This is a genomic window from Aurantimonas sp. E1-2-R+4 (assembly GCF_036549515.1).
Lineage (GTDB): Bacteria > Pseudomonadota > Alphaproteobacteria > Rhizobiales > Rhizobiaceae > Aurantimonas > Aurantimonas coralicida_A.
Genome location: NZ_JAZHLK010000025.1, coordinates 1 through 57,098, shown reverse-complemented (window position 1 = coordinate 57,098; position 57,098 = coordinate 1). Strand labels below are relative to the sequence as shown.

The following is a 57,098-nucleotide window of genomic DNA, read 5'->3' as shown; positions in this document are numbered from 1 at the left end:
CGCTGATCGGGCATGAATCAACCAATTTCGGAAAATGACTAGATTTGGTTGAAATTGGATCAGATCGATGATAGATTTTTCCACAGATCAGCCCAAAAACCGATAAATTGGTCCGTAATCGGATCAAAAAAGAAAAACGGTGTCGAAGGGATGTCGCATCGGCCGGTGAAAAAGAGGCCATGCGACGCAAAGGGAGGACTGTCATGGTTACCAAGACTCTCAAGCTTGATTGGACGCGGAGAAAACTTCTCGGCGCCACGGCCGCATTGGGCGCGGTCGCGGCGTCCGGGCTGTCGGTTCGTGCGTTCGCCCAGGAAAAGGTCATCAAGATCGGCTTTTTGGCGCCGCTCACGGGGCCGGTGGCCGCCTGGGGCAAGCCAGGGCTCGACGGCTGCCGGATCTGGGCCGAATGGGTCAACGAGGCGGGCGGGGTGAAGCTGGCCGATGGGGATTATAAGATCGAATTCGTCGGCTACGACAACGAATACGACCCTGCCAAGGCGCGCACCGGTGCGACACAGTTGATCCGGGAGGACGAGGTCAAATTCGTCATGATGTTGGGCGGCGATACCTGGCCGGGCGCCCAGCCGGTAGCCGACAAGACCGGTATGCTGTTCTCGACGCTGCTGCCCTCCGACCTATCGCCCGACACCACGACGCTGGTGGCGCCGGCCGAGGTCCACCCGATCTACAACGTCACCGGCGTCGAGTGGCTGACCGAGAACAATCCCGGCCTGAAGACGGCGGTGATGTGTGCTCAGGACGACGCGCTGGGACTGCCGTCGGTCGCCACCTATCTGGCGGCTTTCGAGGCGGCCGGGATCGAGATGCAGGAGGAGCCGCTCTTGTTCGATCCGGCGACCACCGACTTCGCGCCCGTGGTCACCAAGCTGATCGCCAACAACCCGGATATCGTTTGTCTCGACACCTCTTACGCCGACTATGTCCATCCGATCTGCGAGCAGCTGTTCCAGCAAGGCTACAAGGGGCAGATCATCTCCTGCACCGCCGACTTCTACGACCAGATTATCGAGAAGACCTCGAAGGAGTTCATGGAAGGCTTCATCTTCCAGTTTCCGGACTTCGACGACCCTGCGCTCAATGCCGACAACATCAACTTCAAGGACGCCAACAAGTTCTACGAGGTCTACAACGAACGCCATCCGGGCGAGTGGGGCGCGGTTTCCTGGGAATATGCCTCGATCATGGACCTTTGGAAGGCCGCGGCCGAGACTGCCGGTAGCGCCGAGCCCGACGCGGTGCTCGCCGCCATGAAACAGGTCGGCAAGCACGCTTTCGGCGAGGCCGAATGGTGGGGCAAGGACCTGTTCGGCATCGACAACGCGCTGGTCGGAGACTGGCCCGTGGTGCGGATCGAGAACGGCAAGGCGGTGATCAAGGAGTTCCGGAGCATCCCCGCCTGGTACGACAAGCACGGCGAACTCCTGAAGAAGCACATGGAGGCCTACGGCCAGATGTGGAACCAGCGCGGCTGACGCCGGCGCCGGCCCGATGGCGGACCTGACGGTCCGCCGCTTCTTCTCTCCTGTCGCGATCTGCCGAGCCATGGACCTGCTTCTGCAAACCGGACTGAATGCGATCTATGCCGCCAGCTACATGTCGCTGGTGGCCGTCGGGCTCGTGCTGATCTTCGGCGTGATGGGGGTCATCAATTTCGCCCATGGCGAACTGTTCATGGCCGGTGCCTATGCGGTGGTGGCGCTCTATGCGGACCTCGCCGTCCCGTTCCCGATCGCGGTCGCTGCGGGGCTTGTCTTCGTCGGCATTCTCGGGCTTGCCATGGAGCGGGCGCTGTTTCGTCCGCTCCGCGACAACCCGCTCGGGGGGCTCGTCGCCTCGATCGGCTTCCTCATGGTCCTGCAGGCGGCGGCCGTGCTGCTCTTCGGAGTGCGCATGGAGCATGTCCCGCCGGTGACCCAGGACGTCATCATCTTTTTCGAAAGGGTCCGCTTTCCGGTTCAGCGACTCTATGTCGTGATCGCCGCGATCGTGCTGCTGACCGCGCTCTGGCTGTTCTTGAAGAAAACCCGTTTCGGCTGGGCGCTGCGCGCCAGTGCCCAGGATCCGGAGGCGGCGGCCTTGCAGGGCATCGCGATCAACCAGACCGCGCGCATCGCCATGTTCATCGGCGCGGCGCTGGCCGGGGTGGCGGGCGCGCTGTCGGCGCCGCTGGTCAGCGTCAACCCGTATATGGGCCACAGCGTCATCATCACCGCCTTCATCGTGATCATCGTCGGCGGGGTTGGCTCGCTGGAGGGGGCGGTGGTGGCGGCGGTCGCCTACGCCTTCATCCATACCTTCGTCACGACGTTCTGGGACGGGGTGATCGCCGATATCGTGGGGCTTGGGCTGATGTTGCTCGTGCTGATCGTGAAACCGACGGGCCTCTTCGGGACGGTGGACCGTGCTTAAGGGGCTCGCATGGATCGCGCTGGCGGCGCTTCTCATCCTCGTGCCCCACGCGCTGTCCTACTCACAGCAGGAAATCCTGGTCTTTCTGACCATCAACGTATTGCTGGTCGCCTCTTATCGCCTGCTGACGCTGACCGGCGAATGGTCGCTGGGTCATGTCGTCATCATGGGTGTCGGCGCCTACGCCTCGGCGCTGTATTCCAAGCATTTCGGAATCTGGGTGCCGGTTTCGGCGATACTCGGGGCGCTGACCGCCGCGGCCGTCGCGTTGGTATTGAGTTTCCCGCTGTTTCGGATGAAGGGCTTCTATTTCCTGATCGGGTCCTTCGCCGCCGGCGAGATCATCCGCCTGCTCTGGAAGCGGTTTCGCGAGCCCTTCGGCGGGCCCAAGGGGTTGAAGCGGATCGAGGGGGTGCCGGACCTCGACCTCGGGTGGCTGCGTTTCGATTTCTTCGAGCCGGTCAGCTATTATTACCTCGCCCTTGTGGTGGTGGGCGCCTCGCTGTGGGTCTTGTGGCGGATCGAGCGCTCGCCCGTCGGGCTGACCTTCCATGCCGTCCACTGGCAGGACAAGCTTGCGGGGGCGGCCGGCGTCAATGTTCGCGCCTGGCGCACGCTGGCCTTCGTCATCGCCAGCGGATTTGCCGGACTCTCGGGCGCGCTGCTGGCGCATTATATCGGCACCATCAATCCGAACAGCTTCGACGTCGAGATGATGGTGTTCGTGCTGACCTGGGCGATCGTCGGTGGCACGGCGACCTTCTATGGCCCGATCCTGGGCTGCATCGCGCTGACTGTGCTGAATGAGATCGTGCTCCGCGAGATCGGCTTCGAGCAGTGGCGGCCGCTGATCTACGGCCTCGTGCTGATCGCCTCGGTGCTGTTCCTGCCGAAGGGGCTCGAGAGCCTGGTACAGCGGTTCACGCAAGCGACGAAGCGCGCCGACACGCGACCGGCGGCGGGTGCGAAAGCCACGGATATGGAGGCGGCCCATGACGCTTCTTGAAGTCGACCAGCTCACCATGCGTTTCGGTGGCCTGATCGCGGTGGACGCACTGTCATTCATGGTCGAAAAGGGCACGATCCACGGCCTGATCGGTCCGAACGGCGCCGGCAAGACCACCACCTTCAACATGATCTCGGGATTCTACACACCGAGTTCCGGTCATGTCCGTTTCAAGGGCGAGGAGATTTCGGGCCTGCCGATGTTCCGAGTGGCGCGGAAGGGGCTGGTCCGCACCTTCCAGCACTCGACGCTGTTCGCCGAATTGAGCGTCGTCGAGAACGCCCTGGTCGGCACGCACATGCAGCATTTTCCGGCGCTTCACACCGCGCTCTTGGGAACCGACCGTGCCGAACGCCGCGCGGCGCGCGAGACGGCCGAGCGGGCACTCGATTTCTTCGGTCTCGCCGACCATGCGCAGGAGCGCGCGGGCGACCTCTCGCACGGCCATCAACGCGCGCTCGGCATGGCGGTGGCGCTGGCCTCGGCACCGGAAATGGTGCTGCTCGACGAGCCCTTCACCGGCATGAATCCGGAGGAGACGAGGGCGATGATGGCGCTGATGCGCAAGCTGAATGCCTCGGGCGTGACCATCCTTCTGGTCGAGCACGACATGCACGCGATCATGGGACTTTGCGACCGCATCACCTGCATGAATTTCGGCAAGCTTCTGGCCGAGGGCACGGCGAGCGAAATCCGCAATCATCCGGAGGTGATCAGGGCCTATCTCGGAGGTGCGCGCCATGTTGCTTGAGATCGACGGCGCCGCCGTGAGCTACGGCAAGGTCGCGGCATTGCGCGGCGTCTCCATGACCATCCCCGAAGGCGCCATCGTCACCATCATCGGCGGCAACGGCGCCGGCAAGACGACGACGCTGCGGGCCATTTCCGGTCTCGCCAAGCTCACTGCCGGCGAAATCCGCTTCCGCGGCGAGCGGATCGACAGGCTGCCGCCGGACCGCATCGTCGCTCTCGGCATCGCCCATGTGCCGGAAGGGCGCCGGATATTTCCCGATCTCACCGTCGAGGAGAACCTGCGCACCGGCGCCTTCTTGCGACGCGACAAGGCGGCCATCGCCGCCGATCTGGACGGCATCTATGTCCGCTTCGAGCGGCTCCGCGAGCGGCGGCGCCAGCGCGCGCAGACGCTTTCGGGCGGCGAGCAGCAGATGCTGGCGATCGGCCGCGCGCTGATGAGCCGGCCGAAGCTCCTGCTGATGGACGAGCCGTCGATGGGCCTCGCCCCGGTGATCGTCGAACAGATTGCCCGGATCGTCGAACAGATCGGGAAGGAAGGCGTGACGGTCGTGCTGGTCGAGCAGAATGCCGAGCTCGCGCTCGACCTGGCCGACTACGCCTACGTGCTCGAGACCGGCGCCATGGCGCTTGAAGGACCCGCAGATGAACTTCACGACAACGACCATGTCCGCGCCGCGTATCTCGGTTTCTGACGCCGCGGCGTCAGACGAGAAGCGGAACCGCGAGGAGAAGGCAGCCCGCGCCGCCGGCTGGCGCCGCGCCGATCTGCGCTGGGAGCGGCTGCAGGAGGACGCCGAGGCTGCTTGGCGGTCCGGCGACGCGGATCAGGCGATCCGGCTCTGGCGCCGGGCCCGACGCCTCGCCTTTTGGAGGTTCCGCCGCTCCGATCCGCGCTATGCGACCAGCCTCGCCAACGCCGCCCTGGCGGAGCGACTGTCCGGCCAGGAAGCGCGCGCCCACCGGCTCTATGCCCGCGCGCGCGGGCTTTGGAGCGGGGCGGACAGCTTTATCGCCGGCATGCGGATCGCCCGTCGTGCCCGCTCCTCGCTGTTCCACCTGCGCATGGAGGCGAAGCATTGGGACACGTATCAGCAGAGCACGCGCACCCGGATGAAGGCCTTCGCCCGAGAGGCCGCCGAGGCGCTCGCCGCCCTCGAACGTGGCGAACCACCGGTCTGCCGCCTCCACGATCGCTGGCGGGCGGAGAAGCTGCCGGTCTTCGACGACCCGAGAAAATTCCTGGCCGCGGCACTGATGATCAGCACGGGCCTGACAACAAAGCCGGAGAACAAAGACTAACGCAGCAAGAGGCCTCAGGCCGCCAATTCAGGGGAGAAACACGATGGCAGACAAGCGACCGGCCAAATACGATATCCTTTTCGAGCCGATCCAGATCGGTCCGAAGGTGATGAAGAACCGGTTCCATCAGAGTCCGCACTGCATCGGGGCGGGGTCGGACAAGCCGGGCTTCCAGGCGGCGCATCGCGGCGTCAAGGCCGAGGGTGGCTGGGGGGCCATCAACACCGAATATTGCTCGATCCACCCGGAATCCGACGATACCCACCGCGTCTCGGCGCGGATCTGGGACGAAGGCGACGTGCGCAACCTGCGGGCGATGACCGACGAGATCCACAGGCACGACGCGCTGGCCGGCGTCGAGCTGTGGTATGGCTCGTCGCACGCGCCTTGCATGGAGACCCGCTGCACGCCGCGCGGCGCCACCCAGTACGCCTCGGAATTCGAGACCCTGACCTACTGCCACGAGATGGACCATGACGACATTCGTCAGGTCCAGCAGTATTATGTCGACGCGGCGCTCCGCTCGCGCGACGCAGGCTTCGACATCGTCAATGTCTATGGCGGCCACGCCTATCTGCCGGTGCAGTTCCTGTCGCCCTACCACAACAAGCGCACCGACAAGTACGGCGGCGCATTCGAGAACCGCGCCCGGTTCTGGGTCGAGACCCTGGAACAGGTGAAGAAAGCGGTCGGGAACGACTGCGCCATCGCCTCGCGTTTCGCGATCGACTCGCTCTACGGCACCGCCGGTGTCGAGGTCGAGGTCGACGGCATCAAGTTCATTCAGCTCGCGGACGATCTGGTCGATGTCTGGGACATCAAGGTCGGCGACATCGCCGAATGGGGCGAGGATGCCGGTCCGTCGCGATTTTATCGCCAGGGCCACCAGATCCCGTGGCAGAAATTCGTCAAGCAACATTCCAAGAAGGCCGTTTTGGGCGTTGGCCGTTTCACCGATCCGGAAAAGATGGCCGAGGTCATCCGAAACGGTGAACTCGACATCATCAGCTGCGCGCGCCCGTCGATCTCGGACCCGTTCCTGCCGCAGAAGATCGAGGAGGGCCGGATGGACGACGTGCGGACCTGTATCGGCTGCAACGTTTGCATCTCGCGTTGGGAGATCGGCGGACCGCCGATGATCTGCACCCAGAACGCCACCGCGGGCGAGGAGTATCGCCGCGGCTGGCACCCCGAGAAGTTCGAGAAGGCCGGGTCCGACGACACCATTCTGGTGATCGGCGCCGGTCCGGCGGGCGGCGAGGCGGCGCGGGTGCTGATGGAACGCGGCTATGTGGTCCATCTGGCCGACAGCGCCGACAAGGTAGGCGGCCACGTCAATACGGTGGTGACGCTGCCGGGGCTCGGCGAGTGGGGCTATCACCGCGACTATCGCGAAGTGCAGCTCGACAAGCTGGTCAAGAAGAACCGCGACAGCCAATTGGCGCTCGGCGGCAAGGCGCTGACAGCGGACGATGTCCTCACCTACGGCGCCGACAAGGTGATCCTCGCCACCGGCTCGTCCTGGTGCGGCGACGGCACCAACGCGCTCAGCCATGATCCGATTCCGGGCGTCGATTCCAGCAAGCCGAACCACGCGACACCGGAGCAGATCCTGGTCGACGGCAAGGCGGTCGGCAAGCGGGTCACGATCCTCAACGCGGATCCGTATTTCATGGGCCCGTCATTGGCCGAGATGCTGGCTGCCAAGGGCCACGAGGTGTCGGTGATCGATGGCGTCGGGTTCGGCAAATACATGCACTTCACGCTGGAGGCGCCGAACATGCACCGCCGCCTGCACGAGCTGCATGTCCGGGTCGTCGGCGACAGCTGGGTCACCAAGGTCGAGGACGGCCGGATTGAAATCTACAACATCTGGGGCGACGGCTCCCGGCGGGAGTATCGCGGCCCTGGGGTGATCCCGCGCGTGGAGAACCGAACCCACGAGTGGCACGAGTACGACACGCTGGTTCTGGTCACGGGGCGTCGATCGAACGATGGGCTGTTCCGCGAACTCAAGGCCCGCAAGGACGAGTGGGCCGCGAACGACATCAAGGGTATCTACGTGGTCGGCGATGCCTGGGCGCCGAAGCTGATGGCCGATGCGACCTTCGACGGGCATCGCATCGCTCGCGAGATCGAGGAAGCCAATCCGCAGCTTCCGCTTGCCTACAAGCGCGAAGCCTCGGTCTGGGGCTCGGCTTATCTGCCCGGCGGCGAGTACCGCCAGGAGTGGAAGCTCTAGAACGCTGCGAGGAAAGTCGGGCCGGCCGGTGGACGGCCGGCCCGAACCCCGACGCGCCCACGCGACCCTCGTCCGGGTCCGGAACGAGGCGCCCGGGATGCGCGATGCCCGACGATGGTTTCCGTGAGATCAGGAGGAGCGGCCACGATGATCAGCCCCGAACACGACCCGCGGGACGTGACGCGCATCCTGTTTCAGGATTTTCCGGTTTGGATGACCCTCGTCTTCTACGTCGCGGCCGTCGTGGCCATAGCCGCTTTCGTCTACGGCGTTTACGTCCAGGTCCGGAAATACCGCAGGGGCGTGCGTTCCGGCGCATGGTCGCCGTTCTGGCCGCGTTTCGCGCGAATGGTCGAGACGGTTCTTTCGCATCGCACGATCAAGCGGCGGGCGCGCCGGGCGGGCTCGGCGCACGCCCTGATCTTCTTCGGCTTCGCGCTGCTGTTCATCGGTACCAGCATCATCACGTTGGATTACGACATCCTCGAACCGTTGACCGGGCTCAAATTCTGGTACGGCTCGTTCTACCTCGTTTTCTCGCTGGTCCTGGACATTGCCGGCGTCGGGCTGATCGCCGGCCTTCTTTATATGATGTACCGGCGCAAGTGGCTGGCGCTTCCGAAATTGGATTACCGCCGCCCCGATCGCGCGCCCGACGAGCCCGACTACGACCGCGCGTCCTATCGCCGCGAGGACTGGGCGTTCCTTTGGACCCTTATCTTGATCGCCGCGACCGGCTTTTTGCTGGAGGCTTCCCGGCTGGTCTGGCTGCAGGGCGATCCGACGGTCTGGGATTACCGGTGGTGGTCGCCGGTCGGTGCCGTGACCGCCTCTATCCTGCAAGGGATCGGCCTCGGCCCCGAAGGCGGCGCGGGCTTTCGCATGGGGCTCTGGTGGACCCATGGCCTTCTCGCGCTCGCCTTCATCGGCCTCGTTCCATACACCAAGGTGCAGCACATCTTCACGGCCATGGGCGCGCTGATGGCGATCGATCCGGACGCCAAGCGTCGGCTGCCGACGGCGGATGTCGATCAGGACAAGATCGGCTTTTCCGAACTCGCCGACTTCTCGGACAAATATCTTCTGAACTTCGACGCCTGCACCAAATGCGGCCGCTGCCACGAGGCTTGCCCGGCAAACGCGTCGGGGTTTCCGCTATCGCCACGCGACATGGTGCTGAGCCTGCGGGAACTCGCGAACGATACGCTGTCGGGCGCGCGCATGCCCGCCGGCCCGATTCAGGTGATCGGCGACGGCGTCAATCAGATCAGACCCGAGACCTTGTGGTCCTGCCGGACCTGCGGCGCCTGCACCGAGATCTGCCCGGTCGGCATCGAGCATCTGCCGATGATCGTCCAGATGCGCCGCGCCCTGATCGAGGAGGGCGAGTTCGATCCGATGCTCCAGACCACCTTGAAGAGCCTGCAGAAATCCGGCAACTCGCTGGGCGAATCCCGGCGCAAGCGGCCACGCTGGACGAAAGCTCTCGACTTCACCATCAAGGATGCCCGCGCCGAGCCGGTCGACGTGCTCTGGTATGTCGGCGACTACGCCTCGTTCGATCCACGCTCGCAGAAGGTGACGCTGACCTTCGCCCGGATCCTCCACGCGGCGGAGGTCGATTTCGGCATTCTCTACGAGGACGAGCAGACCGCCGGCAACGACGTCCGCCGGGTGGGCGAGGAAGGCTTGTTCCAGGCGCTGGCCGAGGCGAATATCGCGCTTTTGAAGGAATGTGCGTTCACGTCGATCGTCACCACCGATCCGCACACCTTCAACACGATCAAGAACGAATATCCCGAATTCGGCGGGACTTTTCGCATCGAGCACGCCAGCGCGATGCTGGAGCGGCTGATCCGCGAGGGTGCCGTGGCGACGCCGAAGACCTTGCCCTACAGGGTCACCTACCACGATCCATGTCATCTCGGCCGGCTCAACGACGGCGCAGAGCCGCCGCGTCAGGTGTTGTCGAAGCTCGGCGTGGACCTCGTCGAGATGCGGCGGAGCAAGGACAATTCGTTCTGCTGCGGCGCGGGCGGCGGCCGAATCTGGCTCCCCGATCCACCGGAATTGAAGAAGCCGGCCGAACTCCGTGCCGCCGAAGCGGCCGAGATCGACGGGCTGGAAATCCTGGTGGTCAACTGCCCGAAGTGCCTGAACATGATGGAGGACGGCGTCAAGGGAACCGGAAACGAAAGCAATTTCCGGGTCATGGAATTGATCGAACTGGTCGCGGAGGCAATGGCGGATGAAGTGTCCGGCGCCGATTTCGCGCAACAAGAACCGATCGGACAAGCATGACCCTCTGGTTCGGGACAGCGACGATGGTCGATGGCGACGCGTTACGGGCGTTGATCGATCGCCTGCTCGACGCGGGCGATCCCTACGCCGCGCTCGGTGCTTATCCGCATGCCGATGCGCGGGATCGGCAGGCTTTGGAGGCGGTGATCCTGGCGACGCCGCGGCTCAGGCTGACATTCGCCGCCGCGCCTTACGCGGCCGCCGATCTGCTCGAGCGAATCTCCGTCGACGCGAACGCCGCGATCCGGTTGCGGCTGGCGAAGAATCCCGTGACCCGGCCGTCGACGCTCGCGCGGCTGCTGGCGGACGATGCCTCGGACCGCATCCGGCGCTATGTCGCTGCGCATCCAAGAGCGGAGGCCGCGACGCTCGCCGTCCTTGCCGGTGATCCGTCGATCGCGGTGCGCCGGGCCGTGGCGGGCAATCCGAATGCGCCTTGCGACGTCCTTGCCCGACTGGTCGCCGCAGGCGATGGTCTGATCGACAGGAACGCGGCTCACGGCCCATTTGCCGATGCCGAGCTATTGCAGACGTTGTGGGCCACCGGCGATCGCAATGTACGGGCCGAGGTCGCCGCCCATCCGAACACCGCTCGCAGCCTTCTCGCAATGGCCGAGGCGAGTGCGGATGCGTTGATCCGGCGCAAGCTTGCCGCGAACCCTGGGCTCGGCGCGGCCATGCTGAACCGCCTTTTCGCCGATGACGACGAGAGGGTCCGCGCGGCGGCGGTTCGCAATTGCGTCATGTCGGGCGCGTTTCTTGACGATCCGCAGGATGAACCCTCGCCAAGGGTTCGCCGCGTCGTCGCTCGGCGCGAGCGGCTTTCCGCCAAGGTCATGAGCCGGCTGGCCAGCGATCCCGACGCGTGGGTACGCCGGTGGATCGCGCGCAATCCGGCGGTTTGTGACGATCTTCTGCGCCGTCTGGCAGCCGACCCGGTGATGGAGGTGCGGCGCGGCGCGGCCCGCAATCCGTCCTGCCCCGGGCCGCTGCTGTCGGTTCTGGCATGCGACGCGGCGGCGTGGGTGCGCGCCGGCGTCGCTCTGCGCGAAGACGTGCCGGACGCGGCGATCGACCGATTGCTGGAGGACGATGGCCCGGACGTTCTGGGTGCCCTGGGGCGCAACCCGCGGACACCGGCCTCCAAGCTCGAGGCCATCGCGTGCCACCCGGACAAGGACGTGCGCCGCGCCGTGGCGTTCAATCATGCGGCGCCTTGCGAGGTGGTCGCGCGTCTGGCCGAGGATCCCTATCCGCTGAACCGCGTCGTCCTTGCCAACCATCCGAAGCTGGGTCTCCGCCACATCGAGCGCCTGCTCGACGACCCCGAGCCGCAAGTCCGTTTCGCCGCTTCCGCGCGGCTGGCGCGGTTCTTTGCGGCGCCCCACACCATCGCAGGCGATCTGCACATCAACGCGTGAAAATGGAGCGAGGCCGTTGCCATGAAGATTCTGGTCCCCGTTAAACAGGTCGCCATTCTCGACGACGAATTCGAGATGCGCGACGACGGTCGCGATGTCGACGAGGACTTCTTCGAGAAAGACCTCAACGAGTTCGACCATTTCGCCGTCGAGGAGGCGCTCCTGATCAAGGAGGACGCGGGCGAGGGGGGCGAGGTCATCGTCGTCACCGTCGGCGATGCCGACGCTGATGACGCCCTGCGTACGGCCCTGGCCAAAGGCGCCGAACGCGGCATCCGGGTCTGGGACGAGGGGCTTGCGGACGCCGACGGCATCGCGATCGCCAAGGTGCTGGCAAAGGTGGTCGAACGCGAGGCACCGGACATGGTGTTCACCGGCGCGCAATCGTCGGATTTCGGCCACGCCACCACGGGCGTTGCGCTCGCCGGCCTGCTGGGTTGGCCGCATGTGGCGGTGGTGTCGAAACTCGACTACGCGCCCGGGGCGGCGAGCGCGACCGTGCATCGCGAACTGGAGGGTGGGCTCGAAGAGATCATGACCGTGAAGTGTCCCGCCGTTCTGTCGATCCAACTCGGCATCAACCAGCCGCGCTACGCTTCCCTGCGCGGCATCCGCCAGGCCAAGCAGAAGCCGGTGGACGAGCTCGGGCTCGGCGATCTCGGCCTTGGCGCCGGCGACGTCGCGCCGGCTTCGCGCGTGCGGCGCATGTACGCCCCTGAGAAGGGCCAGGCCGAGATCATCACGGGATCGGCCGCCGAGCAGGCCGCGCGACTGGCCGAGATCATCAAAGAACAGCGGGGGATGTGAGGAATGGCCGAGATTTTAGTCATTGCCGGACAACGCGACGGCTCGTTTGCTCCCGCTTCGCTTGAAGCGATCGCCGCGGCGAACAGCGTCAAAGGCGAGGCGGACACGCTCGCGGTCGCCATCCTTGCCGCCGATCCGAATGCCTTCGTCAGCGATCTTTCGGTCAGCGGCGTGGACGAGGTGATCGCGGTCAAGGCCGGCTCCAACGATTTTCATCCCGAGCTGTTGGAGGCGGTGATCGCCGCCTTGGCCGCGGCTCGCGAGCCCGCGCTGATCGCGGTCGCGCACAGCGTCGACGCGTGGTCGTATGCGCCGGCTGCCGCCGCCAAGCTCGGTTTTGGCTTCGCCAGCGACGTGCAGGCGTTGCGATACGAGGACGGCGAATTGGTCGCCACCCGCGCCGGTTACGCCGAAAAGGTGCTGGTCGATCTGGATTTCCCCGGCAAGCGGACCGTTTTCGTCACCGTCCGAACCAATGTGTTCGATCCGGCCGGCGGATCCGGCTCACCGGCGGTGACGGCGATGGACGCGCCGGCCAGCGCGGTCTCCACGTCCCATGTCGGCTGGAAGGAACCCGAGAACGCCGGCGGGATCGACGTTCCGGGCGCGGAGTTCATTTTATCGATCGGCCGCGGGGTCGGCGACGAAGGCAATGTCGAGCAGTTCCTGGAACTGGCGGACCGGCTCGGCGCGACCCTCGGCTGCTCGCGACCGATCGCGGATAACGGCTGGCTGCCGAAGGCCCGCCAGGTGGGGCAGTCTGGACAACTGGCGGCGAGTTGCAGGCTCTACATCGCGCTCGGCATCTCGGGTTCGGTCCAGCACCAATGGGGCATGAAGCACGTCGAGACCATCGTGGCGGTGAATTCGGACCCGGAGGCGTCGATCTTCAGCATCGCCCGCTACGGCATCGTCGGTGACATGTTCGAGATCGCCGAAGAACTGGAAAACCATTTCTAGCGCACCGGACGGGCGGAAGACCCGCTGGACCACGCATCGAGACAAGCAAAGGGAGGAACATCAGATGACCAGACGGGTTTCCGCACTCGAATCCGAACACCGTGCGCTGGGCGCCGGGCTTGATGACTGGAACGGCATGGACGTGGCATGGAGTTACGCTACCTCGACCGAGGACGAGCACGATGCCGTGCGCGAGGCGGCCGGCCTGTTCGACGTATCCGGGCTCAAGAAGATCTGGATTACCGGCCCTGACGCGCTCGCGGTGGTTGACCGCATCGCTACCCGCGACATGACCAAGATCGGCAAGGGCAGATCAGCCTATTGTCCCGTGCTGACCGATGCCGGGACGATCTGCGACGACACCATCATTTTCCACGTCGACGACAACAAATATCTCTTCGTTCACGGCGCCGGTCAGAGCGCCACACGGCTCGAGGAAGCAGGGCGCGGGCGGAACGCCGACATTCGCTTCGACGACGCATTGCACGATATTTCGCTCCAGGGGCAGAAAGCCCTGGGGCTGCTCGATGCCCACACGCCGGTCGACCTGGATAAACTCGACTATTTCCATCAGGTCGAGACCACGCTGTTCGGGCGCAGCGCGATCCTATCGCGGACCGGATATTCGGGCGAGCGGGGATATGAGATTTTCACCGATCAGAGCGACGTCGGGCATCTGTGGCAGAGCATTCTCGATGCGGGGCAGTCGGACGGCGTCATGGCCTGTTCGTTCAACTGCCTGGACAAGATCCGCATCGAGGCGGCGCTGCTGTTCTATCCCTACGACATGAGCGAGGTGAACACCCCTTGGGAGGTGGGGCTCAACTGGTCGATCTCGCGCAAGAAGCCCGACTTCATGGGCCGGGAGGCGCTGTTTGCCGCCGAGGGCAAGGAGAAAGTGAAGTTCGCCGGCGTTTCCTGCACCTCGACGACCGAAGTTCTGGAGGCCGGCGCCAAACTGCTTCTCGACGGCGAAGCGGTCGGCGTTGTCAACAGCCCCGCTTATTCGCACCGGATGAAGAAGTCTCTGGCGCTGGTCCACCTGCGGCCGGACGTGGCGGTGGGGACCGTTCTCCAGCTTGCTGGGGACCAGCAATCGCATGACGTGACGGTCGAGCCGGTGCCTTTCTTCGATCCGAAAAAGACGCGCACGCACAGCTGAGGCATCTCCCACGGCGACGACCAACCGGCTCCCGGTTCGCCGGCCTCGGCTTTGCGGCATCGTTCCAAAAATGGGGACTCGGGTTTTGGACGAAACGATGCTGCTGTCTCAAAGCCGACAGCGTCCGCAAGGCGCCTGACACAGGCGCGGCGCTGTCGGCGCCGTGGCGGCAAGAAAGGTGACGAATGACCGCGACCTGGGTCGCCCCCGCACCATCCACCCTTCGGGCGTCCGTCGCGGTTGCCCTTTCGGCGCTGGTCTGGGGGTGCTGGTGGATCCCGCTGCGGGTGATCGACGGCTATGGCCTGAAGGGGGATTGGACCAGCGTTGCCGTTCTCGGCCTCGCGGCACTGTGCCTGACGCCGTTCATCCTCGGTCGCTCCGGCCGTCTGCTGCGGGCGGGTGCGATGGTCTGGGGGACCGGTGTGTTTTTCGGCGCCATGTTCGCGACCTATCAACACGGGTTGATTACCGCCGACATCGTCCGCGTGACCCTTCTGTTCTACCTCGCGCCGGTCTGGGGAACCGTGTTGGGAGTGGTTTTCCTCGACAAACGGCTTTCGCTACTCCGCGTCCTGGTGATCGCCTTCGGCTTCGCGGGCGCCATGGTGATCCTCGACTTCAGCGCCGGCGTGCCGTCGCCGCAGGGGCTCGGGGAATGGATGGGCCTCGCCTCCGGGATCGTCTTCGCCATCGGAGCCACCTTCGCCCATAAGGTGGTGGGCGAATACGAGATGGAGAAAACCTGGCTAAGCCTGGTTTTCGGCGCCTTGTTGTCGCTCGTGTTCGCATTGTCGAATCCGGCATTCGCGATGCCCTCCGCCGACCAGCTATTCGCCGCGGCTCCGTTTACCCTCGGCGTCGTGGTCGTCGTCCTGATCCCGATCACGTGGACCATGGTCTGGGGCGCGCAAAAGCTGGATCCGGGGCGCCTCGCGCTCTTGCTGATGCTTGAGGTCGTGGCGGCGTCGATCACCGCGGCGCTGCTGGCGGGTGAACCCTACGGGATCGAAAAATTGATCGGCACGGGAATGATCCTGACCGCCGGTGCCGTCGACGCGCTCGCGGAGCGCAGGGCCTGAGCAAAGGCAGGGACGGCATTCGCAGCGTCCAGCGTCACCGATCGCGGGCCGGATTCCGAAGCGTCTTTCGTCAGGGCATCGGGTCGGCGCTGCTGGCCGACCAGTCCGGCACGAAGCCGAGGATCTCGGTCTCTGGATGAAGGCTCGGGTTGAACAGCTTGTTATGCCACCAGGTGGCCTCGTAGAGCGGATTTCGCCGACCAAGCGGCAGGACTTTGCACAGGAGGTCGTAGCGTTGCGCGTAGGCCTCGAAGGTCAATGTGCAGCGTCCGCCCGCTCGGAGCGCCGCCGCGCCGGGTGAGTTCGGCGGGAAGGTCGCGGTCAGGATGTCGCAGAACTCCCGCGACTTCTGGTAATAGACGGCAGAAAAAAAGCGCAGCGCCTGTTCGCGCTGCTCCGCGGGGTCGTTCGTCTTCCTGGCCATGTGCAGCAGTTCGGAGGTCTTGGAATAGGCCGGTGCCTTGGACAGCACCGTGATGATGTGCCCGAGTTTTTCATGCTCGCCCTCCAGCCTCACCGAGGGAGTGATCGCGGCGTCCGGACGGCCGGCATTGTTGCGCATTGCGAGCTGTCGGACGCGGCACTGCCAACGCAAGAACGCGTGCTGAAGGGGGTTCGGCGCGGCCTCGATCCCGTCGTCGTGTAGCGGTCTGTTCACGTCTTTTTCTCCCGCGTTTCAAGACTGTCCCGTTTGTATCCCTTCCCCGAACCGTTTCGGGGAAGGGATGGTCGCTATAGCTGGAAGATCTGATTGGCGACGATCACGATGACGACTCCGGCCGCCAGGGCGAGGTAGGGCTTCATTCCGGCCCGACGGATCGAAAGATCGCGTGAGTCGATGTGCAGATCCTCCAGCATCCGCGCCGGGAATTTGCCGCCGTCCTGGATGTAGTGGCGGTAAGCGAACACCGGCAGGATCAGCGCGGCCGCGATGATGCCAGCCATCAGCGTACCTTCGCCCCAGACATTCGCGCCCGCGCCGAGAAGCAGTGCGTTCACGAAGCTGAGCGCCACGCCGATCGCCATGATCGGCGTCGGGCAGCGCCATGGCCGCGGTGTTTCGGCGTTGTCGATCCGGTGGATCCACCCTGCGTTCAGGTTGAGGAAGTTGAAGATCAGATAGCAGCAGTTAGATACGGCCAGCACGAACAGATAATCCGACATCAACAACAGTATGAGGTTGAAGCAGAAATCCGTCCACATTGCCCGGGTCGGGGCGCCGTGGGTGTTCACACGGCTGAGATAGCGCGGCAGCCACCCATCCACCGAACCCTGGTAGAGCGTCCGTGAGGATCCCGCCATGGAGGTCATCACCGCCAGCAAGAGGGCGAGGATGAGCATGATGACCATCAGCGAGTAGACGAACGAGCCGCCGCCGACCATCCCGGCCATTGCGCCCGCGACGGCGGAGCCATCGACGATACCGTCCTGCAACATGCCCTCGACGCCGAGCACCCCCTGGAAAGTCAGCGGGACCAGCGAGAAGATGACGAGGCACAAAATGCCGGCGGAGAGGATCGCCTTGCTGGTGTCGGTCCCCGGATTCTTGAACTCGGACGTATAACAGATCGCCGTCTCGAAGGCGTAGGCCGACCAGGCCGCGATGAACAGCCCACCCAGAAACAACGTCCAGCCCGGGATATTCCATGTACCGGCAACGACATTGCCGGCGTCATCGAAGGCGAGGGGCTTGAGCGGCAGAAGGTTTTCGCTCAGCACGTCCCCCGTCAGCAGCGGCACGATCCCCACGATCAGCAACGGGATCACCACCGCCAATCCAACCACCATCTGGAAGCGGGCGGCCCGCAAGACGCCGCCGTGCTGAATGCCGAAGACAACCAGCAAGATGGCCGCGCCGATGACAAAGGTCGCGTCGATTCTGAGACTGAGGCCCTGCTTCAGCGAGTCGAGGTTCAAAAGGGTGATTTCCCAGCTGCGGATCGCGGAGTCCGCCTCGAAGAAAACGGTCAGGATATAACCTGCGGCGAGCCCGCCGCCGATAGCCAGCACCGGTGTCCAGGCTAGCCAGTTGCACCAGACCGAGAGCGGAGCGATCACCTTGCCGTAACGGACCCAGGCGGCCGCGCCATAGACCGATGCGCCGCCGCTCTTGCTTGGAAACAGGCCGGCGATCTCGGCGTAGATAAAGGCCTGGATGAAGCCGAACGTGACCGACAGGATCCAGACGACCCATGACGGATTGCCGATCGTGGCCGCGATTCCGCCGATCGAGAACAGCAGCAGAGCCGGAACACCGCTGGCGAGCCAGAACGCGTCCTTCCAGCCGATACTGCGGTGAAGGCCTTGCTCGTCAACTGTTGGAGCACTCAACGCTACTGATTGATCCGAAGACATGGTTCCCCTCCCTTATCTATGCAGGTGCGCCGGTTTCCTCCCCGGATCTCTGACCCGGTGATACCGACGCGCTCGTCCTCCGTGACCGACCTCCCGTGGCGTTATCTCCGCTTCTTTAGGGGTTCGTCGGTCACCTCTTCCGTACCGCCAGGGCTCGCGGCCGGCCTGTACGATCTGTCATGGGAAAGGCTGGGAATCCGGCCGCGCGTGGCGGCGACCTGATCGAGGTCTATGGTCGCGTGCACGACGCCGGGAATGTCGCCTCCATCCGCGACGACTTCGCCCCATGGATCGACGACCAGCGAGTGTCCGTAGCTTTCGCCACCGCCCTCGACCGGGCCGATCGCGCAAGGGGCGACGATGAAGACACCGTTCTCGATCGCTCTGGCCCGGTTGAGCACATGCCAATGCGCTTCGCCCGTGCGTTTGGTGAAGGCGGCCGGGACCACGATGATTTCTGCCCCGGCCCGCGCGAGATCGCGGAAGAGGGTCGGGAAGCGCAGATCGTAGCAGATCGTGTGGCCGATCATCCCATAAGGCGTTTCGGTCAGGACCGCTTCGTTACCGGGGGAAATACGTTCACTCTCCCGATAGGCCTCGGTTTCCGAAAGCTGGACATCGAAGAGATGGATCTTGTCGTAACGGCTTTTGATCGTGCCGGTGTCGTCGATCATGAGACTTCGGTTGAGGAACTTGCCGGCGGCATCGGATACGGCCACCGATCCGACCATGATCCAGACCTTCCGCGCCCGCGCAAAGACCTTCAGTTCCTGCAGGACGGGGTGGTCCACCTCCGGCTCGGCGGGCGGCGCGAGAAAACGGCCTTCGGTGCGCAGGCCGCCGCAGTATTCCGGCAGGAGGAGCATCTGCGCACCAGCGCTGACCGCGGCATCCGCCAACGTCAGTGCCTCCGACAGCGCGGACGAAAAATCCGGTCTCGGCCGGGTCTGGAGGCAGGCGAGGTTCAGCGACCGTGCCATTGCATCAGAACTTGGTATACGCTTGCCGAAGCGTTGCCAGCGGGTGCCGATCCGACATCTGGAACTTGATGAGAAGTTCCCGCGCGATCATGTCCCGGTCCTGCTGGTTATTCGGCAGCTCGATGGAGTCGGGCACTCTCACCCAACCGTTGATGTTACGGTCGAAAACGGCGGGCTTTCCTTCCTCGTAGCCCATGTGGATGTCCTCGAGCCAGTTGAGGTCATCCCATCCCATCACCTCCATGTATTTTTGTAAGAAAGGGGTGATGTGATTGTAATCGGGAACCAGATTGACATCGTATCGGTAGCCGATGTGCTGTCCGATTTCCTTTTCACGATCGGTTTCCAGACCTGCGGAATCCTTAAGGAATTGATCGACATCCTTGATTTCGGAGCCGCGGTATTGTGTTCCGGCCATTCGATCTCTCCTCAGAGATGGTGATAATCTTCGACGCCAGGGGTGTAATTCGTGCCGGCGAGCGGCACGCCCGCCATGGCGGATGCTTCCATCGTGAGCGCGGCTAGATCCTCCGGCTCGAGGCTGTGGACGTTGGTCTTGCCACAGGCACGGGCAAACAGCTGGGCCTCGATGGTCAGCGTGTGCAGGAAGTTATAAACGCGCTCCGCCGCCTCGTCCGGGTCGAGCCGCGCGCGCAGGAGCGGATCCTGTGTCGCGACGCCAACCGGACAGCGACCGGTGTGGCAATGGTAGCAGGAGCCCGGTTCAACGCCGATCTCCTCCTGATAATTCGCCTCGGGGATGTCCTTGTTGCAATTCAGGGCCATCATCGCGGAATGGCCGATCGCGATGGCGTCGGCGCCGAGCGCGATGGCCTTCGCCACGTCTGCCCCGTTTCGGATGCCGCCGGCATAGATCAAGGTGATCTCGCCCCGCTTGCCCAGGTCATCGATGGCCCGGCGCGCCTGACGGATCGCGGCGATGCCGGGCACGCCAGTCTCCTCCGTCGCCAGATGCGGTCCGGCGCCGGTACTGCCCTCCATTCCGTCGATGTAGATGGAGTCCGGATCGCACTTCACCGCCATGCGCACGTCGTCATAGACCCGCGCGGCGCCGAGCTTGAGCTGGATCGGAATCTGCCAGTCGGTCGCCTCGCGGATTTCGTTGATCTTGAGCGCGAGGTCGTCCGGTCCCAGCCAGTCCGGATGCCGGGCCGGCGAGCGCTGGTCGATGCCGGCGGGAAGCGATCGCATCTCCGCCACCTGATCGGTCACCTTCTGGCCCATCAGGTGTCCGCCGAGGCCGACCTTGCAGCCCTGGCCGATGAAGAACTCGCAGCCGTCGGCCAGCACCAGATGGTGCGGATTGAAGCCGTAGCGGGATTGAATGCACTGGTAGAACCACTTGGACGAATAGCGTCGCTCGTCCGGGATCATTCCCCCTTCGCCCGAACAGGTGGCGGTTCCCGCCATCGTCGCGCCGCGGGCGAGGGCGGTCTTGGCCTCATAGCTGAGCGCGCCGAAGCTCATGCCGGTTATATAGATCGGAATGTCCAGATCGATCGGGCGCTTGGCGCGCGGGCCGATCACCGTTCTGGTTTCGCATTTTTCGCGATAACCCTCGATGACGAAACGCGTCAGCGTGCCGGGCAGGAAGGTCAGGTCGTCCCAATGCGGGATTTTCTTGAATAGCGAGAATCCCCGCATCCGATACCGGCCAAGCTCGGACTTGATATGGATATCGTCGATCACGTGCGGCGGGAAAACGAATGACTTTCCCAACCGATACACGTCACGGTCCACCGGAGTTTTCTTCGGCATGCGCCCATCGTCCATTTCGGTAATCCTTCCCCTGTTAGAGGATGAGTTTTTTCTCGGCGGGCTCCAGATTGTCGTAATTCCAGAGCTGCTTACCCGCGACGATTTTGGTGAAGTGGTCGACGCCCTTCTCGGGCATCAACTCGTACTGGGTGAGCTTTCGGGTCAGCCAGGCCTTATCGAGGTCGGTCAGCGCCGCCGGCACCGCGTCGACGCCGAGCGATTGAATCTTGCCGCCCACATAGATCGTGCCGTCATACATGGAGTCGCCGAGATTCTTGCCGGCGTTGCCGCAGACCACCATTCGGCCGCGCTGCATCATGAAGCCGGAAAATGCCCCGGTATCGCCTCCAACGATGATCGTGCCGCCCTTCATGTCGATGCCCGTCCGCGAGCCGACGGAGCCCTTGCAGACCAGATCGCCGCCGCGGATCGCCGCGCCGAAGGTCGAGCCGGCGTTCTTCTCGATCACTATGATGCCGGACATCATGTTCTCGCCGCAGGACCAGCCGACCCGGCCATTGATCCTCACGGTCGGCCCGTCGATCAGGCCGACCCCGAAATAACCGAGCGAACCGTCGACGATCAGGTTGAGCTTGTTGAGGATACCGACGCCCAGAGCGTGCTTGCCGCGCGGGTTCTGGATAACGATGCTGCCGTAACCCTCGCTCATCAACTCGCGGATCCGGGTGTTGACCTGCGTGGCGGTCAAATTGTCAGTGTCCAACTCGGTCCGCTTGTTGAAATCCACGTCAGGAGCCCACGGGTAGGTGAAGCGCTCGGCCTCGTCCTCGTTGAACTCGATCAGCATGGTGCGACCGTTGAGCTGCTCGGTCGTCATCCCGAGCGCGGTTGCCCGCTCCTCTTGGGTCATTTCCTTGAGTTCGGCATCCATCATGCTTGCCATACCCGTACCTCCTCATCGTAGGGGTCGTAGGTGTCGATTTCCTGGGGAAGGATCGCGCGTATGGCGACCTCCTCCGACGCCATGGCGATCAGATCGTCGCTCTCGTAGAGAACGAGCGGCTTGGCAGCCATCGTGTCCTTGGCCATGCCCAGCTGGTTTTTTGTCGCCACCAGGTAGGTGAAGACACCGTCGATCTCTCCGATCGACCGGCGGAGGCTTTCCTCGAGTTCGACGCCGTTCGCCAGGTTGTGGGCGGTGTAGACCGCCAGCAATTCGCTGTCGCAGTCGGAGGTGAAGCGGTGGCCTTTGCGTTCCATCTGGCGGCGCATGATCCAGTAGTTGGTGATCTGGCCGTTATGGACGACGGCAACGTCGTTGTAGGGGAAGGCCCAGTAGGGATGGGCCGAGCGGATATCGACGTCCGACTCCGTGGCCATCCGCGTATGGCCGATGCCGTGCGTGCCGGTGAACCCGCCGAGCTGGTACTGGTTGGAAACGTCGGTGGCGTCGCCCAAATCCTTGATCAGCTCCAGCGAATTGCCGAGGCTGAGAATTTCCACGCCCTCGACATCCTCGATGTAGCGGGCGAGCTCTTCGGTATCGCCGTCATGACTGATGACGAAACGATAGGCGTACTCGGTCGCCTTCTTGCGATCCTTCACCTCCACGTCGTGCTCGGCAAGCCGGCTCTCGATTTCCTCCAGCCGCTCCGCGAGTTTGGCGCCAATACGATAACCGACGGCGTCGATCTCTTCTTTTTCGGCGAGCTTGAAGCGCAGGATGTAGTCGCCCGGATTGGGCTCGCCATAGACGGCAAAACCGGTTGAATCCGGCCCCCGATGCTTCAGGGCCTGCAGCATCGAGGTCATCTCGGCGCCAACATTGGAGTTCTTGCCTCGATAAATGAGGCCAGCAATTCCGCACATGCTAACTGTTCCTCCCGCAAATATTTCGAGGCGTTCGCAGCCCCATGCCGACTTGTCTCGCCGCCCGTCTCACGGCAGATAATCGAGATAGGTGTCAGCGTCCCAGTCCGTGGTGGTGTGCATGAAGCGTTCCCACTCGTCCCGCTTGTATTCGTCGTAGAGGCGGTACATCTCGCCGGGCATGGCCGACTTGATCACGTCGTCCTCGGCCAGCGCCGCGAGCGCGTCGCCAAGCGACATCGGCAGTTTCTGAACCTGCTTGCCCGCCTCCATCGCGGCGTAGATGTTGCGCTCTTCCGGCTTGCCGCAGTCGATCTTGTTGGTCAGCCCGTCGTCCACTGCCATCAGGATCCCGGCGGCCATCAGGTAGGGATTGACCATCGAGTCGACCGAGCGGAATTCGAAACGTCCTGGCGCCGAGATGCGCAGGCCGGTGGTGCGGTTCTGGTATCCCCAGTCCTTGAAGATCGGGGCCCAGAAACCGGTGTCCCACAGGCGCCGGTAGGAATTGACGGTCGAGCAACCGATCGCGGTCAGCGCGTCGAGATGCTTGACGATGCCGCCAACCGCGTGCTGGCCGACCACGCCCGGCATCTGCGGGTCGTCGCCCTCCGGCATGAACGTGTTGTCCCCGCCCTTCTGGTAGGCGAAAACCGCATCCATCGCGGCCCGTTTTTTCTGTCCGAGCTTTGGATGCTCGTCCTCGCCGCCGCGCCAGAGCGAAATGTTGTGGTGGCAGCCATTGGCCGAGACGCCCATGAACGGCTTGGCCATGAAGCAGGCGATCAGGTTGAATTCGCGCGCGACCTGGGCGCAGATCTGCCGATAGGTGGTCAGCCGGTCGGCGTTCCTGAGGCAGTCGTCGAAGGCGAAGTTCAGCTCCAGTTGACCCGGCGCATCCTCATGGTCGCCCTGGATGATGTCGAGGCCCATCGCACGGCTGTATTCGATCACCTTCATATAGACCGGACGCAGGCTTTCGAACTGGTCGATGTGATAGCAATAGGGGTTGGAGAAGCCGCCGGCGGGCTTGCCGTTCTCGTCCTTCTTCAGCCACATCATCTCCGGTTCGGTTCCAGCGCGCAGGTGCAACCCGTGCTTGTTCTCGAATTCCTGATGGATTCGGCGAAGATTGCCGCGGCAATCCGAGGTGAGGAACGCGCCGGGGTTTTCCCGTTCCTCGCGGTTGCGGAACAGCGTGCACCATACGCGCGCTACCCGTTTGTCCCACGGCAGTTGGCAAAATGTTTCGGGCTCTGGAATACCGACAAGCTCGGCCGCTTCGGGGCCGTAGCCCATATATTCGCCGTGCCGGTTGAGGAAGAGATTGACGGTGGCGCCGTAGACGAGCTGAAAGCCCTTCCCCGATATGCTTTCCCAGTGGTCCGCCGGGATACCCTTGCCGCAAATCCGCCCGGTAATCGAGACGAACTGAAGATAGAGATACTCAATTCCCAGATCGTCGATCTTCTTGCGGACTTCCTTGACGAGCGCGTCGCGACCATCGGCCTCGACGATGCGCTCCATGTCCGTCTTGCCGAACTTTGCGTCCATTTTGTTCACGTTCGCGCTCCCTGTTTTCAGCGGAACGTTCAAAGAGGCCCGCCTTTGTGTGCTTCTGTTCGCGTCCCGATCAACTCCAGGGGAAGGGGCTGTGAGAAGTGGGGTGCAGCTCGCCTTTTTCGAAGCGGTCGAAGCGGAACGGCTTCAGCAGTTCCTGCTCCTCGCCCATCACCTCGTCGGCGATCAGTCGTCCAACACCGAGCATCTTGTAGCCGTGGTTGCTGTCCGCGATGACGGTCGCGTTTTCGTTGAAGTGGTCGAAGACCGGAAAGGAGTCCGGGGTGAAGCATCCGATCCCGCCGGATGGCTCCCGATGATATTTGGGCATCATGCCTTCGAAGCGTTTGTGGCAATGGGCGAGGGCGGAGACCCACATATGCGCGAACGCCGGTCCGGAGACGAATTCGGGACTGTCCGGCCCATAGGGGTCGATCTGTACCTCGTCGACGGGAGTATCCACCTTGTAGGGCGCCGCGCCGCCCTGCACGCCGCCGAAATGCCAGTCCGGCTTGTAGTAGATGCCCCACATCTTGTCGGTGATCGTGGAGCCGTCCACGTCCGAGATCAGCGGTGCGTCCGTGTCGACATGGATCACTGGCGGCATCTTGCCGTCATCGGTCAACAGCATCCCCGGGTCGACCCGAAGCAGCCCTTCCTCGAGTTGCCAGAACCGCCACATGTCGATGCCTTCGCGGACGTTCCCCTTCAGATCCTTGACGGTTATCTGCTTCGGCAGACCAAGCATGTCCCAGAAGTTTCGCACCCAGGGGCCCGCCCCGATGATGACGCGGTCGCAGCGGATGAGACCCTTGTCCGTTTCCACCGCACGGACCGCCTTCGAACCATTGTCGCTGACGAAGCCCTTGACCTCGACGCCGGTGATAATCCGGACGCCCAGATCCTCGGCCTTCTTTGCCAGGCCGTAGATCGATGTCGTGTTGTTGGCGTAGCCGCCGCGCTTTTCATGCAGGACGGAGGTGATCGCCTGGGCCTGCCAGTCGTCGAACAGGCCGCGCATGTAGCTCGTGGCGGCGTTGGCACCTTCGATGAAGACGCTCTCATAGCCGATCGCCTGCTGCTCCGCGAAAATCTGCGCCACATCGTCGCGCATCGCCTCACAGGAAATCTGCATGTAACCGACGGGATGGTAGCTGAATGCCTCCGGATCGCTTTCCCAGACGCCCACCGAATGGGCCATCAGATTGCGCATGGCAGGCTGGAAGTAATTGTTTCGCACCACGCCGCAGGCAATGCCCGAAGCGCCCGCCGCGATCCCTGACTTGTCCAGAACGATGATGCGGCCTTCGACCGTTTCGTTCCTTTCGGTCAGGCGCTCGGCCAGCCGCCAGGCGGTGGCCAAGCCGTGAATGCCGGCGCCAACAACGACGAATTCCGCATATTCGGGAAATGCCACGATCCAGCTCCAGTCGGCATCAAGTGATTGAGCGCTACTTAACTGACGTCGGAGTTTCAGTGAGTTTGATCCGAAAGGCAACCCATTTTGATCCGATTGTTAAAATAATTTGCCAATATCCAGATTTTGGCATAAATTTGGACCACAAAAAGAAGATTTGGAGTCGTCCTGATCATGGCAAATCAAATTGGCTCAGCCGAAGTCGCCGCCTTGCTGCGGCGCGAGATTCAGAACGGAAGCCGCGCGCCGAAGGATCGGTTGCCGCCTGAGCGGACAATGGCCGAAACCTTCGGGGTCGCCCGCGGAACGGTGCGCGAAGCCCTCAATCGTCTGGCAGAGGAGGGGCTGGTCGAGGTACGCCCCGGAAGCGGAACATATGTGGCATTCGAGGCGAAGGAGGAAGCCAATCCGGTGGTCGAGAACGCGCGGCCGCTCGAATTGATCGATGCGCGTTTCGCGCTGGAGCCGCATATCTGCCGCCTCGCGGTCCTGCATGCCCGAATGCAGGATCTGGAAGAGATGGAAGAGCTTCTCTCCAAGATGGAAGCCCGCGTCTCCGACCCCGTCGCCTTCTCGGCCGCGGACCGGGATTTTCATGTCCGCCTGGCGCATATTACGGGCAATTCCCTGTTGATCTGGATCGTCGGTCAGATCAACTCCGTGCGAAATCAGGAGCAGTGGCTGCAGATGCGTCAACTCACACTCGATGAAAGCACGATCGCGCAATACAACGTTCAGCACCGCCAGATCGTCGATGCAATTCGTTCGCGCGAGCCGGAGCGGGCGGCGACCTTAATGAAGCAACATCTCGAAACAGCGCGGCTCTCGCTCACCCGTGCCGCCGCGACTTAGGCGTTCGCCGCGGTTTGCAGCCAGTTGATGTAGAGCCGCTCGGCGATCTGATTGAACGCCGCCATTTCCGCATCGCAGTCCGCTATCAGCCGGGCGGCGCCGCCCGGCCCGAGCGCCGCCTCGAGTTGGCTTTCATAGGCTGGCACCGCGGACCAGTTTCGAGCCGTTTCCGGCTCCGCTTCCGCATGAAACTGGAGGGAATAAGCCCGCGGCCCCCACTGCATGGCCTGCACCGCGCAGGCCGGCGAAGTGGCGAGGCATTTGGCGCCGGGGGGAATTTGCTTCACCTCGGCACCATGCCACTGAAGAGCCTGGAACCGTTCGGGAACGCCATCGAAGAAAATCCCCGTGGCGCCGCCTTCAGTCAACTGCACTTCGCCGATGCCGACTTCCGCCGTCTCGGCGGGGCCACAGGCGCCGCCAAGCGCTTCCGCCAGGAGTTGATGGCCGAGACAGATGCCCAGGAACGGCATGCCGTGGCCTTCGACCGCCTCGCGTATCAGGGCCTTTTCCGCGCGGAGCCAAGGGTGAGTGTCCTCTTCCCAGACATTCATCACGCCGCCCATGACCCAGAGCGCGTCGAATTCGTCGAACGGCGGCGGATCGTCCCCTTCCTGAAGCTGGATGGCGCGCCATTGGTGCCCGTCCTCTTCCAGAAAGGCGCGAAAGGCACCGGGATGTTCCATGCGCTCATGCTGCAGCACCAGTACTCTCATCGGGTTCCCTCCCTTTGGGCGTACCATTCGGCTCCTGCCGAGTTCTGGTCTTCCCGAAAAACAATCACTTACCACCCGCCAAACCGGCTTGCTTGTCGGGTCACCTGCATAACATCATGTGCAACATGGCGGTTGAAGTGGCGATCTTGCAGCATCTCACCAAACGCAATGGCGTTTGGCGGTATGTCCAGCGCGTGCCCGAGGGCGTCCGTGATGTCTTCCCTTTCACTGGGACAATAATCCCTGCGAACCAAGGTGGAACGACGTGCTCGCGAGGCTGCCGGTAGCGTCCGGAAGTGGTGGAAATTCCTCGCCCAGATTGGGTGTTAGACTAAGGAGGTGGCCCTCGATGTGGTTGGATACGGTGGAGTTGCGGACGTCAACCTGGCCGACACGGAGACCCCGATGACCGCGACGACCATGCCGCTGATCGAGCTTCTTCGGAAGAATGACGAGGGAGATTTTCTGCGCGCCGTGAGCGAAGCCGTCCTCCAGCTTTTTGATGGTACACGATGTCGAGGGCCAGATCGGCGCCGGACGGCACGAGCGGTCCGATGGCCGGCGGACCTATCGTAATGGGTATCGCGACCGTGAACTGCACCCGGAACCCGCGATTGATCTGCACCTCGCCTCGGTCGTCGATCCACGGCACTCGGAAGATGATCTGGCGCTCGGGTTCACAAATCCGTTCGATCCGCGCCTCGTCAGCATATTCGGGATGTTTCGAGATGACGGGGCCGAGACTGTCCAACACTTCGTAGACGGCCCGATGGAACTCCTGTTCACCGGCGTTGCGGTGCAGGACCGTGCTCAGGATCGGTTGCAGCTTTTCATCAATCGCGTTCATGCACGGTCTTTCGGGAATGGACGGTCAACGTTTCGAACTCCTTATGGAGCTGATGAGAGTATTGCAGGCGTGTTTTCCGTCCGGATCCCGTGTCGACACGGTTCCGTTTACGGCCCACCAGCTTCCATGAGGATGGTTCGGCCGCGGCTCGCCGCTCGGATGTGGAAATTGCCGTGGTTGCTGTCAGTCGGAGGACGACACAAGGCGAGCTACGATGTCATGCGCTCGCCTCGAATCGCGGGAACAGCACGTTGTTCTCAAGGTGGATATGTTCCATCAGATCATCCTTGAACTGCTCCGCTCCGGCGTAAAGCGCCTGCCACGACCGGCAGGCACCGCCCGGCAAGGTATAGTCGTCGGTTATCCGCGCCACCCGCTTCAGAAAGGCGCCGTGAGCATCGTGATCGTGGCGCATTTCGGTGATCGGCGCATCCAATTGCCCCGTGGCCTGCCTACGCATGGCTGGAAACAGGATCAATTCTTCCTTCTTCATGTGCACCTCCAATTCGCCCATGATCTGTTGCAAGGCGTTGGCCAGCCCTTCCGGCGCGTTCGGGTGGGCGGGCAGAGAGTTTGCGGTAGCCCATGGCCCGCAGTTCGCGGCTCAGCGTTTGCACGCTTATGGGGATGCGGAACTCCTCGAACACCCATTGCGCCAGATCTACGAGCCGCCAGCGCACCACCCCGTCGACGGCCGGGATCGGGCCCGCCTCAAGCTTGCCCGCCAGAGCCTGCCGCTCGTCCGGCCCTAGCCGCCGAGGGCGCGCCGGGCGACTTGCGGTCCAGGAGACCGTCCAGGCCCTCGGCGTTGAAACGCACGACCCAGTCCCGCACGATCTGGCGCGTCACGTCTCCGACCTTGGCCGCATCGCTACGCGTGCCGCCCTCGTAGATCGTCGCCAGTGCCAAAAGCCGGCGGGTCTGAGATGCGTCCCGAGAACGCCGAGCAGCCTGACGAAGTGTGTTCGTATCGAAGTCAGAGCGAAGCGGAACCGGCGTGGCCATGGCGGACATCCTCCTGTTCGCCCCAATGAATCACATCAGTTCCGCGCCGAGAATCCCCTACGAGTCATAAAATCCGAGAGCTGGTATGAGGCGGATGAACTCTCGAGGGGATCGGACTTCAAGCCTGAGTGCGGGTGGATTTCGCAGTAGCGATCCCAACTGGGATCAGAAACTTTGCTTCTATAAGTTCTTGCAGCTGGATCTGTGGGCCACACCGGTGGTACACAGGTCGAATTGGCGCTTAGCGGAAACCCCCGCTATGTAGGCGTTTCAATCTTCTGGTCGCAGAGTCCCCCCTCTCCGCCACAATCCGCATAAATCATTGACGCGGATAGAGTATTTCAGCCATCGCCATCGCCATCGGTAGCCGTAGACCCTGGTACAGAAACCTGGTCCAGATGTAACGCGCAAGATCACATACACATTGGCGGGATTATCCGGGATTGGCCGGGATCAGGTGGGAAAAGCGTGTATCGACAGGGGTTTGAAGAGGGCCACGACCGCGCCACGTTGGCGTCTCTGATCAAGAGCCGCCGCGGGGTTATTCTAGATGTCGTCGACAAGGTCGAGGGCGGGCTGGTTGTCGTTAGGCGCGAACAGCGAAATGTCGAGGGGGATCGAGCCGTGGCGCCCGGCAAGGCTCACCAGGTTTCCGGCGGCCAGATCCCGCCGGCACATCGATTGCGGAATCCACCCCAGTCCGACACCGCTGCGGATGAGCTCGAGAACGCCCAACGTAAAAGCCGACTCGACCCGTACCCAACCCCCTTCCTGGACAAAGGGTTCGTTGAGACCGGTCCGTTCTATCAGACGACCGAAGTGGCTACTTTGCGGATAGCCGACGAGTGGCAGTGCCTTCCCCGTGCCACCATCCCCGTCGATCCGATAACGTAGCGAACCGCCGACGACCGGGATCAGCGTATCGCGCATCCAAATCCGGCGTTCGATCGATGCGTCGAAGGGCAGGGGCGGAAAATCCCGCGCTTCGTAGCACAGGAGGAGATCGGCTTCACCGTGCAGGAAAAGCGAGATGCAATCCTCGCGGTTCATCGTCCGCAGGCGCAAGGCGAGGTCGGGACTGCTGTCCTGGAAGCGATCGAGCAGCGAGGCAAACACATCCGTCGCGAGCGCATGTTGGGTTGCGAGGACCACAGTTTGCGGCCGCCCGCCCTGTGCGATGATTTGGCCGCGCAGACGCGACAATCGTTTGAGAAGCGTGCGGATCTCTGCTTCGTTCTCCGTCAGGCTGGCACGGAGAACGACGCTGTTTGCCCTGCGTTCGAGAAGAGGGACGCCGGCCCAATCCTCCAATGCCCGGATACGGCGGGAAAAGGCCGGCTGAGTGACATTACGCCGCGCGGCAGCACGACTGAGGGTTTTTTCCTCGAGCAAGGCCAGCGCGTCTTCGAGAAGCTTCAGATCCATGCGGCCCCACCCATACGTCCGGTATGAGTAGGCAAGAATATCGGCATTATCAATCCGGTGCACTCGCGGCTATCGATTCGCGGAGATCGAATAATCCCGAGGGGCGACTTCCCATGATGGCGAGCGAGACACCGAGCGCGGCCCACGGCACGATGAGGCGGCGCTGCGATGTGTTGGCCCGGACGTTGCAGACCTTTCCGAGGCTTGCTCTTGGACATCTGCCGACGCCGCTGGAGCCGATGGACCGCCTGAGCGAACATTTAGGGGGGCCACGTATTTGGGTGAAGCGAGACGACTGTACCGGCCTCTCCACGGGTGGCAACAAGACGCGCAAGCTTGAGTTCCTCATGGCCGACGCGCTGGAGAAACAGGCGGACTGCGTCATCACGCAGGGGGCCACGCAGTCGAATCATGCGCGTCAGACCGCAGCCGCGGCGGCAAAGCTCGGCCTTGCGTGCCACATCCTGCTTGAGGATCGGACCGGCTCGAACGACCGTCAGTACAATACGAACGGCAACGTCCTGCTTGATCGGCTCCACGGAGCCAGCGTGGCAATGCGTCCTGGGGGCGCCGATATGGCGGCGGCAATGGAGGCGCTGGCGGACGAGCTCAGGGCTGAGGGGCGCAGGCCCTACGTCATTCCCGGCGGCGGATCGAACCCCGTGGGCGCGTTGGGTTATGTGGCCGCCGCCGAAGAATTGATGCGCCAAGCGGATCAGATCGGATTCGCGATCGACGCGATCGTCCACGCAACCGGGAGTTCGGGCACGCAGGCGGGACTTGTCGCCGGCCTCGCGGCCTTGGAATCGGACGTCGATCTCCTGGGCATCGGCGTGCGCGCGCCGCGGGAAAAGCAGGAAGGCATGGTCTACGACCTTGCCTGCCGGACCATGGAACACCTCGGCGCGGGCTTCGCGATCGAGCGTGAGCGCGTGCGCGCAAACTGCGACTATGTGGGACCCGGATACGGTCTACCCACGGACGGGATGCGCGAGGCGGTCAAACTCCTCGCTCGGCTTGAGGGCCTGCTCTTCGATCCGGTCTATTCCGGCAAGGGGCTCGACGGGCTCATCGACCTCGTCGGCAAGGGGCGATTCGATGGCGCGCGCAACGTCGTCTTCCTGCACACCGGGGGCAGTGCCGCCCTGTTCGGCTACCCGGAGACATTCGACCTCGACGATCCTCAATCCTGAACAGCAAGGAAGTTCACTATGAGATATACCTCCGTCGTTCTCGCTGCGGTGCTCGCCGCAGGCACGGCCCTGCCCGCAGCGGCGCAGGAACTGACCGGAAAGCTCGCCAAGATCGCCGAGGCGGGCGAGATCGTGATCGGGCACCGGGAGAGCTCTGTGCCGTTCGCCTATCTGGACGAGAACCAGCAGCCGGTGGGGTACTCCATCGATCTGTGCATGAAGGTCGTCGAGGCCGTCGAGGAGACCGTCGGCAAGGACATCGAGGTCCGCTATGTCCCGGTTAATCCGAAAACCCGCATCGCGCTCATGGCCAATGGCACCATCGACCTCGAATGCGGCTCGACCACGAACAACCTCACCCGTCAGGAGCAGGTGGAGTATCTGCCGACCACCTTCATCACCGGGACCAAAATTCTGACGCGCAGGGATTCAGGCATCCAGTCGGTTGATGACCTGGATGGCAAGGCCATTGCGCTCGCCCAAGGCACGACGAACGAACGCGCCGTCAAGGCCGCGGTGGAGGAGAAAGGGCTCGATGTCAAGATTCTTCCCGTGCGCGACCACGCCGAGGGGATGCTGGCGCTGGAAACCGACCGGGTGGACGCTTATTCGACCGACCACATCCTGCTTTTCGGGCTCATCTCGAAGGCGAAGAACCCCGATGATTTCGCGGTGGTCGGCGACTTCCTCTCCTTCGATCCATACGCGATTATGGTGCCGCGCAACGACAGCGCCTTCGAACTCGCCGGCAAGAAAGCCCTCGCCGAGTTGTTCCGGTCCGGCGAAATCGATGCCATCTACGAAAAGTGGTTCGGGCCGATGGGCGTGGAGCAGACCGACCTGTTGAAGGCGGCGTTCCAGATACAGGCGCTGCCTGAGTAAGCAGCAGTAGCGGCGCCACCGTGTCTATTACCAGCGGGACGACCCGAAGATGAACTACAACTGGAATTGGGGCGTCCTGTTCGAGGAACCCTATCTGGAATGGCTCATTTCGGGCGTCCAATGGACATTCGCTGTGGCGCTCGCGGCTTGGGCCATCGCGCTCGTCGTGGGCGTCACCGTGGGCGTCGGGCGGACGCTGCCCTCCCGCCCGATTGCGCTGATCTGCACGGTCTACGTGGAACTTTTCCGCAACATACCGCTGCTCGTGCAGATGTTCCTGTGGTACTTCGTCGTGCCCGAGATCGTGCCCGAAGATGTCGGCCGCTGGATGAAACGGGATATGCCGAACCCGGAATACGTGACGGCGGTCGTCGCGCTCGGCCTTTATACCGCGAGCCGCGTGGCCGAGCAGGTACGCGCCGGCGTCCAGTCGGTCGGTAGCGGGCTGACCAGCGCGGCTTACGCCAACGGTCTTTCCGTCGCGCAGACCTATCGTTATGTCCTTCTACCCATCGCCTTCAGGCTGATCGTGCCGCCCCTTACGTCGGAATTTCTGACGATTTTCAAGAATTCGTCGCTTGCGCTGACGATCGGGCTTCTGGAGCTCACCGCGCAAAGCCAGCAGATTGCCGAGTACACGTTCCAGGGGTTTGAAGCCTTCACCGCCGCGACGGTCATCTACGTCTGCATCGCGCTTCTGGCCACGGTTGCCGCGCAGGCCATCGAGAAGCATACGCGCATTCCCGGCTATGTCGGGGGGGCGTGAGCGATGGGCGATTTCGACATCAGCGTCATCACGGACAACCTGCCGTTCCTTTGGCAGGGGCTGCAGCTTTCGCTGCTGCTGACCGGTCTCGCGATCATTGGCGGCATCGTCCTGGGAACGGTTCTGGCGCTGATGCGACTATCCGGCATACTGCCGCTGGCGCTTTTCGCGGCGGGCTACGTGAACCTGATCCGGTCCGTCCCGCTCATCCTCGTGATCTTCTGGTTCTATTTCCTGGTACCGCTGGCCTTGGGGCGTCCGGTCGGTGGCTTCCAATCGGCGCTGATCGCCTTCGTTATGTTCGAAGCGGCGTACTATTCCGAGATCATCCGCGCCGGCATCCAGTCGATCCGCAAGGGGCAGGTCCAGGCCGGTCAGGCGACCGGTTTGTCCTATTGGCAGATCCAGCGCTACGTCGTGCTGCCGCAGGCATTTCGGAACATGATCCCCATCCTGGTGACGCAAGGCATCATCCTGTTCCAGGATACCAGCCTCGTCTTTGTCGTCTCCTTGCGTGATTTCATGACGGTCTCGTCGATCATCGCGCGGACCGAGGGCCGGCTGGCGGAAATGTATATTTTCGCTGCCCTGGTCTATTTCGCCATCTGTCTCGCCGGATCGCTCTTCGTCCGCCGGCTACAAAAGGCAAAGCCCGCATGATCGACCTTCAAAACGTCTCCAAGTGGTACGGTGACTTCCAAGTGCTTGCCGACTGCACCACCCAGGTGGCTCGGGGCGAGGTGGTGGTGGTCTGCGGTCCCTCGGGTTCGGGCAAGTCGACGTTGATCAAATGCGTCAACGGCCTCGAGCCGGTACAGAAGGGCTCGATCACGGTGGACGGTATCGAGGTCACCGAACGCAGGACCAACCTGACCCAACTGCGCGCGCGAATCGGGATGGTGTTCCAACATTTCGAGCTGTACCCGCACATGACCGTACGGGAAAACCTCTGTCTCGCACAGGAGAAGGTGCTGGGACGCAGCCGGGCCGAGGCCGTGGCCAAGGCGGAAAGTCTGCTCGAAAGAGTGGGGCTGGCCGAACACATCGACAAACATCCCGGCGCACTGTCCGGCGGTCAGCAGCAGAGGGTCGCGATCTCGCGGGCGCTCGCGATGGACCCGATCGCCATGCTGTTCGACGAGCCGACCTCGGCGCTCGATCCAGAGATGATCAACGAAGTGCTTGATGTGATGGTCGAACTTGCGCGCGACGGCATGACGATGATCGTCGTCACGCACGAGATGGGCTTTGCCCGCAAGGTCGCGGATCGGGTGGTCTTCATGGATGAGGGTAGGATCGTCGAGGACCGACCCACCGAAGAGTTCTTCGGCAATCCCGAAAGTGAGCGGGCGCAGGAGTTCCTGTCGAAGATCCTCAACCACTGATGACCTCCGGGCGTTGGAGCTTCTGCCTCCAGCTCATACCCACACGCCGACGCGAGCTTTTCTGCATAGCGCCCTCCGACATGCGTCTTAAACGGCTGCCTCAAATGCCTCGGCCCGGGCTTGCGCGAAGAGCGCAGAGGCCTCAAGGAACTGCCGTTCGCCGAGAACATCATCGGATCGGTTCAAGCTCAAAATGACAATTGAAGATGAGTCTTGGGCGTGGTTACAGCAGTCGCTCGATCGGCATGTATCGTATCACGGCAGCCAGGACGGCCGCCGGACGTGTGATCCCGGGTTCTTGGCTGCGATTTGTGCGGCCATCGTGCCAGAAGAGCCGCCGTCCTTCGCGCGTGACACGGTAGGCAACGCTCGGTGATCGTCCGTCCTCCAGAAATGCGGCGGTGCGTTCGGCGAAACCCGACCCGTGTATCAATAGAACGACTTCGCTATTGTCTAACGCGGAGCGCGGGTCGAGGTTGAACGAACCGATCACGGAGAGACGATCGTCAATCACCATGACCTTGGAGTGCAAACTGGCTGCGACGTCATCATGTCTGTGACTGCCGGTGATGGAGCCGTGCAGCAGCGAGGCTACCCGGCGCACCGGTGCGTTGAGCTTGAGTTCGTGGATCGCGACACCGGCATCGAGCAAGGCAGGTCTGTATTTGGCGTAGCCTGCCTGTGCGGCGAGGACGTCGTTGGTGGCGAAGGAATTGGTCGTGACTCGCACCTTGACGCCGCGATCCACGAGCGCCGCGAAACGGCGCACGCCATTTCGACCCGGAATAAGGTAGCCGGATTCGATGTCGAGCGTTTGTTCGGCCGCGGCAGTCAGATCGGCGATACGCCTTGCGACCTTGCGATGGTCGGGGCCGGTAATTCCCGGATGGTCGTCCACAATGCTTGACGGGCACCAGACGAGATCGGCCAGCAACGCCCGGACCGAGGGAAGATCGGCGACCCGGGCGACGGCGCCAGGATCCGTCTCTCCGGCGTTTCCCAGGCGTTCGGCGCCGATCGCCTCGTCAAGCATCTTCAGGTGCCGTTCGATCACGGCCGATCCGGCCCGTTCCTCCACACCGAATGCAGAGGACGGCATGGCCAGTTCGCTGTCCCAGTATTGTTGTACCGACGCCCCCATGGCGGCTGCGGACGGACCGGCTATCAGCACGTCGCAGTCGCGGAAGTTCATGGTCTCCGCCAAACCGAAATACGCATTGCCGATGTTGCGTCCGCCCGTGATCGCGACGACGTCGTCGACGACAAGAGCCTTGTTATGCATGCGCCTGTTGAGACGTGCGAAGGCAAAGAACCAGTGCAGGAAGTAGGCGCGACGTGTCAGTGAGGCGTTGTAGATGCGCACTGTCACCTGCGGATGCGCTGCCAGCGTCTTGACCAGGGTGCGTGTGCCGCTTGCATGGAGGTCGTCGAGCAGGACGCGCACGCGAACGCCGCGCCCGGCGGCTTCGATCACGTGACGCGCCATCAGATGTCCGGCCAGGTCGCTGTGCCAGGTGTAGTATTGAAGATCGATCGTGTCGGCCGCAGCTTCAATGAGCGCAAGCCGCGCGGCGAGGGCCTTGGGTCCGTCCGGGAGAAGGTCGTGTCCGCTGTGACCCGTGTCGCGCGCGTTGTCTGGAGTGAGCGTCTTGACCAGGTCCCGCAGCGCTGACGGGCGTGCAGGGACGGCGCATGCCCCTTCGCGATTCAGGATGTCGCGCCGAATGTGGCGATAGCGCCGTTCGCCCAGCAGGACGAGACCGCCGAGTCCGAACAGGACGCCGAGGATCGCCAGAAGCCATTGCGTCATGTCGCTTCGTCCCCGATCCCAGACATCTCGGGCCCGAGAGCCGTCTGACCTGTGGAGAGAGGGTTCCGGTCACCGCTGATCTCGAACTCCGCCCAAATAGGCAGGTGGTCGGAAGCGATCCGGGCGAGCCGGTCGGCGATGACGGCGCAATCGGTGAGAGCGAGACGATCATTGTGGTAGATGCGGTCGAGCGGGGTCAAGGGCCGCCGGGACGGATAGCTGGGCCCGGTGGGAGTCAACGACATCTCTTTCTCGAACAGGCTCAGGCTGTTGGGAGTGCGCCCCCACCCATTGAAGTCACCCACGATAATCGCCGCGCGTTTCGCGTCCAGTTCAACTGCGGCGAGCAGCGCCCGCGACTGCCGATAGCGGTATCGGGCGAGCAGGCCCAAATGTGTGGCAATCATCCGCAGGGGAAACTCTCCGGCGGTCAAATCAGCAAGGACCGCTCCTCTCGGCTCCAGGCCGGGCAGCTCGAGACAACGTGTCTGCCGCACGTCGATGCGGTCGCCAACCAGCACGACATTGCCATGCCAGCCGAGGCCTGGCTCATCGTGGTCAAGCGCGGCGAGCCGAAGGCCGGTGCGTTCGTGAATCTTGGCCGCGTCGAAAATCGCCCGTCGCTGGTTGAAACGATAATCGGCTTCCTGCAACGCGACGATGTCAGCGTCCAACGACGCGACCAGATCGAGGATACGTTCCGGGTCCCGTCGTGCATCGCGACCGATCGCCTTGCGGATGTTATAGCTGGCAACCCTGATCCGCATCGTAACCTCGTCGCATTGCGTCCCCGCCGGCCTCCAGACATGTAGAACGAGGCAAGGCAAAACCAGGGCAACCGACGAAATCCCTGAATCGGTCGCCATCGCATGAAAGAGTCGTTGGACCTCACTGACGTCCATGCCGCCGTGCCAGCCCGTGAGATATCTTGCTCATGTGGTCACTGCTTGATGGTTGCTTGGCTCGAGCCGTCGCCAGGGATCTTCCTGTCGACACTTGCGTCCTATTCGGCCGGCTGCCCCGCAGGCTTGTCGTCTTGGGCTGCGACGTGGTGCGCATCCGGCGCATCCGGGGTAAACCGCGAGACGAAACGGCCCAGCTGATCGAGATAGGTCAGGATCACTGGCACCACGACGAGCGTCAGCAGGGTCGAGGAAATCAGGCCGCCGATGACCGCGTGGGCTATCGGGGCGCGTTGCGACCCGCCTTCGCGCTCGCGGTCGGCGGGGCCCATGATCCGTTGACAGGATGGCGGCGCGCGAGCCTTCATCGCTGATGGAAACATGGCGTCACGATCTTTTCTCCCTCGCGCTTTTCATCCGGATCTGCGAGGCGCACAGCATCACCCGCGCCGCCGAGCAAATGAACGTCGCCACCTCGGCGGTGAGCCGACGCGTCGCTCTCCTCGAAAGCGAGGCCGGGCTGCCGCTGCTAATTCGCAAACCGCATGGCGTTGAGCCGACCACAGCCGGCCTGCTCATGCTGCGTTATGCGCGCGACGTCATGCATCTTGGCCGGCAACTCGACGCCGCGCTGGATGATCATCGATCGGGAGCCAGTGGCCATATCCGGGTCTATGCCTCGAGTTCGGTCCTGGTGGAGTGTCTTGCCGCTCATCTGTCCCAATTCGGACGCGAATATCCGCGCATCAAGCTCGATCTGGAAGAGCGGCCAAGCGCCGACACTCTCGAAGCCCTGCATCGCCGCCAAGCCGATATCGGAGTGGTTGTGGCCGGCAGCGAGATGGGCGGATTGTCAAGCTTTGCCTATGCCAGCGACTCGCTTGCCGTGGCGCTTCCGAAAAACCATCGCCTCGCTGGGGCGGAGCGCCTGCGATTCAGCGAGCTTTTCGACGATGATCACATCGCGCTCGAGCCGGGAACCGCCGTGCATCGGTTGCTAGCGGAAAAGTCGCGCGCCTATCAGCCAGGGCCAAGAATCCGGGTGCAGGTCCGAAGTTTCGAGGTCATGTGCCAAATGATCGGCCAAGGCCTTGGGATCGGGATCCTTCCACGCCGCGCCGTTGGTCCGCTGGCAGCGGCCTTGGGTCTGACGCTGGTCGCTCTCGACGAGCCGTGGGCCGAGCGAAAATTCGTCATCTGCGTGCAATCGCCTGACAATCTCAGCGCGTCGGCCGATCGGCTAGTTTCATTCCTGCGCGAACAGGTGCAGCCCGCGCCTGAGGCGTGAAGCCCGGTTTCCCGGATTGCTGGTTCTCCCCATGCCAGACGCGAATTCTCCATATTCGAAATCTGACACCACGGAATTCTAATTCCCGGAAGCATTTTTTACCCATAGGCTGAGAAAGTCATTCGGACGTGATGCAGACGAAATTGGGACATTGACGCTTGTCACACTCCTCTCTCCCGGACTGGACAGGCCTTCAAAAGGAAGGTCGTGCGCGGCAAATCGCCCATCGCCAAGCGATCGCGGCCGATCTCGACCAGGCATTCAACCTGTTTGTCGAGCGTGAAGGCGGCGAGAGCGCGAATTCGGACGGTATCCTGGAGGGAATGCCCTACGCAGCCAAGGACATGTTCGATCTGCCGGGCCGGGCACCTCTGTTCGGTCTGGACAAGGCCTTGTCCGCGCCCCCGCGGCATCCGGCGGAAATTCTTCGCCGTCTCGATCGGGCGGGCGGGCATCGCATCGGGCTCACCCGGTTGACGTCGATCGCCTATGAGCCCTCGGGAGCGGGCACCGCGCTCAATCCATGGAACCCCGAGATGGCGCCCGGCGGGTCGTCGTCGGGCTCGGCCGCCGCCGTGGCCTGCGGGGCTGCTTTCATCGCTCTGGGATCGGACACCGGCGGGTCGTTGCGCATTCCGGCCCATTGCTGCGGCGTGACGGCGTGGAAACCGAGCCCCGATACGATACCGCGCAACGGCGCGGCGACCCTTGCGCCGAGTCTCGATACGATCGGCCTGATCGCCCGCAGCGCCCGCGATATTCTGCTGACGATGGACGCGACGCATCTTGCGCCCCCTTCCGGCGAAATCGAAGCGGAGCGCGCGAAGCCGGGCATCGCGATTGCGGTGGATATCATGGCGCTCGCCGAGCCCTCCGTCAGATCTGCTTGCGAGGCCGGGATCGCACATCTCTCCGGGCTTGGGTTTTCGCTACAAGACCGCGACGCGAAACCCGAAATCAAACGGGCCGGAGATGCGGCGCTGCGCGTTCTGCAAGGGGAGGCGGCCCGCCATTTCGCCCCCTCACTCGACGCCCTTTCCGCCAACCCGTCGCTGCGCCGTCGCCTCGAGATGGGGCTCAGCGTCGATGACGCGACCCTCGCTTCGGATCTCGCCGGGCGGAAGGCCGCGCGCCAGGAATTTCTGACGGCGGTCTTCGGACGCTGCGATTTCCTCGCGCTGCCGGTCATGCCGATCCGCACGCCGGCGCTCACGGAGGTCGACCCGGCCTCGAACGACTTTACCCCCCGCATCCTTTACGCCCTGAGTGCCTGGACCCTGTTCGCCAACTATCTCGGCCTGCCGGTTCTCGCCTTGCCGACCGGCTTCGACGACCGGAACATGCCGGTCGGCTTGCAAATCGTCGGCCGGCCGGGAAGCGATCGACGTCTCGTCGCGCTCGGCGCGGCGTTCCAGGCGGGTTCCGCATGGCATGGCCGCATGCCGCGCTTCGCCGGGCCGATCATCGAACAAGCGGAGAGAGCGGTCGCATGAGTGACGGAGCCCTGTCCCATTTGCGTGTTCTGGATCTGACGCGCGTTCGCGCCGGGCCCACATGCTGCCGCATCCTTGCCGATTTTGGCGCGGACGTGGTCAAGGTCGAGGCTCCGGTCGGCATCGATCCTAACGAGAACATGAGCGGGCCGCGGCACGGCTACGACATGCTGAACCTGCATCGCAGCAAGCGCTCGCTCACCTTGAACCTGAAGAAGCCGCAAGGTCACCATCTGTTCATGCGGCTGGTCAAGGACGCCGATGTCGTCGTGGAGAATTTTCGGCCTGATGTGAAGGACCGGCTCGGGATTGGCTACGAGGTGCTGAAGGCCGTCAACCCGCGGATCATCCTGGCCTCGATCTCCGGTTTCGGTCAGTCCGGACCTTATCGGATGCGCGCGGGATTCGATCAGATTGCCCAGGGTATGGGCGGCTTGATGAGCGTCACGGGACTGCCAGGTCAAGGTCCGGTCCGGGCCGGCATTGCGGTGGCCGACTCGGCTGCGGGAATCTACGCCGCCTGCGGTATCCTCGTCGCCGTCACCGAGCGGGAACGATCCGGCGAAGGGCAATGGCTGCACACATCGCTGCTGGAAGCGCAGATCGCGATGATGGATTTCCAGGCCGCCCGTTATCTGATCGACGGCGAGGTTTCGGGGCAGGTCGGCAACGACCATCCCTATTCGACGCCGATGGGTGTCGTGGAAACCGCCGATGGCTACATCAACATCGCCGTCGGCGGCGAGGGGCAGTGGCGGCCGTTCTGCGAGGCGATCGCTCGGCCGGATCTCTCCGATGGTGCGCAATACCGCACGCAAGCGGATCGGTTCGCCAACCGACCCGCGCTGATGGCCCTGTTGCGCGACGTCTTCAAGCAGCGGCCCTCCGCCGAATGGCTTGAGCGACTGGAGGAGCACGGCGTGCCGGCCGGACCGATCAATGGCATCGACGCGGTCTTCGACGATCCGCAGGTCCGTCATCTCGGCATGGCAGTGCCGATGGAGCACGGCGCACGTGGCCCAATTCGGGTCGTCGGGCAGCCGATCACCATGACGCGGACGCCCGCCGACATCCGGGCGCCGGCCCCCGACCCGGGCGAACACACGGATGAGATCCTCGCCGAAGCAGGGCTGACGGCCGGCGAGATCGCGGCGCTGCGACATGACGAGGTGATCTGACGCAATGGAGAACGCAACCATCCACTATGAACGCGAGGGGCATGTCGCGCGTCTCGTCATCGACCAGGAGCGGCGGCGCAACGCCGTCAACCTTGCGATGTGGCGGCTAATTCCGGACCTGCTGCGGCAGGCCGCGGCCGATCCAGATGTCCGGCTGGTGGTGGTAACCGGCTGTGGATCCGCCGCGTTTTCCGCGGGTGCAGACATTTCCGAGTTCGCCGCACTTCGCGCGACCGCAAGCGGCGTCGAGGCTTATGAAGTGGCTGTCACGGCCGCCCTCGACGCGTTACTCGGCTGCCCGAAGCCGACCATCGCCGCAGTGCGTGGCGTCTGCTTCGGCGGGGGCATGGAAATTGCGCTGTGCTGCGACTTGCGCTTTGCGGACGCCCAAGCGCGCTTCCGCATGCCGGGCGCCCAACTTGGCCTCGGCTACGCCTATTCCGCGGTGCGGCTGATCGCGGATCGGCTGGGGGCGACCGCGACCGCCGACATTCTGTTTACCGGGCGTGAGATCAGCGCCGCCGAGGCCGCAAGGCTCGGGATCGCCCAATGCGTGAGCGCCGCCGAAACGTTCGACGCCGACGTGGCGGCGGTGGTCGCGCGGATCGCCGGTAACGCGCCGCTGACGCTGCTCGCGGCCAAGCGGGCCCTTATCGATCTCGCCAGGCCCGATCATCTTCGCGATCGGGCTGCCGTCGATGCGCTTGTCGCGGCGTGTTTCGCCAGCGAGGACTACGCGGAAGGTCGGGCGGCCTTCCGGGAAAAACGCGAACCGCTCTTTCGGGCCGGTGCCGGGACGGCCCCGCAACAAGAGCCCTCCGACCTTTCTTCGGCGCAAAAGGTGACGTCATGAAACGATCCAGCATCCTACGGCACACGATCGGGCTGGCCGCGGCCGCCATCGTCGCCGTATCCCCCATGAAAGCCTTCGCTGTGGGCCCTGAGCCCGAACCCTTGTCGCCGCCGGTCGAACTCACGGTCGGTTATCAAAAGGTCGGCCACCTGGCCCCGATCACGCTGATCTCCGAGGACTTGAAGAAGCTCGGCGTCGATCTGAAGACGGTGGAGTTCGCCCGTTATGCCGACGCGCGCACCGCGCTCCTCTCAGGGTCGCTTGAAATGGCGACGGTCGGACCGGCCGATCTCGCCATCGCGCTGTCGCAGGGATCGACCAACATCGTCGGTATCATGGGCGTCGGTTCGTCGCCGAAATACGTCATCGGCCGCGAGGGCGTGAAGCTCGATTCCTGGGAAGACCTCAAGGGCAAGACCGTCGCCATCGCGCCGGGTTCGGCCGTCTGGTTCCAGTTCGCCGCGACCTTGACCGAACAGGGGATTCCCTATGACAGCTTCAAGGCGGTGAACATCCAGGGCGGCGGCGCCAATTTCGATCAGGCGCTGAAGCGCGGCGAGGTCGATGCCATCGTGACCTGGGAGCCGTTTGAATCGGTGCCGGTGATCGAGGGTTACGGCTATTTCGCCAAAGGACTAGAATACAGCAAGTCGGAATCGGTCGGTGCCGAACTCGGCATGGTCGTCGCCACCAAGGAGGCGGTCGACAACAAGCGCGAGGCGGTCGAACGCTTCGTCTGGGCCTATCTGAAGGCACAGGAGACGCTGGCTGCCGATCCGAAGGCTTTCGCCGCAGCCTATGCCGACCTGACCGGCCTCGCGCCCGACGTTGCCGCCGAGGCCGCCAAGCCGATCACGCTGGGCTCCGTCGTGACACCCGAGCAGATTGCCCGCCAGGCAAAGGCGTTCGCTGAGTTGGGCGTGATCCAGCGCGATGTCTCCGCGGAGATCGAAGACTATTGGGACGCCTCGCTCGTCAAGAGCGCCAAGGGCGAGTGAAGAGATGCCGGCGGCGTCGTGGTGCGCCGCCGCCGGCAAACTCGCCGCAAACCGCTGCAAACAGGAGAGCCGTTGTGTCCGACACGTCAGTCAAACGCCGCGACGACAGGGTCGGCTCCGAAAGCGCCGGACTTGCCGCGCCCGGTGCCCGCGCCCTGGGCAGCACGTTGCCGCGGCTCATCATGAGCGGACGGCTTGGATCGATGATCCTTGCCCTCGTTCTGCCGGTCGTCCTGGTCGTCATCTGGCAATTGGCGGGCACCAACGGCTCCCTGTTCGGCGGCGTTCTTCCGACTCCCGATCGCGTGGTAAAAGCGTGGTGGATGTGGGCGTTCGGCGAACGCGGTATGGGGCTCAACCCCTATAGCGGGACATGGCTCGCCAATGTCCTCTTCTCGACCCAGCGCGTGGCGCAAGGATTTGCCGTCGCGATCCTCATCGGTGTGCCTGCGGGCATCATGATCGGCTGGAACCGGCTATCGGCGCAGGTCCTCGATCCCACGATCCAGCTGTTGCGGCCGGTCCCGATCACCGCCTGGCTACCATTTTCGATCGCCGTTTTCGGCATCGAGAGTTTCGGCGCGATCTTTCTGATCGCCCTCGGCGCCTTTTATCCGATCGTCATCAACACCACCCAGGGCGCGCGCCACGTCGAGCGCAATCTCGTCCGCGCCGCGCTGATGATGGGCGCGAACCGTTTTGACATCCTGCGTTGTGTGGTCGTTCCAGCCGCGCTGCCCTCGATCTTCACCGGGCTGCGGATCGGGCTTGGCATTGGCTGGACCGCCGTGATCGTAGCCGAGATGATCGCCGTCAAGTCGGGCCTCGGCTACGTCCTTTGGGACGCCTATTACGTCGGCAGGATGGACGTCGTCATCGCCGACATGGTCTCCATCGGCCTGATGGGCCTTCTGAGCGACCAGCTCATTCTACTTGTCGAACGGTGGGCGCTCTCCTGGCGTCTTGCCGTCGCCAGCCGCTAAATCAGGGAACGATCATGGCGAGGATACAGGTTCGCGAAGTCGCGAAGGTCTATCAGGCGGTCACGCCCATTCGGGCTCTCGACTGCGTCGACATGGACGTGGCCGATGGCGAGTTCGTCGCGCTGCTCGGGCCATCGGGCTGTGGCAAGTCGACCCTTCTCAACATTCTGGCGGGTTTCGAAAAGAGCACCGAAGGCGTGGTCCTGATCGACGACGAACCGGTCGGTCCGCCCGGGCCGGATCGCGGCGTGGTATTCCAGGATGCAGCGCTGTTTCCCTGGCTCACCGTCTATGACAACGTGACCTTTGGTCCGCGCATCCAGGGCGTCGGCCGGGCCGAATACGACAGCCGGACGCGGGAGATGCTGTCGATCGTCGGCCTCAGCGAATTCGCCGATTCCTACCCCTCGCAACTCTCTGGCGGGATGCGCCAGAGGGTCGGTATCGCACGGGTTCTCGTCATGCGACCGCGCGCGCTATTGATGGACGAGCCCTTCGGCGCGCTCGACGCCCAGACCCGAATGGCGATGCAGGAACTCCTGCTCGAAGTATGGCAACGACTGAGCACGACCGTGGTGTTCGTCACTCATGATATCGACGAAGCCATCCTTCTGGCGGATCGGGTCTGCGTCATGTCGGCAAGACCGGCGTGCATCGCGCGGGAAATTCTCATCGACCTGCGTCGTCCGCGCTCCATCGACGATCTGACCAGCCCTGCCTTCATCCGGTACAAGGCCGAAATCATGGCCGAGATGCGCAGCGCCCACCAGCCAGCGGAGCCGATTCACGCATGAGCAATCCCCGCATTCCCTATCGCCTGTCCTCCGAACGGCCGGTGTTTCCGCCGATGCAGGGCAAGCGCATTTTCGTTCACCTCGTCGTCAACGTCGAGCACTGGCAGTTCGACCAGGCGATGCCGCGGACGATCATCACGCCGCCGCACGGCAAGGAGACCATTCCGGATGTGCCGAATTTCAGTTGGGCCGACTACGGGATGCGGGCCGGCCTGCCGCGCATTCTCAAGCTTTTCGCCGAACGCGGTGTGCCGGCCTCGACCTCGCTCAACGCCGGCGTGATCGCGGCCTACCCTCAGGCGGCGGATGCGATGCTGCACGCGGGTTGGGAATTCATCGGACACGGCGTGCATCAGCGTTCGCTGAATCAGGCGAGCGGTGGCGAGGAAGGCCTCGTGTCCGAGGCGCTGGATCTGATCACCCAATTCACCGGCCAGCCAGTGCGCGGCTGGCTCAGCCCCGGCCTTCGCGAAAGCGACGATACGCCGGATATCCTGATGCGGAAGGGTGTCGACCATGTCTATGACTGGGTGGTCGACGATTTGCCATCGTGGATCGAGACGCGACACGGCGACCTCATGGCAATGCCCTATAACCTCGAAATCAACGATTCGATCGTCTACGCGATCGAGAAGCATGCGACCGGCGAAATGCTGAGCCGCCTGCGTCATACGCTGCGGCTGTTCGAGCGTGAGGTCGAGGAAAATCCGAGAGTTCTGGCGATCGGGCTGCATCCGCATCTGATCGGCGTGCCGCACCGGCTACAGGAACTGGAAGACATGATCGATCTTCTGCAAGCATCCGATGACGTGCTGTTCACCACAGGCTCGCCGATCGCCGACTGGTTCGTTGCCGCGACAAAAGCGGAAGCCAGGGCGGACTCGCGCTGATGGATCTGCAGCTCAGCGACAAGCGCGTTCTGATCACCGGCGGCTCCAAGGGCATCGGCTTTGCCGTGGCGCAAGCCTTTGCGGCCGAGGGAGCATCGGTCGTGATCGTCGGGCGCGATCCTGAAAAGCTGGACGCGGCCAAGGCTCGGTTGACCGGGCACGGCGCGACGATCGAGACCCATGCGGCCGATCTGGCGATGCCCCAATCGCGGGAGGAACTCGCCGAAACTATCGGACCGGTCGATATCCTGGTCAACAACGCCGGCGCCATTCCAGGTGGCGACCTCCTAACGTTGTCGATGGAACGATGGATCGAGGCCTGGCAGTTGAAGGTCTTCGGCTACATCCATCTCACACAGCTTTTTCTGAAGCGGATGAAGGTGGCGGGCGGCGGCACCGTCGTCAACATTATCGGTGACCTCGGCCGCTCGCCACGATGGGACTACGTCTGCGGGACGACCGGCAATGCCAGCCTGATCGCCTTCACCGAAGCGGTCGGCGCCAAGTCGGTCGATTGGAATGTGCGGGTGTTCGGCGTGAACCCCGCCGGCACCAGGACGGACCGCGTCGTCGAGGTGGCTCGCGGACAGGCGCAAAGCACGCTGGGCGATCCGGATCGCTGGGCTGAAATGCTCGCCAATCGTCCCTTCGGGCGGCTGGCCGAACCCGAGGAAATCGCCAGCGTCGTCGCGATGCTGGCCTCGCCTCGCGCGGGTTATCTCTCCGGCACGGTGATCGATGTCGATGCCGGACTGCGGAACAGAAAATAGGACGGACACGTCAGGGTCCGCGGCCCGCCAAGGCGATCGAGACCTTGTGCGCGAGGACGAGATGGGCTTTGGGGAACCCACAAAATCTTGTGGTGAATCGGCTCCCGCGAGTGCGGCGGACCGTCTCTGCGACAAATACACCGTGGCCGGGGTTCGCTTTTTGGCGGGGTCGGAAGCCGCAATACAGACCGATATGGAGAATGAGAATGGACAGCAGGGTCGAGGGCGACGATCATCAGGATCTTCGGGACGCGCTGCGCGCGCTGTGCGCGGAATTTCCGGCGGAGTATCACCGCGCGCACGGCGCCGCCGAGACCTATCCCGAGGAATTCGTCGACGCCCTGACCAAAGCCGGCTGGCTCGCCGCGATGGTTCCCGAGGAGTATGGCGGCTCCGGCCTGGGCCTCCTTGAGGCGTCGATCGTCATGGAGGAGATCAACCGGGCAGGGGGAAACGCCGGCCACTGCCACGGTCAGATGTACAATATGGGCACCTTGCTGCGGCACGGCTCGGAGGCCCAGAAGGGCAAGTATCTTCCGAAGATCGCGTCGGGAGAGTTGCGGTTGCAGTCGATGGGCGTCACCGAACCCACGACCGGCACCGACACGACCAAGCTCAAGACCACCGCCGTGAAGAAGGGGGATCGCTACGTCGTCAACGGACAGAAGGTCTGGATTTCCCGCATCCAGCATTCGGACCTGATGATCCTTTTGGCCCGCACCACGCCGCTGGCCGACGTCAGCAAGAAGTCGCAGGGGCTGTCGATCTTCCTCGTCGATCTGCGGCAGGCGATCGGCAACGGCATGACCGTCACTCCGATCCGCAACATGGTGGGTCACGAGACCAACGAATTGTTCTTCGACAACCTGGAAATTCCGGCCGATAGCCTGATCGGCGAGGAGGGGCGGGGCTTCAAATACATCCTCGACGGTCTCAACGCCGAACGCACCCTGATCGCGGCCGAATGCATCGGCGACGGCTATTGGTTCACGGAAAAGGCCTCCGCCTATGCCAGGGAGCGCGTCGTGTTCGACCGACCGATCGGCCAGAACCAGGGCGTCCAGTTTCCGATCGCAAGGGCCTATGTGAACATCGAGGCGGCGAACCTCATGCGCTTCAAGGCGGCGCGGAAATTCGACGCCAACCAGGATTGCGGGGCCGAGGCCAACATGGCGAAGCTGCTGGCGGCGGATGCGTCCTGGGAGGCGGCCAACGTCTGCATGCAGGTCCATGGCGGTTTCGGGTTCGCAGAGGAATACGATATCGAGCGCAAATTCCGCGAGACGCGGCTTTATCAGGTCGCGCCGATCTCGACGAATTTCATCCTCTCCTATGTCGCCGAGCACGTGCTCGGCTTGCCGCGGTCGTTTTGAGCGGAGGCGGTAACAGGTTCGCACGCTGGGCCGTCTCGATTCGCCGTAGGCTTCTCTGTGCTCAGTTTAAAGGAAAGCAGCCTGACCTTGGCCGGAAGGTCCGCCAGCGCGGCCGGCCAAGTCACGGCGTGGCGCCACTGCACCGTTCCACATTGTCATATTCGGTGTGACCGGTTCTCGGCCATCCGAAGTTTGCGCTTGAACAAAAAAATGAATGTGGCAGTCTGAGTAAACCGGTTTAGTAAAGCGGTTTACCTGTATGCCATCGACGACAAGCGCCAAACTCTCCAGCATGAAGGACGTCGCCAAGGCCGCGGACGTGTCGGTTGCGACCGTGTCGCGGTATCTCAACCGGTCGCTGACCCTGCCCGCCTCCACCGCCCAGCGGATCGAAGCGGCCATCGCCAAGCTGGATTACCGCCGCAATCCCCATGCTCGCCGGCTCAGCCTCGGTCGCACGGACGTCATCGGGCTGGTTATTCCCGATATCACCAATCCGTTCTTCGCGACGCTCGCCGCCTCGGTTGAAGAAGCCGCAGACTCCTTCGGTCTCGGCGTTGCCCTGTGTTCGAGCCTCAACCGCCCGGGACGCGAGCTGAAATATCTCGATCAGCTGCGCCGCAACGAGGTCGACGGGCTGATTTTCGTGACCAACCACAACGATCGCGACGGCTCACTGGCCAGGGAAATTAATTTCGTTTCGCGGGTCGTCGTGCTCGACGAGGACGTTCCCGGCGTCGATGTGCCGAAGGTGTTTTGCGACAACGTCGCGGCCGGACGCCTGGCGGCCGAGCATTTTCTCAGCCTCGGGCATCGCTCGATCGCCTTTCTCGGCAGCGCGACCGACATGGTCAGCACCCAGGGCCGAATGGGCGGTCTTGCGGCGGCACTCCGCGAAAATGGCGCGAACGGCGCGATCAACTTTTCCCGGCATGGCGACTATACGGCCGAATTCGGCCGCGCGGCCGCGCGGGAGTTCATCGAAGCTGGTCTGCCGAGCAGCGCGATCTTCGCCGCGTCGGACGAGATCGCGCTCGGCGTGCTCGATGCGTTCCGGCAGGCTGGCGTCTCCGTTCCCGATGACGTCTCGATGATCGGCTGCGACGATACCGCCCCGCTCCACTTGCTCGATCCACCCTTGACGGCGATCCGACAGCCGGTTCGCGCCATGGGGCGCCGCGGCGTCGAATTGCTGATGGCCGGCGCACCGCCGGAGGGTGCGACGCCGTGCGAAGAACTGCTTCCTGTCGAAATCATCGAACGTGCCTCCGTTCGGCCGCCCACGGAGAGAGTGCACCAGCGCATGGCGGCTCTCAAAAAGAAAAGGATGTGACATGACCCTTCGATTCCAAAGGCGGACCCTTTTCGGTCTGGTAAGCGGCCTGATGCTTGCGACCACCTCGCTATCGCCGGCCTTCGCGCAGGATGCCGCAAGCCCGACCTATGCAATGGTACAGATCAACCAGCAGGCGTTGTTCTTCAACCAGATGATCGACGGCGCCCAGAAGGCGGCTGACGAAGCCGGCGCGAAACTCGTCGTGTTCAACGCCAACGACGATCCGGCACGCCAGAACGACGCGATCGAGACTTATATCCAGCAGGGCGTCGACGGCCTGATCGTCATCGCCATCGACGTCAACGGGATCATGCCGGCCGTCGAAGCGGCGGACAAGGCGGGGATTCCGGTCGTCGCCGTCGACGCGATTCTTCCCGAGGGGCCGCAGAAGGCCCAGATCGGCGTCGACAATGCCGAGGCGGGCAAGATGATCGGCGAATACATGAAGACCTATGTCGGCGAGAACATGGACGGAAAAGCCGTTCTCGGCATCGTCGGCGCGCTGAATTCCTTCATCCAGAACGTGCGCCAGGAGGGTTTCGAAAATGTCCTCAAGGGCGATGACAACATCGAGACCGTCGGCGTCGTCGACGGTCGCAACATCCAGGACGAGGCGCTGTCGGCCGCGGAAAACCTGATCACGGCCAATCCCAATCTCAACGCGATCTACGCGACCGGAGAGCCTGCCCTCGTCGGCGCGATCGCCGCCGTCGAGAGCCAGGGAAAGCAGGACAGCGTCAAGATCTTCGGATGGGATCTGACCGCGCAGGCGATCGACGGCATTGATGCGGGATTCGTCACCGCCGTGGTCCAGCAGGATCCCGCCGCCATGGGCGCAGCGGCGGTCAAGGCACTCGAGACGATCCGCACGGGCGGGACGGTCGAGGCGTCGATCTCCGTGCCGATCGAGATCGTCACAAAGGAGAATGTCGATCCCTATCGCGAGACCTACAATTGACGGTCCCACTGCAAGGAGAGGCCGGCCCACCCGGCCTCTCCACCCCCGGAGCTGAGCGGGCGCCTCGCGTTTCGCTGCGGCAGATTCGCAAATCCTTCGGTTCGATCGATGCGCTGCGCGGTGTTGATCTCGACCTTTACCCCGGCGAGTGCCTGGGCCTCGTCGGCGACAATGCCGCGGGAAAGTCGACACTGACCAAGGTTTTGTCGGGCACCTACATTCCCGATGGCGGCACCATCCTTATCGACGGGAATGCGGTGAAATTTCTCGGCCCCGGCGATGCCAGGGACCGGCATATCGAGATGGTCTTCCAGGACCTCAGCCTGTGCGACACGATCGACGTGACCGGCAACCTCTTTCTCGGGCGGGAGATCACCCGCGCCGGCTTTCTCGACCAGCGCGCGATGAAACGCGAAGCCCGCAAGATGCTCGATGCGCTGGAGATCAAGATCCCCAACCTGTCCTTGAAGGTCGCGCAATTGTCGGGCGGGCAGCGCCAAGCGATCGCCATCGCGCGTGCCGCCTCTTTCGATCCCCGCGTGCTGATCATGGACGAGCCCACCTCGGCGCTCGCGGTGGCCGAAGTCGAGGCGGTTCTCGCGCTGATCAACCGGGTGAAGGCCAGCGGTGTGTCGGTCGTTCTCATCACTCACCGGTTACAGGATCTGTTTCGCGTCTGCGACCGGATCGCCGTCATGTACGAGGGCACCAAGGTCGCCGAGCGCCAGGTCGAGGAGACCAATCTGGAGGATCTGGTGCGCCTTATCGTCGGCGAGGGGGTGCACTAACATGGTGACCTATACCAGCCGGTCGGAGGGATCGCGGACCAACGACTTCCTGTCCGAGCACGCCCAAGTCCTCTCCATCACCGGCTTCTTCCTCGTTTGCCTCGTCTTCTTCTCGTTCCAGACGGAGACGTTTCTGACCACCGGCAACGTTCTCAACCTGCTGCGGCAGGCCGCGCCGGTCCTCGTCGTCGCCAGCGCCATGACCTTCGTCATCACCACGGCCGGCATCGATCTGTCGGTCGGCTCCCAGGTCGCGCTCGTCAACGCCCTGGCCGCCATCGCCATCGCGGCCGGCGTTCCCTGGCCGCTGGTCGTGGCGATGATGCTGGCGACGGGCGTCGCGATCGGCCTGCTGCAAGGCTGGTTCGTCGCCCATCAGGCGATCCCGGCCTTCATCGTGACCTTGGCGGGGCTGTCGATCTTTCGTGGGTTGGCTCTGCTTTTGACCAAGGGCTATTCGATTCCGATCCGCGACGCCCCGGGCTTCACCTATCTCGGGCGCGGGGCGTTCCTCGGTATACCGGTCCCGGCGATCCTCGCGGTCCTCGTCGCCATCCTTGCCTATGTGGTCCTGACCAAGATGCGTTATGGCCGCCAAGTGGTCGCGGTCGGAGCCAATATGGAAGCGGCGCGCCGCGTCGGCATGCCGGCCAAATGGATCACCGCCTCGGTCTACGGTCTGACCGGCCTTGCCTCGGCCTTCGCCGGCCTCCTCATCGCCGCACGGCTCGGTTCTGGCTCCTCGAACGCGGCCGTCGGCTTCGAGCTCGACGTCATCGCGGCCGTGGTTTTGGGCGGCACCTCGCTGATGGGCGGCCGCGGCACGATCATCGGGACGGTGCTCGGAACCCTGACCATCGCGGTCATCGGCAATGGTCTCATCCTGATGCACATCTCGCCCTTCTTCACCCAGATCGTCACCGGCGTGATCATTCTGGCGGCGATCTGGCTGAACACGCGCATCTTCTCCTCTGGCCTGCGAATAGGGCGGCGAAAGACTTAGAAAGGGGGTCTCATGTCCCTATCGGATAACGGCGAGCGATCCGCGGCCCATGTCGGGTCGGGCCAGGTGATGACCGTGAATGGGCCGGTGCCGGTTGCAACGCTCGCGACCACGCTGATGCACGAACACATCCTCAACGACTGCCGCTGCTGGTGGAACCGGCCGACGGAGCCGGACCGTCAGCATCTCGCGACGTCGCCGGTCCATCTCGGGATCATCGGCGAACTCAGGATGGACCCGTTCGTCAATCTGCACAATTGCGCCCTGGACGACGAGATGCTGGCCATCGCGGAACTCGACTGTTTCGTCCGGTTGGGCGGCAGGACCGTGGTCGATCCCACCTGCCGGGGCATCGGCCGCAACCCTCAGGCGCTGTGTCGGATCGCCAAGGCGACCGGCCTCAACATCGTGATGGGTGCCGGCTATTATCTGCAGTCCTCGCATCCGCCCGAGGTCGCCTCGCTCTCGATCGACGCCATCGCCGACGAGATCGTCGCGGAGGCGCTCGTCGGCGTCGACGGGACGCATGCCAGGATCGGCCTGATCGGCGAGATCGGCGTCTCGTCCGATCTCACCGCCGACGAGGAGAAGAGCCTGCGCGGTGCGGTACGTGGCCAGGCGCGCACCGGCCTGCCGCTGATGGTGCATCTGCCCGGCTGGTTCAGGCTGGCGCACAGGGTTCTCGACATCGTCGAAGCGGAGGGCGGCGACGTCGCCCATACGGTGCTGTGTCACATGAACCCGTCCCATGACGATTTCGCCTATCAGGACGAACTCGCCAAGCGCGGCGCGTTTCTCGAATACGACATGATCGGGATGGATTTCTTCTATGCCGATCAGGGCGTGCAGTGTCCCTCGGACGAACAGAACGCGATGGCGATCATGCGGCTGATCGAAGCCGGTCATCTCGATCGCATCCTGCTGTCACAGGACGTCTTCCTGAAGATGATGCTGAGCCGGTACGGCGGCTTCGGCTATGACCACGTCCTGAAGAATTTCGTGCCTCGCCTCAAACGGCACGGGGCCAGCGACACCACCATCGACACCCTGTTGGTCGCCAACCCGGCCCGCGTATTCGCGTCGGCATCGCAACCGCTCTCTCCATCGCGACCTTGAAGGATTACCCGATCAAATGACGAAAAAAATCCTCCTCGTCGGCGAAAGCTGGGTCAGCTCCGCGACCCATTACAAAGGTTTCGACCAGTTCGGCAGCGTCACCTTCCATCTCGGCGCCGAACCGCTTGTCGCGGCGCTTAAGGGCTCGCAATTCGAGCTCGTCTACATGCCGGCTCACGAGGCGGTCGACAAATTTCCCTACGATCTGGCGGGATTGGAGCAGTACGACGCCATCATCCTGTCGGACATCGGGGCGAACTCGCTGCTGCTGCCCCCGGATGTCTGGCTGCACATGCGCACGGTGCCGAACCGGCTGAAGCTGATCCGCGAATGGACGCTCGGCGGCGGCGGCTTGCTGATGTGCGGCGGTTATTTCTCCTTCCAGGGGATCGACGGCAAGGCTCGCTGGGGCCGCACGGCGGTGGAAGAGGTTCTGCCGGTCACCTGTCTTCCCTATGACGACCGCGTCGAAATCCCCGAGGGCGCGCGCGCCGTACCGGTCGCTTCGCCCGACCATCCCTTGCTGGCGGACCTTAGCGGCGAGTGGCCCGTGCTGCTCGGCGTGAACGAGGTGATCGCCAAGGAGGGCTGCGAGGTCGTGGCGCGTCTGCCGGACGAGCAGGGCGGCCATCCGCTTCTGGTCAGCGGGACCTTCGGAAAGGGCCGAAGCATCGCCTGGACCTCGGACATCGGCCCCCACTGGCTGTCGCCGGCGTTTTGCGAATGGGACGGCTACGGCAGGCTGTGGAAGAACATCCTCGGCTGGCTGACCGAGGCGCGCTGATGGCCATGTCAAGCGACCCGAGCAACGCTTATCGTCTCCCAAGCAGGGCCGACAGTTCGGCACGGGTCGGAAAGGCCGATCGCGTGCCGGGGCGTGTGATGGTCAGCGCGGCGGCTCGTCCCGCGCATTCCAGACTGGCGCGGTCGATCCGCATTCCGGTTTCGGCGATCGCTGCGACGAGAACGGCGAGAAACGTGTCGCCGGCGCCCGTCGTGTCGATGACCGTGCAGGGTTCGGCCGGGACATGCTGCACCGAATTCGCGTCGCAGAGGAGGGCGCCATCTCCGCCAAGGGTGACAATGACGCAGGGAATACCGGCGGCGACCAGCGCCCGCCCCGCTGCCTCCCGGTTGCGCCCGGTGAAGAATTCGGCCTCGCCGTCATTGGCGACCAGCAGGTCGACCAATGACCAGAGTTCGGCGAAATCGGCATGGGCCGGGGAGGGATTGAAGACGGTCGTCAAGCCCTTCGCTCTTCCATGCGCGAGCGCGAACGCGGTGACATGTGTCGCCAGATTGCCCTGCAGGAGCAGAATGTCGCCAGGTTCTGCGTCGGACAGCGCGGCGACGATATCGTCGCGCGCAAGACTTTCGGCCGCCTGTGTGGTCGTCACGATCGAATTGTCGCCGCTCGCCGTGGAGAGGATGATGGAGACGTCGGTCGGCACGGACGCCTGGCACAACAGGTCGAGCGGCACGCATTCGCTCTCGAGTTCGCCCTTTAGCCACTGCCCTCGTTCGTCGTCGCCGATGGCGGCCAACAGCCTGATGGGAAGGCCCGCGCGGGCGAGAACGATCGCCTGGTTCGCGCCCTTGCCGCCGATATCGCGGGAGATCTGCCGCCCGAGGATGGATTCCCCGATTTTTGGCAGGACCCCGATCTTGAACGTCTCATCGGCCGCGACATTGCCGATAACATAAACAGTCATCACGATCTCAAGTTGGAATCAATATGCAGATTATATCTACAGAAAAACGAAGTGCAATATCCGAAATCTTCAAAAGAAATAAAGTAATAATCGGAGTTGTTCATTGCAAAGCCTTTCCCGGCGCACCCAATTTCCGGAATGGAAACATCACATCGGTCTATGACGCGGCGATGCGCGATGCCGAAGCTTACGTCGCCGGCGGTGTGCACGGGTTGATTATCGAAAATCACGGCGACATCCCGTTCCTGAAGCCGGATCTCATCGGCCCGGAGACCGCGGCCTTCATGAGCGTCGTCACCGACCGGGTCAGGCGGGAGATCGGCGTGCCGCTCGGGATCAACGTGCTTGCCAACGCCGCTATCCCGGCGCTAGCGATCGCCTTGGCCGGCGGCGCCGACTTCATCCGCGTCAACCAGTGGGCCAACGCCTATGTCGCGAACGAAGGAATCGTCGAGGGCGCCGCGGCGACCGCGCTGCGTTATCGCGCCCAGCTTCGCGCCGACAATGTCCGCGTCTTCGCCGACAGCCACGTGAAGCACGGCAGCCACGCCATCGTCGCCGACCGCTCGGTACCCGAACTGACCCGCGACATCGACTTCTTCCAGGCCGATGCGGTGATCGCGACCGGCCAGAGGACGGGCAACACCGCTACGCTGGAGGAGATCGACGAAGTGCGCTCCGCGACGCGGCTGCCGCTATTGGTGGGAAGCGGCGTGACCGAGGCGAATGTCGACACGATTCTTGCGCGCACCGAGGGCGTGATCGTCGCGAGTTCCCTGAAGGAGGGAGGCGTTTGGTGGAATCCCGTCGAAAAAAGCCGGGTGGAAGCTTTCGTTAACGCGGCGAGGAGGCAGATCGAGGCAGGGGAGCAGGCGTGACGCGACAGAGTCTCGATTTTGGCGATCAACTGGTCGCCGATCACACGGTTCTCTGGGACAGGATGCAGTCGCATCGGTTCGTCCTGGACATCGAGGCGGGGCTGCTGCCCGCGGCGGTGTTTTGCCGTTACCTCGTCTACGAGGCGGGATTCGTTGCGACGGCCGTCCGGATCTTCGCCTTCGCGGTCGCCAAGGCGCCGACGGTCCGCGAACAGGCTTGGCTCGTTGGTGTTCTCAAGGCGTTGACGGAAGAGCAGATGGAGTACTTCCGGGCGGCCTTCGATCATCTCGGCATCGATCCAGAACGATACGACCGCGACGATCCACAGGTGACCAACTTCGACCGGGGCATGTTGGAGACCGCCGAGACGGGAGGTTTCGCTGACATCGTCACCGCGATGTTCGCCGCCGAATGGATGTACTGGCATTGGTGCAGACGTGCCGTGCGGGCGGAGTTCGCCGACCCGGTATTGAAACAGTGGATCGACCTTCACGCGGCGGAAAGCTTCGGGGATCAGGCCCGTTGGCTCAAGGCCGAGGTCGACCGGCACGGGGCAACCGCCTCAAAGAGCGAACGGGAACGGCTATCGCGGCTGTTCGGTAACGTTCTGAAGCTTGAGATCGCTTTTCATGACGCCGCGTATGGCGACGGTTGATGCCGGCATGAGACGGCAAAGGCGAGACGCAGTCCTTGGAACAGACCCTTCGTTCCGCCTTGGGATTGGCGCTCCGGCCAGCGCAACGCCGAGAACATGAAACCAACGATCCCGGCAACCGGATGAAAAATCAAAGGCAATATCCCGGTCGTGTCCCATCCCGTGGTGTAACTGACGTTTGGCCTCGCGGATCGCGGTAGCGCTAAGCAGATCAGACGGTCATGCAGCAGGCAGGCTGAGGACGGGATCATTGCAGACGGGAGCGAGCGTTTCCAGCGTCATGTAGCGCGAGCGCTGGGCGGCCCATTCCTCGTTCTGCTCCATGAGGATGGCGCCGACGGTCCGAAGGACGGTGACGGCCTTCTCGTTCGGGAAGATGCCAACGACGTCGGTGTGCCGCTTGATTTCGCCGTTGAGCCCCATTGATCACGGCGTGATCGCCCAGGCGATGTGCAAAAAAGCCGAGAATTTCGAAAGCGGCAATCCAATTCGTGACGATATGCGAGCGGCTTTCCGCGTTTATCAGGGGAGTTCAGACGCTCTTCCACCGGTCTTCTGGCGCTACGGCATCGTGAGGCACTGGATTCGTCCACCGACGTCAAGTTACTGTTCTAACCGTCACACCCTGCGGTCACAGGAGGGACGGAATTTCTGGCGATAAGTACGCTGGATCAATGGCTTGAGCGAGAATCGGGCTGGAATCCCCCGTCTCCGCCATGCCTAAGCCATTGATTCATCGTCTCTGAGCTCGACTTTGGCCATTTTGAGCGGGTTTTCGCTCAAGCGTGGATCCAGAAATCCGGCTCGGCGGCGATATAGTCGAGAGCCTTGTCGAGCGGCATCGTGGCGATGCCGAAT

53 protein-coding genes and 5 pseudogenes are annotated in these 57,098 nt (G+C 63.3%); 38 read left to right on the top strand and 20 right to left on the bottom strand.

Annotated features, from left to right (window positions below; all coding sequences use genetic code 11):
• The first annotated feature begins 203 nt into the window (after positions 1-203).
• From VQ045_RS12815 to VQ045_RS12755, 13 genes are all read left to right on the top strand, one after another.
• A complete protein-coding gene (locus VQ045_RS12815; RefSeq protein ID WP_327622688.1) occupies positions 204-1,496 on the top strand; it encodes an ABC transporter substrate-binding protein in 1,293 nt (430 codons plus the stop codon).
• A 16-nt stretch (positions 1,497-1,512) separates the two neighbouring features.
• Positions 1,513-2,433, top strand: coding sequence for a branched-chain amino acid ABC transporter permease (locus VQ045_RS12810; RefSeq protein WP_327622687.1), 921 nt, complete (start codon positions 1,513-1,515; stop codon positions 2,431-2,433).
• Positions 2,426-3,439 carry a branched-chain amino acid ABC transporter permease gene (locus VQ045_RS12805; RefSeq protein ID WP_327622686.1) on the top strand — a complete coding sequence of 338 codons (1,014 nt, stop codon included), beginning with the start codon at positions 2,426-2,428 and terminating at the stop codon, positions 3,437-3,439. The genes VQ045_RS12810 and VQ045_RS12805 overlap by 8 nt, the downstream gene beginning before the upstream one ends.
• Entirely contained in the window at positions 3,426-4,190 is a 765-nt protein-coding gene (locus VQ045_RS12800) for an ABC transporter ATP-binding protein (RefSeq protein ID WP_331830365.1), read from the top strand. The genes VQ045_RS12805 and VQ045_RS12800 overlap by 14 nt, the downstream gene beginning before the upstream one ends.
• The gene (locus tag VQ045_RS12795) at positions 4,183-4,887 is read left to right on the top strand and encodes an ABC transporter ATP-binding protein (RefSeq protein ID WP_442873047.1); all 705 of its coding nucleotides are present in this window, start codon (positions 4,183-4,185) and stop codon (positions 4,885-4,887) included. Before VQ045_RS12800 ends, VQ045_RS12795 begins: the two co-directional genes overlap by 8 nt.
• A complete protein-coding gene (locus VQ045_RS12790) occupies positions 4,838-5,494 on the top strand; it encodes a hypothetical protein (RefSeq protein ID WP_327622683.1) in 657 nt (218 codons plus the stop codon). Before VQ045_RS12795 ends, VQ045_RS12790 begins: the two co-directional genes overlap by 50 nt.
• Positions 5,495-5,537: 43 nt before the next feature.
• Complete coding sequence (locus VQ045_RS12785) at positions 5,538-7,736, top strand: oxidoreductase (protein WP_331830364.1); 2,199 nt, start codon at positions 5,538-5,540, stop codon at positions 7,734-7,736.
• Between the two features lie 147 nt (positions 7,737-7,883).
• Positions 7,884-10,037: a (Fe-S)-binding protein gene (locus tag VQ045_RS12780; protein ID WP_331830363.1), complete on the top strand. Its 2,154-nt coding sequence runs from the start codon at positions 7,884-7,886 to the stop codon at positions 10,035-10,037.
• Positions 10,034-11,458 (top strand): hypothetical protein, encoded by a 1,425-nt coding sequence (locus tag VQ045_RS12775; protein ID WP_331830362.1) that lies wholly within the window; start codon positions 10,034-10,036, stop codon positions 11,456-11,458. The genes VQ045_RS12780 and VQ045_RS12775 overlap by 4 nt, the downstream gene beginning before the upstream one ends.
• 21 nt (positions 11,459-11,479) lie before the next feature.
• Positions 11,480-12,265: an electron transfer flavoprotein subunit beta/FixA family protein gene (locus VQ045_RS12770; RefSeq protein WP_331830361.1), complete on the top strand. Its 786-nt coding sequence runs from the start codon at positions 11,480-11,482 to the stop codon at positions 12,263-12,265.
• Positions 12,266-12,268: 3 nt separating this feature from the next.
• Complete coding sequence (locus VQ045_RS12765) at positions 12,269-13,225, top strand: electron transfer flavoprotein subunit alpha/FixB family protein (RefSeq protein ID WP_331830360.1); 957 nt, start codon at positions 12,269-12,271, stop codon at positions 13,223-13,225.
• Positions 13,226-13,289: 64 nt separating this feature from the next.
• Complete coding sequence (locus VQ045_RS12760) at positions 13,290-14,387, top strand: aminomethyltransferase family protein (RefSeq protein WP_327622677.1); 1,098 nt, start codon at positions 13,290-13,292, stop codon at positions 14,385-14,387.
• A gap of 185 nt (positions 14,388-14,572) precedes the next feature.
• Positions 14,573-15,469, top strand: a complete 897-nt coding sequence (locus tag VQ045_RS12755; RefSeq protein WP_327622676.1) for a DMT family transporter — start codon at positions 14,573-14,575, stop codon at positions 15,467-15,469.
• Positions 15,470-15,539: 70 nt separating this feature from the next.
• On the opposite strand, the gene VQ045_RS12750 is transcribed toward VQ045_RS12755, so the two are convergent.
• From VQ045_RS12750 to VQ045_RS12710, 9 genes are all read right to left on the bottom strand, one after another.
• Positions 15,540-16,031, bottom strand: a complete 492-nt coding sequence (locus VQ045_RS12750) for a hypothetical protein (RefSeq protein ID WP_331830359.1) — start codon at positions 16,029-16,031, stop codon at positions 15,540-15,542.
• Between the two features lie 170 nt (positions 16,032-16,201).
• Entirely contained in the window at positions 16,202-17,824 is a 1,623-nt protein-coding gene (locus tag VQ045_RS12745; RefSeq protein ID WP_327622674.1) for an APC family permease, read from the bottom strand.
• A 101-nt stretch (positions 17,825-17,925) separates the two neighbouring features.
• Entirely contained in the window at positions 17,926-18,804 is an 879-nt protein-coding gene (locus VQ045_RS12740; RefSeq protein ID WP_331830358.1) for a carbon-nitrogen hydrolase family protein, read from the bottom strand.
• 4 nt (positions 18,805-18,808) lie between these two features.
• Positions 18,809-19,222: a hypothetical protein gene (locus VQ045_RS12735; RefSeq protein ID WP_327648486.1), complete on the bottom strand. Its 414-nt coding sequence runs from the start codon at positions 19,220-19,222 to the stop codon at positions 18,809-18,811.
• 11 nt (positions 19,223-19,233) lie between these two features.
• Positions 19,234-20,583: an FMN-binding glutamate synthase family protein gene (locus VQ045_RS12730; RefSeq protein ID WP_327622671.1), complete on the bottom strand. Its 1,350-nt coding sequence runs from the start codon at positions 20,581-20,583 to the stop codon at positions 19,234-19,236.
• A gap of 34 nt (positions 20,584-20,617) precedes the next feature.
• The gene (locus tag VQ045_RS12725) at positions 20,618-21,487 is read right to left on the bottom strand and encodes a GXGXG motif-containing protein (protein WP_331830357.1); all 870 of its coding nucleotides are present in this window, start codon (positions 21,485-21,487) and stop codon (positions 20,618-20,620) included.
• On the bottom strand, positions 21,475-22,413 hold the full coding sequence (locus VQ045_RS12720; protein WP_327622669.1) for a glutamine amidotransferase: 939 nt from the start codon (positions 22,411-22,413) through the stop codon (positions 21,475-21,477). The genes VQ045_RS12725 and VQ045_RS12720 overlap by 13 nt, the downstream gene beginning before the upstream one ends.
• Positions 22,414-22,482: 69 nt before the next feature.
• On the bottom strand, positions 22,483-23,967 hold the full coding sequence (locus VQ045_RS12715) for a glutamine synthetase family protein (protein ID WP_327622840.1): 1,485 nt from the start codon (positions 23,965-23,967) through the stop codon (positions 22,483-22,485).
• 79 nt (positions 23,968-24,046) lie between these two features.
• Complete coding sequence (locus VQ045_RS12710; protein WP_331830356.1) at positions 24,047-25,390, bottom strand: NAD(P)/FAD-dependent oxidoreductase; 1,344 nt, start codon at positions 25,388-25,390, stop codon at positions 24,047-24,049.
• Between the two features lie 174 nt (positions 25,391-25,564).
• On the opposite strand from VQ045_RS12710, the gene VQ045_RS12705 reads away from it, so the two are divergent.
• Positions 25,565-26,242, top strand: a complete 678-nt coding sequence (locus VQ045_RS12705; protein WP_331830355.1) for a FadR/GntR family transcriptional regulator — start codon at positions 25,565-25,567, stop codon at positions 26,240-26,242.
• Here the strand turns inward: VQ045_RS12705 and VQ045_RS12700 are convergent.
• Positions 26,239-26,958, bottom strand: a complete 720-nt coding sequence (locus VQ045_RS12700; RefSeq protein ID WP_331830354.1) for a type 1 glutamine amidotransferase — start codon at positions 26,956-26,958, stop codon at positions 26,239-26,241. The two genes, VQ045_RS12705 and VQ045_RS12700, sit on opposite strands and share 4 nt — an antisense overlap.
• A gap of 405 nt (positions 26,959-27,363) precedes the next feature.
• Between VQ045_RS12700 and VQ045_RS12695 the strand changes: the two are divergent.
• Positions 27,364-27,556 (top strand): annotated as a pseudogene (locus tag VQ045_RS12695) (transposase); the annotation flags it as partial.
• Here the strand turns inward: VQ045_RS12695 and VQ045_RS12690 are convergent.
• The 5 genes and pseudogenes from VQ045_RS12690 to VQ045_RS12675 all read right to left on the bottom strand — a co-directional run.
• A pseudogene (locus tag VQ045_RS12690) lies at positions 27,539-27,805 on the bottom strand (NADP-specific glutamate dehydrogenase); the annotation flags it as partial. The pseudogenes VQ045_RS12695 and VQ045_RS12690 sit on opposite strands and share 18 nt — an antisense overlap.
• 217 nt (positions 27,806-28,022) lie before the next feature.
• A complete protein-coding gene (locus VQ045_RS12685; protein WP_331830371.1) occupies positions 28,023-28,373 on the bottom strand; it encodes a hemerythrin domain-containing protein in 351 nt (116 codons plus the stop codon).
• 1 nt (position 28,374) lies between these two features.
• Positions 28,375-28,485: pseudogene (locus VQ045_RS22010) on the bottom strand (winged helix-turn-helix domain-containing protein); the annotation flags it as partial.
• A 31-nt stretch (positions 28,486-28,516) separates the two neighbouring features.
• A complete protein-coding gene (locus VQ045_RS12680) occupies positions 28,517-28,810 on the bottom strand; it encodes a helix-turn-helix domain-containing protein (protein ID WP_331830353.1) in 294 nt (97 codons plus the stop codon).
• A gap of 546 nt (positions 28,811-29,356) precedes the next feature.
• Entirely contained in the window at positions 29,357-30,235 is an 879-nt protein-coding gene (locus VQ045_RS12675; RefSeq protein ID WP_327624643.1) for a LysR family transcriptional regulator, read from the bottom strand.
• Between the two features lie 152 nt (positions 30,236-30,387).
• Between VQ045_RS12675 and VQ045_RS12670 the strand changes: the two genes are divergently transcribed.
• The 5 genes from VQ045_RS12670 to VQ045_RS12650 are packed head-to-tail and all read left to right on the top strand — an operon-like array spanning position 30,388 to position 34,461.
• On the top strand, positions 30,388-31,428 hold the full coding sequence (locus VQ045_RS12670) for a D-cysteine desulfhydrase (protein WP_331830370.1): 1,041 nt from the start codon (positions 30,388-30,390) through the stop codon (positions 31,426-31,428).
• An 18-nt stretch (positions 31,429-31,446) separates the two neighbouring features.
• Entirely contained in the window at positions 31,447-32,310 is an 864-nt protein-coding gene (locus VQ045_RS12665) for an amino acid ABC transporter substrate-binding protein (RefSeq protein ID WP_327624644.1), read from the top strand.
• 49 nt (positions 32,311-32,359) lie between these two features.
• Positions 32,360-33,076, top strand: coding sequence for an amino acid ABC transporter permease (locus VQ045_RS12660; RefSeq protein ID WP_331830352.1), 717 nt, complete (start codon positions 32,360-32,362; stop codon positions 33,074-33,076).
• A 3-nt stretch (positions 33,077-33,079) separates the two neighbouring features.
• Positions 33,080-33,736: an amino acid ABC transporter permease gene (locus VQ045_RS12655; protein ID WP_327624646.1), complete on the top strand. Its 657-nt coding sequence runs from the start codon at positions 33,080-33,082 to the stop codon at positions 33,734-33,736.
• Positions 33,733-34,461 (top strand): amino acid ABC transporter ATP-binding protein, encoded by a 729-nt coding sequence (locus VQ045_RS12650; protein ID WP_327624647.1) that lies wholly within the window; start codon positions 33,733-33,735, stop codon positions 34,459-34,461. Before VQ045_RS12655 ends, VQ045_RS12650 begins: the two co-directional genes overlap by 4 nt.
• A 223-nt stretch (positions 34,462-34,684) precedes the next feature.
• Here VQ045_RS12650 and VQ045_RS12645 read toward each other — a convergent pair whose 3' ends face one another.
• From VQ045_RS12645 to VQ045_RS12635, 3 genes and pseudogenes are all read right to left on the bottom strand, one after another.
• Entirely contained in the window at positions 34,685-36,271 is a 1,587-nt protein-coding gene (locus VQ045_RS12645) for a phospholipase D family protein (RefSeq protein WP_327624648.1), read from the bottom strand.
• Positions 36,268-37,038, bottom strand: a complete 771-nt coding sequence (locus VQ045_RS12640) for an endonuclease/exonuclease/phosphatase family protein (protein WP_331830351.1) — start codon at positions 37,036-37,038, stop codon at positions 36,268-36,270. The genes VQ045_RS12645 and VQ045_RS12640 overlap by 4 nt, the downstream gene beginning before the upstream one ends.
• 236 nt (positions 37,039-37,274) lie before the next feature.
• Positions 37,275-37,481, bottom strand: a pseudogene (locus VQ045_RS12635) (hypothetical protein); the annotation flags it as partial.
• 65 nt (positions 37,482-37,546) lie between these two features.
• Between VQ045_RS12635 and VQ045_RS12630 the strand changes: the two are divergent.
• The 16 genes from VQ045_RS12630 (at position 37,547) to VQ045_RS12555 (ending at position 53,778) form a co-directional block, all read left to right on the top strand.
• The gene (locus tag VQ045_RS12630; RefSeq protein ID WP_327624650.1) at positions 37,547-38,461 is read left to right on the top strand and encodes a LysR family transcriptional regulator; all 915 of its coding nucleotides are present in this window, start codon (positions 37,547-37,549) and stop codon (positions 38,459-38,461) included.
• Positions 38,462-38,619: 158 nt separating this feature from the next.
• On the top strand, positions 38,620-39,954 hold the full coding sequence (locus VQ045_RS12625; RefSeq protein WP_327624651.1) for an amidase: 1,335 nt from the start codon (positions 38,620-38,622) through the stop codon (positions 39,952-39,954).
• Positions 39,951-41,132, top strand: a complete 1,182-nt coding sequence (locus VQ045_RS12620; RefSeq protein ID WP_327624652.1) for a CaiB/BaiF CoA transferase family protein — start codon at positions 39,951-39,953, stop codon at positions 41,130-41,132. The genes VQ045_RS12625 and VQ045_RS12620 overlap by 4 nt, the downstream gene beginning before the upstream one ends.
• A gap of 4 nt (positions 41,133-41,136) precedes the next feature.
• Positions 41,137-41,985, top strand: coding sequence for an enoyl-CoA hydratase (locus VQ045_RS12615; RefSeq protein ID WP_327624653.1), 849 nt, complete (start codon positions 41,137-41,139; stop codon positions 41,983-41,985).
• A complete protein-coding gene (locus VQ045_RS12610) occupies positions 41,982-42,983 on the top strand; it encodes an ABC transporter substrate-binding protein (RefSeq protein WP_327624654.1) in 1,002 nt (333 codons plus the stop codon). Before VQ045_RS12615 ends, VQ045_RS12610 begins: the two co-directional genes overlap by 4 nt.
• A 74-nt stretch (positions 42,984-43,057) precedes the next feature.
• Positions 43,058-43,966 carry an ABC transporter permease gene (locus VQ045_RS12605; protein WP_331830350.1) on the top strand — a complete coding sequence of 303 codons (909 nt, stop codon included), beginning with the start codon at positions 43,058-43,060 and terminating at the stop codon, positions 43,964-43,966.
• 14 nt (positions 43,967-43,980) lie between these two features.
• Positions 43,981-44,760, top strand: a complete 780-nt coding sequence (locus tag VQ045_RS12600) for an ABC transporter ATP-binding protein (protein WP_327647269.1) — start codon at positions 43,981-43,983, stop codon at positions 44,758-44,760.
• Positions 44,757-45,650 carry a polysaccharide deacetylase family protein gene (locus VQ045_RS12595; RefSeq protein ID WP_331830349.1) on the top strand — a complete coding sequence of 298 codons (894 nt, stop codon included), beginning with the start codon at positions 44,757-44,759 and terminating at the stop codon, positions 45,648-45,650. Before VQ045_RS12600 ends, VQ045_RS12595 begins: the two co-directional genes overlap by 4 nt.
• A complete protein-coding gene (locus tag VQ045_RS12590; RefSeq protein ID WP_331830348.1) occupies positions 45,650-46,420 on the top strand; it encodes a short-chain dehydrogenase/reductase in 771 nt (256 codons plus the stop codon). Before VQ045_RS12595 ends, VQ045_RS12590 begins: the two co-directional genes overlap by 1 nt.
• Positions 46,421-46,626: 206 nt before the next feature.
• Positions 46,627-47,793, top strand: coding sequence for an acyl-CoA dehydrogenase family protein (locus VQ045_RS12585; protein ID WP_331830347.1), 1,167 nt, complete (start codon positions 46,627-46,629; stop codon positions 47,791-47,793).
• Positions 47,794-48,052: 259 nt separating this feature from the next.
• Positions 48,053-49,126, top strand: a complete 1,074-nt coding sequence (locus tag VQ045_RS12580) for a LacI family DNA-binding transcriptional regulator (RefSeq protein WP_331830346.1) — start codon at positions 48,053-48,055, stop codon at positions 49,124-49,126.
• A gap of 1 nt (position 49,127) precedes the next feature.
• On the top strand, positions 49,128-50,087 hold the full coding sequence (locus VQ045_RS12575) for an ABC transporter substrate-binding protein (RefSeq protein ID WP_442872903.1): 960 nt from the start codon (positions 49,128-49,130) through the stop codon (positions 50,085-50,087).
• Positions 50,084-50,875: an ATP-binding cassette domain-containing protein gene (locus VQ045_RS12570; protein WP_442872902.1), complete on the top strand. Its 792-nt coding sequence runs from the start codon at positions 50,084-50,086 to the stop codon at positions 50,873-50,875. The genes VQ045_RS12575 and VQ045_RS12570 overlap by 4 nt, the downstream gene beginning before the upstream one ends.
• Position 50,876: 1 nt before the next feature.
• On the top strand, positions 50,877-51,878 hold the full coding sequence (locus tag VQ045_RS12565) for an ABC transporter permease (protein WP_327647259.1): 1,002 nt from the start codon (positions 50,877-50,879) through the stop codon (positions 51,876-51,878).
• A 12-nt stretch (positions 51,879-51,890) separates the two neighbouring features.
• Positions 51,891-52,994: a phosphotriesterase family protein gene (locus VQ045_RS12560; protein WP_331830345.1), complete on the top strand. Its 1,104-nt coding sequence runs from the start codon at positions 51,891-51,893 to the stop codon at positions 52,992-52,994.
• 16 nt (positions 52,995-53,010) lie between these two features.
• Positions 53,011-53,778: a glutamine amidotransferase gene (locus VQ045_RS12555; RefSeq protein WP_331830344.1), complete on the top strand. Its 768-nt coding sequence runs from the start codon at positions 53,011-53,013 to the stop codon at positions 53,776-53,778.
• A gap of 28 nt (positions 53,779-53,806) precedes the next feature.
• Here the strand turns inward: VQ045_RS12555 and VQ045_RS12550 are convergent, their stop codons facing one another.
• A complete protein-coding gene (locus VQ045_RS12550) occupies positions 53,807-54,706 on the bottom strand; it encodes a ribokinase (protein WP_327624664.1) in 900 nt (299 codons plus the stop codon).
• Positions 54,707-54,729: 23 nt separating this feature from the next.
• Between VQ045_RS12550 and VQ045_RS12545 the strand changes: the two genes are divergently transcribed.
• Positions 54,730-55,584, top strand: a complete 855-nt coding sequence (locus VQ045_RS12545; RefSeq protein ID WP_327647256.1) for a BtpA/SgcQ family protein — start codon at positions 54,730-54,732, stop codon at positions 55,582-55,584.
• The gene (locus tag VQ045_RS12540; RefSeq protein WP_327624666.1) at positions 55,581-56,240 is read left to right on the top strand and encodes a TenA family protein; all 660 of its coding nucleotides are present in this window, start codon (positions 55,581-55,583) and stop codon (positions 56,238-56,240) included. Before VQ045_RS12545 ends, VQ045_RS12540 begins: the two co-directional genes overlap by 4 nt.
• A gap of 219 nt (positions 56,241-56,459) precedes the next feature.
• Here VQ045_RS12540 and VQ045_RS12535 read toward each other — a convergent pair.
• Positions 56,460-56,657: pseudogene (locus VQ045_RS12535) on the bottom strand (transposase); the annotation flags it as partial.
• Positions 56,658-57,098: the final 441 nt, after the last annotated feature.

Excerpts from the sequence above, each read along its gene's own strand:
- VQ045_RS12815 (WP_327622688.1), top strand. The coding sequence starts at position 204 with ATGGTTACCAAGACTCTCAAGCTTGATTGGACGCGGAGAAAACTTCTC.
- VQ045_RS12810 (WP_327622687.1), top strand. The coding sequence starts at position 1,513 with ATGGCGGACCTGACGGTCCGCCGCTTCTTCTCTCCTGTCGCGATCTGC.
- VQ045_RS12800 (WP_331830365.1), top strand. The coding sequence starts at position 3,426 with ATGACGCTTCTTGAAGTCGACCAGCTCACCATGCGTTTCGGTGGCCTG.
- VQ045_RS12790 (WP_327622683.1), top strand. The coding sequence starts at position 4,838 with ATGAACTTCACGACAACGACCATGTCCGCGCCGCGTATCTCGGTTTCT.
- VQ045_RS12785 (WP_331830364.1), top strand. The coding sequence starts at position 5,538 with ATGGCAGACAAGCGACCGGCCAAATACGATATCCTTTTCGAGCCGATC.
- VQ045_RS12780 (WP_331830363.1), top strand. The coding sequence starts at position 7,884 with ATGATCAGCCCCGAACACGACCCGCGGGACGTGACGCGCATCCTGTTT.
- VQ045_RS12775 (WP_331830362.1), top strand. The coding sequence starts at position 10,034 with ATGACCCTCTGGTTCGGGACAGCGACGATGGTCGATGGCGACGCGTTA.
- VQ045_RS12770 (WP_331830361.1), top strand. The coding sequence starts at position 11,480 with ATGAAGATTCTGGTCCCCGTTAAACAGGTCGCCATTCTCGACGACGAA.
- VQ045_RS12765 (WP_331830360.1), top strand. The coding sequence starts at position 12,269 with ATGGCCGAGATTTTAGTCATTGCCGGACAACGCGACGGCTCGTTTGCT.
- VQ045_RS12760 (WP_327622677.1), top strand. The coding sequence starts at position 13,290 with ATGACCAGACGGGTTTCCGCACTCGAATCCGAACACCGTGCGCTGGGC.
- VQ045_RS12755 (WP_327622676.1), top strand. The coding sequence starts at position 14,573 with ATGACCGCGACCTGGGTCGCCCCCGCACCATCCACCCTTCGGGCGTCC.
- VQ045_RS12750 (WP_331830359.1), bottom strand. The coding sequence starts at position 16,031 with ATGCGCAACAATGCCGGCCGTCCGGACGCCGCGATCACTCCCTCGGTG.
- VQ045_RS12745 (WP_327622674.1), bottom strand. The coding sequence starts at position 17,824 with ATGTCTTCGGATCAATCAGTAGCGTTGAGTGCTCCAACAGTTGACGAG.
- VQ045_RS12740 (WP_331830358.1), bottom strand. The coding sequence starts at position 18,804 with ATGGCACGGTCGCTGAACCTCGCCTGCCTCCAGACCCGGCCGAGACCG.
- VQ045_RS12735 (WP_327648486.1), bottom strand. The coding sequence starts at position 19,222 with ATGGCCGGAACACAATACCGCGGCTCCGAAATCAAGGATGTCGATCAA.
- VQ045_RS12730 (WP_327622671.1), bottom strand. The coding sequence starts at position 20,583 with ATGCCGAAGAAAACTCCGGTGGACCGTGACGTGTATCGGTTGGGAAAG.
- VQ045_RS12725 (WP_331830357.1), bottom strand. The coding sequence starts at position 21,487 with ATGGCAAGCATGATGGATGCCGAACTCAAGGAAATGACCCAAGAGGAG.
- VQ045_RS12720 (WP_327622669.1), bottom strand. The coding sequence starts at position 22,413 with ATGTGCGGAATTGCTGGCCTCATTTATCGAGGCAAGAACTCCAATGTT.
- VQ045_RS12715 (WP_327622840.1), bottom strand. The coding sequence starts at position 23,967 with ATGGACGCAAAGTTCGGCAAGACGGACATGGAGCGCATCGTCGAGGCC.
- VQ045_RS12705 (WP_331830355.1), top strand. The coding sequence starts at position 25,565 with ATGGCAAATCAAATTGGCTCAGCCGAAGTCGCCGCCTTGCTGCGGCGC.
- VQ045_RS12700 (WP_331830354.1), bottom strand. The coding sequence starts at position 26,958 with ATGAGAGTACTGGTGCTGCAGCATGAGCGCATGGAACATCCCGGTGCC.
- VQ045_RS12680 (WP_331830353.1), bottom strand. The coding sequence starts at position 28,810 with ATGGCCACGCCGGTTCCGCTTCGCTCTGACTTCGATACGAACACACTT.
- VQ045_RS12675 (WP_327624643.1), bottom strand. The coding sequence starts at position 30,235 with ATGGATCTGAAGCTTCTCGAAGACGCGCTGGCCTTGCTCGAGGAAAAA.
- VQ045_RS12670 (WP_331830370.1), top strand. The coding sequence starts at position 30,388 with ATGAGGCGGCGCTGCGATGTGTTGGCCCGGACGTTGCAGACCTTTCCG.
- VQ045_RS12665 (WP_327624644.1), top strand. The coding sequence starts at position 31,447 with ATGAGATATACCTCCGTCGTTCTCGCTGCGGTGCTCGCCGCAGGCACG.
- VQ045_RS12660 (WP_331830352.1), top strand. The coding sequence starts at position 32,360 with ATGAACTACAACTGGAATTGGGGCGTCCTGTTCGAGGAACCCTATCTG.
- VQ045_RS12655 (WP_327624646.1), top strand. The coding sequence starts at position 33,080 with ATGGGCGATTTCGACATCAGCGTCATCACGGACAACCTGCCGTTCCTT.
- VQ045_RS12650 (WP_327624647.1), top strand. The coding sequence starts at position 33,733 with ATGATCGACCTTCAAAACGTCTCCAAGTGGTACGGTGACTTCCAAGTG.
- VQ045_RS12645 (WP_327624648.1), bottom strand. The coding sequence starts at position 36,271 with ATGACGCAATGGCTTCTGGCGATCCTCGGCGTCCTGTTCGGACTCGGC.
- VQ045_RS12640 (WP_331830351.1), bottom strand. The coding sequence starts at position 37,038 with ATGCGGATCAGGGTTGCCAGCTATAACATCCGCAAGGCGATCGGTCGC.
- VQ045_RS12630 (WP_327624650.1), top strand. The coding sequence starts at position 37,547 with ATGGAAACATGGCGTCACGATCTTTTCTCCCTCGCGCTTTTCATCCGG.
- VQ045_RS12620 (WP_327624652.1), top strand. The coding sequence starts at position 39,951 with ATGAGTGACGGAGCCCTGTCCCATTTGCGTGTTCTGGATCTGACGCGC.
- VQ045_RS12615 (WP_327624653.1), top strand. The coding sequence starts at position 41,137 with ATGGAGAACGCAACCATCCACTATGAACGCGAGGGGCATGTCGCGCGT.
- VQ045_RS12610 (WP_327624654.1), top strand. The coding sequence starts at position 41,982 with ATGAAACGATCCAGCATCCTACGGCACACGATCGGGCTGGCCGCGGCC.
- VQ045_RS12600 (WP_327647269.1), top strand. The coding sequence starts at position 43,981 with ATGGCGAGGATACAGGTTCGCGAAGTCGCGAAGGTCTATCAGGCGGTC.
- VQ045_RS12595 (WP_331830349.1), top strand. The coding sequence starts at position 44,757 with ATGAGCAATCCCCGCATTCCCTATCGCCTGTCCTCCGAACGGCCGGTG.
- VQ045_RS12590 (WP_331830348.1), top strand. The coding sequence starts at position 45,650 with ATGGATCTGCAGCTCAGCGACAAGCGCGTTCTGATCACCGGCGGCTCC.
- VQ045_RS12585 (WP_331830347.1), top strand. The coding sequence starts at position 46,627 with ATGGACAGCAGGGTCGAGGGCGACGATCATCAGGATCTTCGGGACGCG.
- VQ045_RS12580 (WP_331830346.1), top strand. The coding sequence starts at position 48,053 with ATGCCATCGACGACAAGCGCCAAACTCTCCAGCATGAAGGACGTCGCC.
- VQ045_RS12575 (WP_442872903.1), top strand. The coding sequence starts at position 49,128 with ATGACCCTTCGATTCCAAAGGCGGACCCTTTTCGGTCTGGTAAGCGGC.
- VQ045_RS12565 (WP_327647259.1), top strand. The coding sequence starts at position 50,877 with ATGGTGACCTATACCAGCCGGTCGGAGGGATCGCGGACCAACGACTTC.
- VQ045_RS12560 (WP_331830345.1), top strand. The coding sequence starts at position 51,891 with ATGTCCCTATCGGATAACGGCGAGCGATCCGCGGCCCATGTCGGGTCG.
- VQ045_RS12555 (WP_331830344.1), top strand. The coding sequence starts at position 53,011 with ATGACGAAAAAAATCCTCCTCGTCGGCGAAAGCTGGGTCAGCTCCGCG.
- VQ045_RS12550 (WP_327624664.1), bottom strand. The coding sequence starts at position 54,706 with ATGACTGTTTATGTTATCGGCAATGTCGCGGCCGATGAGACGTTCAAG.
- VQ045_RS12545 (WP_327647256.1), top strand. The coding sequence starts at position 54,730 with ATGCAGATTATATCTACAGAAAAACGAAGTGCAATATCCGAAATCTTC.